At 71.3% G+C, this 57201-nt stretch carries 47 protein-coding genes and 2 pseudogenes (2 of these 49 running past the window's edge); 33 read left to right on the forward strand and 16 right to left on the reverse strand.

The window, feature by feature from the left end; translation table 11 throughout:
* Positions 1–1070, reverse strand: partial view of a S1 family peptidase gene (locus ACTMVF_RS35950; RefSeq protein WP_441275258.1) — the 5' portion only. Its footprint begins 289 nt before the window's first position; the window shows 1070 of its 1359 coding nt (coding positions 1–1070); the start codon lies at positions 1068–1070; its stop codon lies off the left edge, out of view.
* Positions 1071–1258: 188 nt separating this feature from the next.
* Here ACTMVF_RS35950 and ACTMVF_RS35955 point away from each other — a divergent pair, with 188 nt between their 5' ends.
* From ACTMVF_RS35955 to ACTMVF_RS35980, 6 genes are all read left to right on the forward strand, one after another.
* Entirely contained in the window at positions 1259–1672 is a 414-nt protein-coding gene (locus ACTMVF_RS35955) for a PaaI family thioesterase (RefSeq protein ID WP_441275259.1), read from the forward strand.
* 476 nt (positions 1673–2148) lie between these two features.
* Positions 2149–2364 (forward strand): hypothetical protein, encoded by a 216-nt coding sequence (locus tag ACTMVF_RS35960; protein ID WP_030052098.1) that lies wholly within the window; start codon positions 2149–2151, stop codon positions 2362–2364.
* Positions 2365–2507: 143 nt separating this feature from the next.
* Positions 2508–3314, forward strand: coding sequence for an HlyD family efflux transporter periplasmic adaptor subunit (locus ACTMVF_RS35965; RefSeq protein ID WP_441275260.1), 807 nt, complete (start codon positions 2508–2510; stop codon positions 3312–3314).
* Positions 3311–5533 carry an NHLP family bacteriocin export ABC transporter peptidase/permease/ATPase subunit gene (locus ACTMVF_RS35970; protein WP_441275261.1) on the forward strand — a complete coding sequence of 741 codons (2223 nt, stop codon included), beginning with the start codon at positions 3311–3313 and terminating at the stop codon, positions 5531–5533. Before ACTMVF_RS35965 ends, ACTMVF_RS35970 begins: the two co-directional genes overlap by 4 nt.
* 1 nt (position 5534) lies before the next feature.
* Complete coding sequence (locus ACTMVF_RS35975) at positions 5535–8351, forward strand: NHLP bacteriocin export ABC transporter permease/ATPase subunit (protein WP_441275262.1); 2817 nt, start codon at positions 5535–5537, stop codon at positions 8349–8351.
* 226 nt (positions 8352–8577) lie between these two features.
* Positions 8578–10098, forward strand: a complete 1521-nt coding sequence (locus ACTMVF_RS35980) for an alpha/beta fold hydrolase (protein WP_441275263.1) — start codon at positions 8578–8580, stop codon at positions 10096–10098.
* A gap of 6 nt (positions 10099–10104) precedes the next feature.
* Here ACTMVF_RS35980 and ACTMVF_RS35985 read toward each other — a convergent pair whose 3' ends face one another.
* Together ACTMVF_RS35985 and ACTMVF_RS35990 are read right to left on the reverse strand one after the other, a co-directional pair.
* Positions 10105–10635 (reverse strand): SRPBCC family protein, encoded by a 531-nt coding sequence (locus ACTMVF_RS35985; RefSeq protein ID WP_441275264.1) that lies wholly within the window; start codon positions 10633–10635, stop codon positions 10105–10107.
* Entirely contained in the window at positions 10632–10979 is a 348-nt protein-coding gene (locus tag ACTMVF_RS35990; protein WP_441275265.1) for an ArsR/SmtB family transcription factor, read from the reverse strand. Before ACTMVF_RS35990 ends, ACTMVF_RS35985 begins: the two co-directional genes overlap by 4 nt.
* 102 nt (positions 10980–11081) lie before the next feature.
* Between ACTMVF_RS35990 and ACTMVF_RS35995 the strand changes: the two genes are divergently transcribed.
* Genes ACTMVF_RS35995 through ACTMVF_RS36015 form a run of 5 tightly spaced genes read left to right on the forward strand, consistent with a single transcriptional unit; the run spans position 11082 to position 14263 of the window.
* Positions 11082–12095, forward strand: a complete 1014-nt coding sequence (locus ACTMVF_RS35995) for a Ppx/GppA phosphatase family protein (protein WP_441275266.1) — start codon at positions 11082–11084, stop codon at positions 12093–12095.
* A 50-nt stretch (positions 12096–12145) separates the two neighbouring features.
* Positions 12146–12328, forward strand: a complete 183-nt coding sequence (locus ACTMVF_RS36000) for a hypothetical protein (protein ID WP_441275267.1) — start codon at positions 12146–12148, stop codon at positions 12326–12328.
* 41 nt (positions 12329–12369) lie between these two features.
* Positions 12370–13401 carry an iron-containing redox enzyme family protein gene (locus tag ACTMVF_RS36005; protein WP_441275268.1) on the forward strand — a complete coding sequence of 344 codons (1032 nt, stop codon included), beginning with the start codon at positions 12370–12372 and terminating at the stop codon, positions 13399–13401.
* On the forward strand, positions 13402–14076 hold the full coding sequence (locus tag ACTMVF_RS36010; protein ID WP_441275269.1) for a HemK2/MTQ2 family protein methyltransferase: 675 nt from the start codon (positions 13402–13404) through the stop codon (positions 14074–14076).
* Positions 14057–14263, forward strand: a complete 207-nt coding sequence (locus ACTMVF_RS36015) for a CDGSH iron-sulfur domain-containing protein (RefSeq protein ID WP_441275270.1) — start codon at positions 14057–14059, stop codon at positions 14261–14263. Before ACTMVF_RS36010 ends, ACTMVF_RS36015 begins: the two co-directional genes overlap by 20 nt.
* A 5-nt stretch (positions 14264–14268) precedes the next feature.
* On the opposite strand, the gene ACTMVF_RS36020 is transcribed toward ACTMVF_RS36015, so the two are convergent.
* Complete coding sequence (locus ACTMVF_RS36020; protein WP_441275271.1) at positions 14269–15360, reverse strand: amidinotransferase; 1092 nt, start codon at positions 15358–15360, stop codon at positions 14269–14271.
* 173 nt (positions 15361–15533) lie between these two features.
* Here ACTMVF_RS36020 and ACTMVF_RS36025 point away from each other — a divergent pair, with 173 nt between their 5' ends.
* On the forward strand, positions 15534–15947 hold the full coding sequence (locus tag ACTMVF_RS36025) for an STAS domain-containing protein (RefSeq protein WP_441275272.1): 414 nt from the start codon (positions 15534–15536) through the stop codon (positions 15945–15947).
* 147 nt (positions 15948–16094) lie between these two features.
* Here the strand turns inward: ACTMVF_RS36025 and ACTMVF_RS36030 are convergent, their stop codons facing one another.
* Complete coding sequence (locus tag ACTMVF_RS36030) at positions 16095–16529, reverse strand: protease inhibitor (protein ID WP_441275273.1); 435 nt, start codon at positions 16527–16529, stop codon at positions 16095–16097.
* A gap of 337 nt (positions 16530–16866) precedes the next feature.
* On the opposite strand from ACTMVF_RS36030, the gene ACTMVF_RS36035 reads away from it, so the two are divergent.
* From ACTMVF_RS36035 to ACTMVF_RS36065, 7 genes are all read left to right on the forward strand, one after another.
* The gene (locus ACTMVF_RS36035; protein ID WP_441275274.1) at positions 16867–17418 is read left to right on the forward strand and encodes a hypothetical protein; all 552 of its coding nucleotides are present in this window, start codon (positions 16867–16869) and stop codon (positions 17416–17418) included.
* A gap of 41 nt (positions 17419–17459) precedes the next feature.
* Complete coding sequence (locus ACTMVF_RS36040; protein WP_441275275.1) at positions 17460–18155, forward strand: alpha/beta fold hydrolase; 696 nt, start codon at positions 17460–17462, stop codon at positions 18153–18155.
* A 74-nt stretch (positions 18156–18229) separates the two neighbouring features.
* Positions 18230–19399, forward strand: coding sequence for a lactate 2-monooxygenase (locus ACTMVF_RS36045; RefSeq protein WP_441275276.1), 1170 nt, complete (start codon positions 18230–18232; stop codon positions 19397–19399).
* Positions 19396–20373 (forward strand): 2-hydroxyacid dehydrogenase, encoded by a 978-nt coding sequence (locus ACTMVF_RS36050; protein ID WP_441275277.1) that lies wholly within the window; start codon positions 19396–19398, stop codon positions 20371–20373. Before ACTMVF_RS36045 ends, ACTMVF_RS36050 begins: the two co-directional genes overlap by 4 nt.
* 124 nt (positions 20374–20497) lie before the next feature.
* Positions 20498–20887 carry a hypothetical protein gene (locus tag ACTMVF_RS36055; protein WP_441275278.1) on the forward strand — a complete coding sequence of 130 codons (390 nt, stop codon included), beginning with the start codon at positions 20498–20500 and terminating at the stop codon, positions 20885–20887.
* A gap of 237 nt (positions 20888–21124) precedes the next feature.
* Positions 21125–21808 carry a TetR/AcrR family transcriptional regulator gene (locus tag ACTMVF_RS36060; protein ID WP_441275279.1) on the forward strand — a complete coding sequence of 228 codons (684 nt, stop codon included), beginning with the start codon at positions 21125–21127 and terminating at the stop codon, positions 21806–21808.
* A gap of 158 nt (positions 21809–21966) precedes the next feature.
* Positions 21967–23277, forward strand: a complete 1311-nt coding sequence (locus ACTMVF_RS36065; protein WP_441275280.1) for a cytochrome P450 — start codon at positions 21967–21969, stop codon at positions 23275–23277.
* A 177-nt stretch (positions 23278–23454) separates the two neighbouring features.
* On the opposite strand, the gene ACTMVF_RS36070 is transcribed toward ACTMVF_RS36065, so the two are convergent.
* Positions 23455–24312, reverse strand: a complete 858-nt coding sequence (locus ACTMVF_RS36070; protein ID WP_441275281.1) for a response regulator transcription factor — start codon at positions 24310–24312, stop codon at positions 23455–23457.
* Positions 24313–24437: 125 nt separating this feature from the next.
* Here ACTMVF_RS36070 and ACTMVF_RS36075 point away from each other — a divergent pair, with 125 nt between their 5' ends.
* The 4 genes from ACTMVF_RS36075 (at position 24438) to ACTMVF_RS36090 (ending at position 29686) form a co-directional block, all read left to right on the forward strand.
* Positions 24438–26135 carry an AMP-binding protein gene (locus ACTMVF_RS36075; protein ID WP_441275282.1) on the forward strand — a complete coding sequence of 566 codons (1698 nt, stop codon included), beginning with the start codon at positions 24438–24440 and terminating at the stop codon, positions 26133–26135.
* Between the two features lie 54 nt (positions 26136–26189).
* Positions 26190–27437: an acyl-CoA dehydrogenase family protein gene (locus tag ACTMVF_RS36080; RefSeq protein ID WP_441275283.1), complete on the forward strand. Its 1248-nt coding sequence runs from the start codon at positions 26190–26192 to the stop codon at positions 27435–27437.
* Positions 27434–28204 carry an SDR family NAD(P)-dependent oxidoreductase gene (locus ACTMVF_RS36085; RefSeq protein WP_441275284.1) on the forward strand — a complete coding sequence of 257 codons (771 nt, stop codon included), beginning with the start codon at positions 27434–27436 and terminating at the stop codon, positions 28202–28204. Before ACTMVF_RS36080 ends, ACTMVF_RS36085 begins: the two co-directional genes overlap by 4 nt.
* A 126-nt stretch (positions 28205–28330) precedes the next feature.
* Positions 28331–29686, forward strand: coding sequence for an MFS transporter (locus tag ACTMVF_RS36090; protein WP_441275285.1), 1356 nt, complete (start codon positions 28331–28333; stop codon positions 29684–29686).
* A gap of 185 nt (positions 29687–29871) precedes the next feature.
* On the opposite strand, the gene ACTMVF_RS36095 is transcribed toward ACTMVF_RS36090, so the two are convergent.
* Entirely contained in the window at positions 29872–30405 is a 534-nt protein-coding gene (locus ACTMVF_RS36095) for a kinase (protein ID WP_441275393.1), read from the reverse strand.
* A gap of 146 nt (positions 30406–30551) precedes the next feature.
* Complete coding sequence (locus ACTMVF_RS36100) at positions 30552–31952, reverse strand: M1 family metallopeptidase (protein WP_441275286.1); 1401 nt, start codon at positions 31950–31952, stop codon at positions 30552–30554.
* 113 nt (positions 31953–32065) lie between these two features.
* Between ACTMVF_RS36100 and ACTMVF_RS36105 the strand changes: the two are divergent.
* From ACTMVF_RS36105 to ACTMVF_RS36115, 3 genes and pseudogenes are all read left to right on the forward strand, one after another.
* Positions 32066–32266, forward strand: a pseudogene (locus tag ACTMVF_RS36105) (helix-turn-helix domain-containing protein); the annotation flags it as partial.
* Positions 32267–32467: 201 nt separating this feature from the next.
* Entirely contained in the window at positions 32468–32794 is a 327-nt protein-coding gene (locus tag ACTMVF_RS36110) for a hypothetical protein (protein WP_441275287.1), read from the forward strand.
* Positions 32795–32833: 39 nt separating this feature from the next.
* Positions 32834–33446, forward strand: a pseudogene (locus tag ACTMVF_RS36115) (transposase); the annotation flags it as partial.
* A 62-nt stretch (positions 33447–33508) separates the two neighbouring features.
* Here ACTMVF_RS36115 and ACTMVF_RS36120 read toward each other — a convergent pair.
* The 3 genes from ACTMVF_RS36120 to ACTMVF_RS36130 all read right to left on the reverse strand — a co-directional run bounded on the left by ACTMVF_RS36120 (position 33509) and on the right by ACTMVF_RS36130 (position 36095).
* Positions 33509–35122: an RICIN domain-containing protein gene (locus ACTMVF_RS36120; RefSeq protein ID WP_441275288.1), complete on the reverse strand. Its 1614-nt coding sequence runs from the start codon at positions 35120–35122 to the stop codon at positions 33509–33511.
* Between the two features lie 346 nt (positions 35123–35468).
* Entirely contained in the window at positions 35469–35846 is a 378-nt protein-coding gene (locus tag ACTMVF_RS36125; RefSeq protein WP_441275289.1) for a toxin Doc, read from the reverse strand.
* Between the two features lie 3 nt (positions 35847–35849).
* The gene (locus tag ACTMVF_RS36130) at positions 35850–36095 is read right to left on the reverse strand and encodes a hypothetical protein (RefSeq protein WP_048578995.1); all 246 of its coding nucleotides are present in this window, start codon (positions 36093–36095) and stop codon (positions 35850–35852) included.
* A 208-nt stretch (positions 36096–36303) separates the two neighbouring features.
* Here ACTMVF_RS36130 and sigJ point away from each other — a divergent pair, with 208 nt between their 5' ends.
* From sigJ to fxsT, 5 genes are all read left to right on the forward strand, one after another.
* The gene (sigJ, locus tag ACTMVF_RS36135) at positions 36304–37233 is read left to right on the forward strand and encodes an RNA polymerase sigma factor SigJ (RefSeq protein ID WP_441275290.1); all 930 of its coding nucleotides are present in this window, start codon (positions 36304–36306) and stop codon (positions 37231–37233) included.
* Positions 37230–38696 carry a cytochrome bc1 complex cytochrome b subunit gene (qcrB, locus tag ACTMVF_RS36140; protein ID WP_441275291.1) on the forward strand — a complete coding sequence of 489 codons (1467 nt, stop codon included), beginning with the start codon at positions 37230–37232 and terminating at the stop codon, positions 38694–38696. The genes sigJ and qcrB overlap by 4 nt, the downstream gene beginning before the upstream one ends.
* A gap of 149 nt (positions 38697–38845) precedes the next feature.
* Positions 38846–40312, forward strand: a complete 1467-nt coding sequence (locus ACTMVF_RS36145; protein WP_441275292.1) for a VMAP-C domain-containing protein — start codon at positions 38846–38848, stop codon at positions 40310–40312.
* A gap of 59 nt (positions 40313–40371) precedes the next feature.
* The gene (locus ACTMVF_RS36150) at positions 40372–41337 is read left to right on the forward strand and encodes an AAA family ATPase (protein ID WP_441275293.1); all 966 of its coding nucleotides are present in this window, start codon (positions 40372–40374) and stop codon (positions 41335–41337) included.
* Positions 41334–45233, forward strand: coding sequence for an FxSxx-COOH system tetratricopeptide repeat protein (gene fxsT / locus ACTMVF_RS36155; protein WP_441275294.1), 3900 nt, complete (start codon positions 41334–41336; stop codon positions 45231–45233). Before ACTMVF_RS36150 ends, fxsT begins: the two co-directional genes overlap by 4 nt.
* Here fxsT and ACTMVF_RS36160 read toward each other — a convergent pair.
* From ACTMVF_RS36160 to ACTMVF_RS36180, 5 genes are all read right to left on the reverse strand, one after another.
* Complete coding sequence (locus ACTMVF_RS36160) at positions 45161–47155, reverse strand: HEXXH motif domain-containing protein (RefSeq protein WP_441275295.1); 1995 nt, start codon at positions 47153–47155, stop codon at positions 45161–45163. The genes fxsT and ACTMVF_RS36160 overlap by 73 nt on opposite strands.
* Positions 47142–47324: a hypothetical protein gene (locus ACTMVF_RS36165; RefSeq protein WP_441275296.1), complete on the reverse strand. Its 183-nt coding sequence runs from the start codon at positions 47322–47324 to the stop codon at positions 47142–47144. Before ACTMVF_RS36165 ends, ACTMVF_RS36160 begins: the two co-directional genes overlap by 14 nt.
* 55 nt (positions 47325–47379) lie before the next feature.
* On the reverse strand, positions 47380–48525 hold the full coding sequence (locus ACTMVF_RS36170; RefSeq protein WP_441275297.1) for an effector-associated domain 2-containing protein: 1146 nt from the start codon (positions 48523–48525) through the stop codon (positions 47380–47382).
* 34 nt (positions 48526–48559) lie between these two features.
* Positions 48560–50803 (reverse strand): glycoside hydrolase family 9 protein, encoded by a 2244-nt coding sequence (locus ACTMVF_RS36175; protein WP_441275298.1) that lies wholly within the window; start codon positions 50801–50803, stop codon positions 48560–48562.
* Between the two features lie 148 nt (positions 50804–50951).
* Positions 50952–54059: a glycoside hydrolase family 2 TIM barrel-domain containing protein gene (locus tag ACTMVF_RS36180; RefSeq protein ID WP_441275299.1), complete on the reverse strand. Its 3108-nt coding sequence runs from the start codon at positions 54057–54059 to the stop codon at positions 50952–50954.
* Positions 54060–54202: 143 nt separating this feature from the next.
* On the opposite strand from ACTMVF_RS36180, the gene ACTMVF_RS36185 reads away from it, so the two are divergent.
* Together ACTMVF_RS36185 and ACTMVF_RS36190 are read left to right on the forward strand one after the other, a co-directional pair.
* Positions 54203–56587, forward strand: a complete 2385-nt coding sequence (locus ACTMVF_RS36185) for a SpoIIE family protein phosphatase (protein WP_441275300.1) — start codon at positions 54203–54205, stop codon at positions 56585–56587.
* A 56-nt stretch (positions 56588–56643) separates the two neighbouring features.
* A protein-coding gene (locus ACTMVF_RS36190; RefSeq protein WP_441275301.1) for a DUF4232 domain-containing protein crosses the window boundary here: on the forward strand, positions 56644–57201 show its 5' portion. It continues 102 nt past the right edge of the window; the window shows 558 of its 660 coding nt (coding positions 1–558); its start codon is at positions 56644–56646; its stop codon lies off the right edge, out of view.

Raw genomic sequence — 57201 nt, forward strand, 5'->3', positions numbered from 1 at the left:
GGCTGGAAGAACGTCTCGCCGCCGACCGTGCAGTCACCGCTGCCGCCGGAGGTGAGGCCGATCGCCAGGCCGTCCTGGGTGAACAGGGAGCCGCCGCTGTCGCCGGGCTCGGCGCAGACGTCGGTCTGGATGAGCCCGGTGACCGTGCCCTCCGGGTAGTTCACGGTGGCGTCGAGCCCGAGGACCTGACCGTCGCTCAGCCCGGTGGTGCTGCCCATCCGGAACACCTGGAGGCCGACCTCGGCCTCCGCGGCCTGGCTGATCGCGAGGGTCTGGTCGCCGAGGTTGACCTCGCTCGGCGCCTCGGTCGCCGGGTCGTCGTACTTGACCAGGGCGAAGTCGCCGTCGCCGGGGAAGGTGGACTGGTCGACGGTGGCGATCGGCTGACCGCCCTCGGCGTCCGACCATTCATTGCCGGCGAGCGTGCAGTGGCCGGCGGTCAGGAAGGCGGGAGAACCGTCGCCCGCGGTGACGTTGAAGCCCGTGGAGCAGCGTGAGCCGCCGGCGAAGATGGCGTCGCCGCCGGAGAGGAACGTCTTGAAGGTGCCGGCCGACTTCTTGATGGTCGCCATGCCGGAGCCGAGGCTCTGGACGGTCGACTCCAGCTGGTCCCAGTTGTCGCCGGTGACGGTGCTGTCGGCGGTGACGAGGATCTTGTTCGTTCTGGGGTCGACCGCCCAGGCCGTGCCCGGGATGGTCGCCTCGGACTTCAGGGTCTGCGCGCCGGACTCGAGCTCGGACAGGCTGTTCTCGACCTCGCGGACCTTCGCGCCGGCCTTCTTCGCCTGGACGATCACGTTGTTGTTGTCGCCGGGGACGACGTTGACGACGAGCTGCCGGCTCTCGGCGTCGTAGTACGAACCGGCGAAGGCGTCGCCGAGCAGTCCCGCGAGCTGCGAGGCGAGATCCGACGCGGCCGCCGCCTTCAGGGTCTTGGGGGCGGCGGCGTCGTTCGACGCGCCGTCCTGGGACGCGTTGGCGTTCGGCAGCAGGATCGCGGCCGCTCCGAGCGCCACCACGCTTCCCGCGGCTATCGCGGCCTTGCGCTTCGGAATTCGCTTGTGACTCAAACTTCTCGACCTCCTGGGGGACGGGGTCTGTGCCGCCGTTCGTCCGGCGGCTTTTCGGGGCGCCTGGTTGGCAGTTGGTACGCACGGGTCGCACGGGGTGTTCAACTCCGTTTGCGCGCGCCCCGCTCGAAACACCGAATCGGCCAAGGACCGCGCCCGCGGGTCCGGCGGCGGGAACAATCCCCCATATGACGATGACCACCGCCGAAGCCGACAAGATCCTCTCCGCCAACTTCGCCCCCTGGGTCCTTCAACTGGGCCTGTCCGTCGAGGCGGTGGAGGAACGCCGCGCGATCCTGCGAATGCCCTGGTCGGACGGGCTCGCCCGGGAGGGCGGCGCACTGTCCGGGCAGGCGCTGATGGCCGCCGCCGACACCGCCACCGTGATCGCGGTGTCGGCGGCGCGCGGGGCGTACGGGCCGATGACGACGGTGCAGCAGTCGACGTCCTTCCAGCGCGCCGTGATCGGTTCGGATGTCCTGATCGAAGCGGTCGTCACCAAGCTGGGCCGTCGTATGGCGTTCGCCGACATCACGATGACCGCCGAGGGGTCGGGAGACATCGCCGCCCGGGCGAGCACGGTGTACGCACTACTGGGCTGACACGATCCGCTACCGATCGGTAGCGGTCGGTTGTGAACACCGATCGGAATCCTGGCTTCAGGGAATCTGCACATTCAATACTCAACGAAGTCACCCTGGCCCAGGGTTCTGCACAAGGTGCTACCCACGGTCACCCCCTTGGGGCGGGAGTGTCGGATTCGCCGCCGCACCGGCCGGGTCCTCCCCGAGCCGATGCAACAGCTCGCCCGAGCCGATGCTGTGACGCATGTGAAGAAGTCGCCGACAAGACGTGCCCGCGTCTGCACGGATCGATGCCGCTGAGATCAAAGTGCCCTGGTGAGGCCGAAGTTTGATTGGAAGCCCGTACCCGCAGCGTGCTTTGATCCATCGCACCGCAGGGGCCGTTAACGGCTTTTCGGAAACGGGCGCCGGGTGCCTGCGGTCGCGGCCGTCATCTGTCCCCAGAGGGGGCCGCTCCCCCTTATGAAATACCCATTAGGAAGGGAAGTTCCATCATGAACTCCACCCCCCAGGTTGCGACCGTCGAGATCTCCGACGCCGAGCTCGACAACGTCTCCGGCGGCCTGCAGGTCAACGCCGTGAACGGTGCCCTCGACGCTGTCAACGGCATCGCCCCGGTTTCCGGCCTGGTCGACACGGTCGTCGGCACCGTGGAGGGTGTCACCGGCCTGAACACCGCCCCGGTCTCGGGTCTGGTCGCCGGTCTCTGATCGCGCCTTTTGTACCGCTGAGTCCCGGAGCCGTTCCCCGGCTCCGGGACTCTCGGGTGCCGTAAAACAAGTCCGGCACCACCCGCAACACGACCGGCCCATGCGAGCCGGTCTCCACTCATCCTCAGGTGAGGGAAAGTTCCGTGCAGTTCCGCCAACAGGCCCTCGCCAAGCTCCAGTCACCGGAGGAACTCGACCTTCCGGTGCGCTTCGCCCGCCCTCAGGGCTGGCTGGTGCTCTGCGTGACGGTGGTCGTCATGGCCGCCGCGTCCGTATGGGCGGTGACCGGTTCGGTCGCCTCCACGGTCGGCGCGCCCGCCATCCTCACCCACGGCCAGGGCAGCTACATCCTGCAGAGCCCCGTCGCCGGCCAGGTCACCGCCGTCCTCGCCGAGCAGGGCCAGCGGCTCCCGGCGAACTCCCCCGTACTGAAGGTCCGCACGGCCAAGGGCGACGCGGTCGTCCGCACGGTCGCCGCGGGCCGGGTCACCGCGCTCGCCGCCACCATCGGACAGATCATCTCCACCGGCGCGAACGTCGCCGCCGTGGAGAAGGTCGCCCACACCAAGGATCCGCTGTACGCCACGGTGTACGTCCCCGCCGAGAACGCGGCCTCCATCCCCGACAAGGCCGCCGTGGACCTCACCGTCTCCTCGGTGCCCACCCAGGAGTACGGCGTCCTGCGCGGCCATGTGAAGTCGGTGGACCGCTCCGCGCAGTCGGCGCAGCAGATCGCCGCGTTCCTGGGCGACAACCAGCTGGGCGAGCAGTTCACGAAGGACGGCAGGCCGGTGGCCGTACTGGTGAAGCTTGACAAGGAGTCGAGCACCAAGAGCGGCTACAAGTGGTCGTCCGCGGACGGGCCGCCGTTCTCCCTCACCTCCATGACCATGGCCGAGGCCTCCATCCGGCTGACCGACCAGCGCCCTGTCGATTGGCTGCTGCCGTGAGCGCCGCACAGGAGACGCGCAGCAGGCGCCGCGCCGCCCCGCCCAAGCGCCCCGTGCCCAAGGGGCGCTCGAAGACGGTCCGCACGCCCACCGTGCTCCAGATGGAGGCCGTGGAGTGCGGCGCCGCCTCCCTCTCGATGGTGCTCGGCCACTACGGCCGCCACGTCCCGCTGGAGGAGCTGCGCATCGCGTGCGGTGTCTCCCGCGACGGCTCGCGCGCCAGCAACCTGCTCAAGGCCGCCCGCAGCTACGGGCTGACCGCCAAGGGCATGCAGATGGACACGGCCGCCCTCGCCGAGGTGAAGACACCGGCCGTCCTGTTCTGGGAGTTCAACCACTACGTCGTCTACGACGGCATGGGCCGCCGCTTCGGCCGCCGCGGCGTCTACATCAACGACCCCGCCAAGGGCCGCCGCTTCGTGCCCATGGAGGACTTCGACGGCAGCTTCACCGGCGTCGTCCTCGTGATGGAGCCCGGCGAGGACTTCAGCAAGGGCGGCCGCAAGCCGGGCGTGCTCGGCGCGATGCCGGCCCGGCTGCGCGGCACCGCGGGCACGATGCCCGCCGCCGTCCTGGCGAGCCTGCTGCTGGTGGTGGTCGGCGCGGCGGTGCCCGCACTGAGCCGCACCTACATCGACGAGTTCCTGATCGGGAACCAGACCTCGCTGCTGAGCGTGCTGTTCGCGTCCATGGGGACCTGCGTCGCGCTCACCCTCGTACTGACCTGGCTGCAACAGGCGAACCTGCTGCGCGGCCGCATCATCTCCTCCACCCTCTCCAGCGCCCGCTTCCTGCGCCATCTGCTGCGGCTGCCGGTGACGTTCTTCTCCCAGCGCAGCCCGGCCGACCTGGTGCAGCGCCTCCAGTCGAACGACGCGGTGGCCGAGACGCTGGCCCGCGACCTCGCGGCGGCGGGCGTGGACGCGGTGGTCGTCGTGCTCTACGCGCTCCTCCTCTACACCTACGACCCCCAGCTCACCTTCGTCGGCATCGGCGTCGCCCTGCTGAACGTCGTCGCCATGCGAGTCGTCATCCGCCTGCGCGCGACCCGTACGGCAAAGCTGCGCGCGGACAACGCCCGGCTCACCAACACGGCGTACACCGGCCTCCAGCTGATCGAGACGATGAAGGCGACCGGCGGCGAGGACGGCTACTTCCGCAAGTGGGCCGGACAGCACGCCACCACGCTGGAGGAGCAGCAGCGCCTGGGCGTCCCGAGCGCCTGGCTGGGCGTGGTGGCGCCCACGCTCGCGACGCTCAACAGCGCGCTCATCCTCTGGATCGGCGGTATGCGGGCGGTCGAGGGCGGCATATCCGTCGGCCTGCTGGTCGCCTTCCAGGCCCTGGTCACCCGCTTCACCGCCCCGATCACCCGCCTGAACGGCGTCGCCGGCCGCATCCAGGACTTCGCCGCCGACGTGGCCCGCCTGAAGGACGTGGAGAACTTCGAGGCGGACCCACTCTACGGCCGTCCCGGCGCCGGCGAGTCGACGCGCCGGCTCAACGGCCACGTCGAGCTGCAGAACATCACCTTCGGCTACAGCCCACTCGACAAGCCCCTGCTCACCGGCTTCGACCTGACCGTCGGCCCGGGCCAGCAGGTGGCCCTGGTCGGCGGCTCCGGCAGCGGCAAGTCGACGGTCTCCCGGCTGATCTCGGGCCTGTACACCCCCTGGGAGGGCGTCATCCGCATCGACGACCAGCGCATCGAGGACATCCCGCGCGGTGCGCTCGCGGCCTCCGTCTCCTTCGTCGACCAGGAGGTCTTCCTCTTCGAGGGCACGGTCCGCGACAACGTGGCCCTGTGGGACCCGTCCATCCCCGACGACGCGGTGGTGGACGCGCTGCGTGACGCGGCGCTGTACGACGTGGTCATGCGCCGCCCCGGCGGTATCCACAGCAAGGTCGAGCAGGACGGACGCAACTTCTCCGGCGGGCAGCGCCAGCGCCTGGAGATCGCTCGGGCCCTGGTGCGCCGGCCCAGCATCCTGGTGCTGGACGAGGTGACGAGCGCGCTGGACGCCGAGACCGAGCAGGTCGTGATGGACAACCTGCGCAAGCGCGGCTGTGCCTGTGTGGTGATCGCGCACCGGCTCAGCACCGTGCGCGACAGCGACGAGATCGTCGTACTCCAGCACGGCACGATCGTCGAACGCGGGCGGCACGAGGAGCTGGTGGCGCGCGGCGGCGCGTACGCGGCACTGGTCAAGGAGCGGTGAGATGACCTCCGTCCACGAGGGCGACCTCGTTCTCAACGCGCTCGGTCAGATGGGCACACGCATCGACTGCGCCGGCTTCAACCGCCTCGATCTCGAAGGCCCGCAGGTGCTGTGGCTGGTCGCGTCCGGCGCCGTGGACCTGTTCGCGGTCGACGCCGGGCAGCAGGGCCACTGGCACCACCTCGGCCGCCTGGAGGCGGGCTCGCTGCTGCTCGGCCCGGTCGCCGGACCGCAGCACACGCTGGTGGCCCGCCCGCTCAGGGACTGCGTCGTGCACCGCATCGGGCTGCGCGAGCTGTACCAGCCCGCCAACACCCAGACGTGGTCGTACGACGAGTACGGCAACCCGCAGTACGTCCCCCCGACGACGAGCCCGCTGGAGTACGCCCTCGCGCTCGGCGTCGGCCGCAGCCTCTCCATCCTCTTCCAGGCACCGATGGCCACCGAGCGGGCCGCCGAGGTGACCGACGACGACGTCTTCTGGATGCAGGTGCCGCCCGGCAGCGTGCAGTACGGCTCGCTGTACGGCGCGGAGGCCGCCGCCGACCTGCTGATGGACCCGGCGGTCTGGCAGTCCATGGTCGACCAGCAGTACCGCCTGCTGACCACCCTGGACCGCTGGATCGAGCAGCTGGAGCGCACCCACGAGACGCGCACCGCCGAGGGCATCAAGGCCGGCGAGGCGGTGCGCGCCCAGGCCGACCGGACGCTGCTGGCGTCCATCGGCAAGCGGGGCGACAAGCGAACGACGGCCGCCGACGCGGACGCCAGCTACGCGGCCTGCAAGCTGGTCGCCGAGGCGGCCGGGATCACACTGGCCGAGCCCGCGCAGAGCGGCACCGAGAGCGACCGGCTCGACCCGGTCGAGCGGGTGGCCATCGCCTCCCGGGTCCGTGCCCGGGCCGTACGGCTGGACGGACGGTGGTGGCGGGACAACGTCGGCCCGCTCGTCGGTCACCGGGCGCTGTCCGGTGCACCGGTGGCGTTGCTGTGGCGGCGCGGTGGCTATGTCGCCGTCCATCCGGCGACCGGCCGGGAGACGCCGGTCGAGAAGGCCAACGCGGAGGAGTTCGAGCCGCGTGCCGTGATGTTCTACCGCCCGCTGCCCGACCGCGCGCCCAGCCCGCTCAGGCTCCTGCGGTTCAGCATGCGGGGCACCGGCGGCGATCTGACGAACCTGCTGATCAGTGGCCTGGTGACGGTGGCGATCGGTGCGCTGGTACCGATCGCGACGGGCAAGATTCTCGGCGAGTTCGTGCCGAAGGCCCAGACCGGGCTGATCGTGCAGTTCTGTCTGGCCGTGATGATCAGCAGTGTCGTGGCCGCGGCGTTCATGCTGCTGCAGAACCTGACGATCCTGCGTCTGGAGGGCCGTATAGAGGCCACGCTCCAACCGGCGCTTTGGGACCGGCTGCTGCGGCTGCCCACGAAGTTCTTCACCGAGCGCTCGACCGGCGAGCTGGCCAGCCAGGCCATGGGTATCAGCGCGATCCGTCGTCTGATGGCGGGAGTCGGCCCGGTCGTGGCGTCGTCGGTGACGGTGGGCGCGATGAACCTGGCGCTGCTGTTCTGGTACAGCGTGCCGATGGCGATGGCGGCGATCGGCATGCTCGTCGTCATCGCGGCCGTGTTCCTGGGGCTCGGGCTGTGGCAGGTGCGCTGGCAGCGGCGGCTCGTGGTGCTCAGCAACAAGCTCAACAACCAGGCGTTCCAGACGCTGCGCGGGCTGCCGAAGCTGCGGGTCGCGGCGGCCGAGAACTACGCGTACGCGGCCTGGGCGGACCGGTTCGCGCGCAGCCGTGAGCTCCAGCAGAAGGTGGGGCGGATCAAGAACCTCACCACGGTGATGGGCGCGGTGTACCTGCCGGTGTGCACGCTGCTGATGTTCATGCTGCTGGCGGGTCCGGCGCGCGGGTCGATGTCGGCGGCCGCGTTCCTCACCTTCAACACCTCGGTGACGATGCTGCTGACGTCGGTCACCCAGCTGACCGGCTCGTTCGTGTCGGTGGTGGCCGCGCTGCCGCTGTTCGAGGAGATCAAGCCGGTGCTGGACGCGACACCCGAGGTGCGCACGGCGAGCACCCGGCCGGGCCCGCTGACCGGGTCGATCGAGGCGCGCCGCCTGTCCTTCCGGTACTCCGACGACGGTCCCCTGATCCTCGACGATGTGTCCTTCGACGTACGCCCGGGCGAGTTCGTGGCGATCGTCGGCCCCAGCGGCTGCGGCAAGTCGACGCTGCTCAGGCTGCTGATCGGCTTCGACAAGCCGGTGTCCGGCAGTGTGCTCTACGACGGCCAGGACCTGTCGGCGCTGGACCAGTCGGCCGTACGGCGGCAGTGCGGGGTGGTGCTCCAGCACGCCCAGCCCTTCACCGGTTCGATCCTCGACGTCATCTGCGGCACCGAGCCGTACACGCCGGAAGAGGCGATGGCGGCGGCCGAGATGGCGGGGCTCGCCGAGGACATCAAGCGGATGCCGATGGGGCTGCACACCATCGTCTCGGGCAGCGGGGCGATCTCCGGCGGCCAGCGGCAGCGCCTGATGATCGCGCAGGCGTTGATCCGCCGGCCGCGCATCCTCTTCTTCGACGAGGCGACCAGCGCCCTCGACAACGAGACCCAGCGCACCGTCATCGAGTCGACCAAGGCCCTCAACGCCACCCGCATCGTCATCGCGCACCGCCTGTCGACGGTGCTGGACGCCGACCGCGTGATCGTGATGGAGGACGGCAAGGTGGCCCAGCAGGGCCCACCCGCGCAGCTCCTCGCGGACACGAGCGGGCGGCTGCACGAGTTGGTGCGACGCCAGATGGCGTGAGTGCGGCGCCGGATGGCGTGCGCGCGACGCCGGATCAAGTCCAGGGACGGCTCAGGGCTTTGCGGGGCAACCCCCGAGGCGTCCCCCTGAGGGCGACCCCGACCACGACCCGGTGCCTTCCCTGATTCCCGTCCTGTTCGGTTGTGACCCCGGCTGGATCACTGCCACCTTCGATCTTGCGGGTCTCGCCCGTGATCCGTTTCGCAGGACGCTCGGAAGGGACTTCATGGAGTTACGCATCAGGGCGCTCACCGCAGCGCTCGCCGTCGGGTTACTCGCCGGGGTGTCGGCGCCGGGCGTGGCGTCGGCGCAGGCCGGCCCTCGAGGCAGCGGCTCGGCGACGCAGGAGGCGATCGACTGGAAACCATGCGCCCAGGACGCCACGGCGGAGTGCGGGACCCTGCGCCTGCCCGTCGACTGGGCACGCCCGTCGGGCGAGACGTTCGATCTCGCCGTGGGCCGTCGCAAGGCGACCGATCCGGATCGCCGCGTCGGGGTGCTGCTGGTCAACCCGGGCGGTCCGGGCGCCTCGGGGGTGAACTTCGCCGTTGCGGACGCCAAGTCCCACTTCAGCCCCGACATCCAGGAGCGGTTCGACATCGTCGGGTTCGACCCCCGGGGCGTCGGCGCCAGCCATCCGGTGAAGTGCTCCAGCGAACTGCTGCGCCAACAGCCGTCGGTCTACCCCCGCAACCAGACGGAGTTCGACCGGCTCGCCGAGTTCAACCGCGCGTTGCGCGAGGACTGCCGGCGGCACACCGGTCCGCTCTTCGACCACGCCGACACCTTGAGCGTCGTACGGGACATGGACGCGCTCCGTGGGGCGCTGGGCGAGGAGAAGATCAACTACTTCGGCCACTCCTACGGCACGCTGATCGGCGAGCAGTACGCGGAGGAGTACGGCGACCGGATCCGGTCCATGGCCCTCACCGCGAACATCGACCACAGCCTCGGCGCCCGCGAGTTCCTCGTCTCCTCCGCGGCCGCCGCCGAGGACTCGTTCCACCAGTTCGTGAAGTGGTGCGACCGTTCCAGCTCCTGCGCGCTGCACGGCCGGGACGTCACCGCCGTATGGGACCGCCTGCTCGCCAGGGCGGACCGGGGGGAGATACGCGATCCGGAGAGTCCGCAACGGGCCCTGACCGCGCACAAGATCGCGTTCGACGTCTTCATGAAGTTCTACGGTCCGCGCTGGGACGAGCTGGGCGCCTACGTGGCGGGCCTCGACGCACAGGAACCGCAGGAGCGGCAGCGATCCGAGCAACCTCGCCAAGACCGGCCGCCGCTGTCACGGGAAGCGGACCAGCAGACGACGGCGGAGCCGTTCTACGCGGTCTTCTGCCAGGACTGGCGCATCCGGGCGAAGGACTACCGGGAGTACGCCGAGCTGACCCGGGCCGAACTACGGGCCGCGCCGCACATGCGCGGTTCACCGCGCGTGCACCCGGCGGTTGCCGGGTGCATCGGCTGGCCCGACGAGGTGAACAACCCGCAGCACCGTCTGCGCATCACCGAGGCACCCAAGATCCTCATGCTGCACTCACGGCACGACCCGGCGAACCACTTCACTTGGGCGGCCAATGTCCACCGGCAGACCAGGGGTACGACCGTCCTGCTGCCGTACGAGGGCGCCGGACACAGCGTCTACGGGCGCAGTGACTGCACACGTGGTGCCGTGGACGAGTACCTGACGGAGCTGAGAGTCCCGAGCACCGGGAGCAGTTGTGCACCCGCCGGGACGAACTGATCGGGTTCAGGCGTCCAAGCCAGGGACCGGGGCGCCGGAGGGGACGCCGGCGGATACATAGCCGTCGTAGAACTCCTTCCAGGGCGCCTCGGCCCCGGCGTGCGCTCCCTCGAAGCGCTCCCCGCGCACGTGCGCGTCGAGGGCCGCGAGGCAGACCTCCCAGCCGGCGCTGTTGCGGGCGGCGGTGTCCTCGGCGACGAGGACGTTGGTGAGCGTGAAGCGGGTGCGTTTGTCGTCCAGGGCCTCCAGGTCGAAGTGCAGTTCGTCGCCGCCCCACTCGAAGGACAGGTGCCGGGGTTCGTCGACGGCGATCACGCGGCCCGTGGAGTCCTCCATGTTCGGGTCGCTGCTGAACTTGATCGTGCCGCCGGGGCGCAGCTCGATCTCGGCGCGGGACGGGAACCAGTGGGCCAGTTCGTCGGCGTCGGTCAGGAACTGCCAGACGCGTTCGACGGGATGGTCGTAGGTACGGCTGAAGCGGACAGCCGGGCGGCCGTCGTCCAGGGTCAGGTAGGTGCCGGTGAGATCTGCGGTCATGGCGGATCAGTCCTTCGTGGTGGGTCCATGCCGTCCGAGGTCTCGTCGAGTCGGCGGCCCAGGGCGTCCAGGCTGCGGTTCCAGAGCTCGCGGTACGGGGCCAGCCAGGCGTCGAGTTCGGCGATCGGGGTGGGATCGAGGGCGTAGACGCGGCGCTGGGCATCCTGCCGTACCCGCACCAGGCCGGCCTCCCGCAGCACCTTCAAATGCTTCGACGTACTGGGCTGGCTCAGACCGCATGCCTCCACGATCTCCCCCACGGGCCGCGGCCGCTCCAGGAGCAGCGCGACGATGGCCCGTCGGTGGGGATCGGCGAGGGCGCTCCAGAGCGAGGCGTCGGACACGGCTCCAATATGCCTCTGCGGTTATATTCCAGTCAAGGAATGTAAAAGCCCCGCTCCTGTGCGCCCCCGTTGCTCCCGCCCTGAAGCGGGTACTGGCGACGCATGCGAATCAGTGTCGTGGATGTGGGGTCCAACACGGTCCGACTGGTGGTGGCCGATGCGGAGGACGGGGTACCGCTGCCCGTCCACACCGAGAAATGGCGGCTGCGGCTGTCCCAGCAGGTCAGGCCCGGGGACAGCATCCCCGAGGAGGCGGTCGAGCAATTGGTCTGCGCGGTCGCCGCCGCGGGCCGGACCGCGACCAGATGGGGCGCCACCGCTCCCCTGGCCTTCGCGACCGCCGTGGTGCGCGGCGCACCGAACCGCCACGAGGTGGTGCGCACCGTGCGCACGCGGACGGGGGTGAGCCTGTGCACCCTGCCGGGCGAGGTCGAGGCCGAGCTCACCTTCCTCGGGGCGCGGCGGTGGATGGGCTGGCGGTCGGGGCCGCTCGCCCTGCTGGACATCGGCGGCGGCTCGCTCGAAGTGGCGTTCGGTCGTGGCCGGTTACCGGACTTCGTGGCGTCGCTGCCGCTCGGCGCGGCACGGCTGACCCATGAGTTCTTCACCGACGAGGACCCGCCGGCGACGCGACAGGTACGGGCGCTGCGCCGCAAGGTCCGCCATCAGCTGCGGGACGTCGCGGCCCGGATCCGCTGGGAGGGGCCGCACACGGCGACCGCCACCTCGCGTACGTTCCAGCAACTGGGTCGTCTGTGCGGGGCCGCACCGGGTCGGCACGGTCCGTTCATGGAACGGCAGTTGGCGCGTGCGGACCTGCGGGAGGCCATCGGGCGCCTGGCCGCGTTGCCCGCCGCCGAGCGCGCCCTGCTGCCCGGCATCTCCGCACCGCGCGCCGCCCAGAGCCTGGCCGGCGCGGTGGTCGCGCACACGGCGATGAAGCTGACCGGCCTCAGTACGGTGACGATCTGTCCGTGGGCGATCCGCGAAGGGATCATGCTGCGGCACATCGAGGACGGCGCGTCCTGGTGGGCGGAGATCAGCCGCCTCAACGACGAGGCCGTTCTGTCCGACCCGGTACCCCTGCGGATCGCGAGCGCGCCCGCGACCAGCTGACCGCAGAAAGGATCCACGGCACGCAACCGCCCGAGACGGAAGGAGACCCCGTGACCGACGGCAAGAAGGACCACGAGGAGCACCCCGAGACGGCGTTCGAAGAGGTCATCGACGAGATCACCGACGCCGAGCGCCGCACCCGGGACTCCGCCGAGCAGCGCCGCCACAGGGGCGAGGCCGGCGATGCCATCACCCCCAACACACGCGCCCAAGAGGAGTCCGAGGGCGAGTGACCGGGGCGGGTGGCCCGGCGCCCCACGGGTACTCGGCGGTCATGACACACGACCTCCGCCCGACGCGAGGCGGCGAAGGGCCCCCGCTGCCGACCGCGCGGGGCCCCGTCTCCGCTGCCGTCGAGGAGTATCTGCGGGGTGCGGGCCCACCGCCCCGGCACCAGGATGTCGCGGGCGCGGCCGTCTACGGCGACGACCTTCAGCTGGCCCTCTACCTCTGCTACGAACTGCACTACCGCGGTTTCGCCGGCGTGCCCGAGTCCCTCGAGTGGGACCCGGACCTGCTGCGTGTCCGCGCCGCGCTGGAACACCGCTTCCTGACCGCCCTGCGCGCGGACGTGCCCACCCACGACAGCGTCGAGGACGCGCTGGCCGGCCTCCTCGTCGAACCCGTCGACGGCACGGGAGTCAGTCACTTCCTCTGCGCCGAGGGCGAGTTGTGGCAGCTGCGCGAGTACGCGGCCCAGCGCTCCCTGTACCACCTCAAGGAGGCGGACCCGCATGCCTGGGTGCTGCCCCGGCTGTGGGGCAGGGCCAAGTCGGGCATGGCGGCGGTGGAGTTCGACGAGTACGGCGGCGGCCGGCCCGAACGCGTCCACGCACGCCTCTTCGCCGACCTGATGACGGACCTCGACCTGGACACGGCGTACGGGCGCCATCTCGACGCGGCGATCGCGGAAGCCCTGGCCACGGTCAATCTGATGTCCCTGCTGGGCCTGCACAGGGCGCTGCGCGGAGCCCTCGTCGGCCATTTCGCGGCGGTCGAGATCACCTCGTCACCGGCCTCACGGCGGCTGGCCGAGGCGATGCGCCGCACGGGCGCCGGGCCCGCCGCCGAGCATTTCTACGACGAGCATGTCGAGGCGGACGCGGTGCACGAGCAGGTCGTACGCCATGACGTCATCGGCGGCCTGCTCGCCGAGGAGCCGCACCTCGCCCCGGACGTCGCCTTCGGCATCGACGTCACCGGGTATCTGGAGGACCGCCTCGCCGACCGGCTGCTCGGCGCCTGGCGCGCGGGACGGTCGTCGCTGCGCACGCCCCTACGGTCCGAGATGCCCCTTACTTTCTGAATGCCCGGGTACCCGGGGTCGGTGAAGCCACTGGTCCCCCCGGGCGTCTACGCCCCTCAGGAAGACACCGACCTGCTCGTCGGCGCCCTGCGCGAGGAGCCGCTGCCCGACGGCGCGCACGTCCTCGACGTGGGGACCGGTTCGGGCGCGCTGGCGATCGAAGCCGCTCGACGCGGCACACAGGTGACCGCGGTGGACGTGTCCTGGCGGGCGGTGTGCGCGGCACGGCTGAACACCCGGCTGGCCGGGCTCGATGTCCGCATCCGGCACGGCAACCTCTTCGCCCCGGTGCGGGGGCAGTCGTTCGACCTCATCCTGGCCAACCCGCCGTATGTCCCCGCGCCGGACACGGGCCACGCCCCGCACGGTGCGGCCCGGTCCTGGGACGCCGGCCGGGACGGACGGCTCCTCCTCGACCGGATCTGCCGGGAGGCCCCCGCCCTGTTGCGCCCCGGCGGCGTTCTCCTGGTCGTGCACTCGGCGCTCAGCTGCCCCGGCCGGACTCTGACGAACCTGCGGGGGGCAGGGCTGAAGGCATCCGTGACACGGCGTCGGGTGATCCCGTTCGGCCCCGTGCTGCGGTCGCGGGAGGGCTGGCTGCGGGAGCGCGGCCTGCTGTCCGCACCGGACCAGAGGGAGGAACTGGTGGTCGTCCGTGCCGAACTCCCCGTCTGACGAGCCGCGCCGCGTCAAGGTCCAGCGCCAGGGCCCCCTCCTGGTGGAGGGCCCGGTGGAGGTGGAGCTGGAGGACGGCACGATCGTCACCTCCGACCGCTTCCGCGTCGCCCTGTGCACCTGCCGCCGCAGCCGCCGCTACCCGTGGTGCGACACCAGCCACCGCGACCGGGCCAAGGAACGCTGAGCCGGTCAGTCGAAGTACGACTCGAGGGTCCCGCGGCGCCGGATGTCGAGCGTCGCGCAGTGGAACGAGCCCCCGAACGGCGCGTAGTGCAGCAGGTCGCAGGGGATCGGCTCGAACCCCCACTGTTCGAGCGCGCGCAGCATGCCGGTGTGGTGGCGTTCGGCGATCACTCGTTTCTCGTCGACCATGAGCACGTTCATGCTGAGCCATTTGCCGCACATGGAGGTGATCCTGAGCAGGCGGTCGTCGATCGGATCGGGCTCCGGAGCGACCAGGACGTCCCAGGAGTTCAGGACCTCGGGCAAGCGATCGACGTCGATGTACTCGGGATTGACCAGGACCTTGCCGGGGGCGAGCAGGACGAAGGTCGTGTCGATGTGCATGGGCGTACGGCAGCGGCTCTCGATCTCGTGGATGCGATAGCCGGGCCCGAGATGGCGGCGCAGCCACTCGATGCCCATCCGATTGGTGACATTGCTGCGCGTGACGAACAAGTCGCGGCCCGCGCGGACGAAGTCCGCGGCGTCGAAGACCGGCTCGAACTCGGTGAGGACGTAGCGCATGGGTTCGCCGGGCCCGGGCGCACGGAAGCCCGGCTCGAACAGCTCGTCGGTGAGCTGCGGCTTCGGCGCCGCCGTCCAGCGCGCGCCGCGCCGGAAGTACTCCTTGAGGATCGCGCGATACGAATGCGTCTCGAAGTACCGGCATGGCCATGCCATCGGGGTCTCGATGATCTCGTCGCCGATCACGAGCAGACTGTCACGCGGACAGGTGTTGCAGAAACCCCGCGACGACCAGTGCGGGGTGCCGAAGCGTCGACTGTGGTCGACCGCGTCCGGGCGCCGGACCGTGACATCGAGGGACCGCAGAAGAGCGATGAACCCTTCGAGTTCGTCCTGCGCCCCCTCGACCAGCGCGCGCGGATACTTGAATCCGCTCGCGAGCCCCAGCAACCGCCCCGTCCAGGGCGGGACGTTGCAGGTGACGACCGAATGGCGGGACGGGAACGTCGCGCCGTCGAGACGTCCGACGACGATTTCCTCCAGCGGGTCCCACTCGTTGTGCGAGTTGACCGGCGAGACAAGTTGCTCCTCCACAGCACCGCCGGGTACCCAGCGCCCACATGGTCACTCATAGTGAGTCAACCGCTTCCGATTGTATTCACCAGGTCGAGTGAACCAGGTCTTGCGCGCGGCGCCGCAGGGATGCCGACCCTCACCGCCGGGTAACAGCCCTGATCAAACGCGCCCTTTTCCGAGGTGGAGCGGACATGACGCCGGACGCCGCCGATCGCGCCCCCCATCCGACCGAGGACCTGGCCATGGACCCCTTCCGGTCCGTGCCGCCCCCGGCGAACGCCCATGCCCGCACGCGCAGATGCGGCCCGTTCACCGTGGTCGAGGTCCTGGGTGAGATCGATCTGGCGACGGCGGCGCTTCTTGCCGAGCATCTGGACGCGGCGACGGCGAGACCGGAGTCGGACGTGGTGGTCGATCTGCGGCGGGTCGACTTCTTCGACTGCTCGGGACTGCGTGTCCTGTGCCGGGCCGAGAGACGGGCCAGGGACCGTGGCGGCCGTCTCCGGGTCGTCTCCGACGCGCCGCGGATCCGGCGACTGCTGCACGGCGCGGGCCTGCTGGGCCGTTTCGCGCCCTTGCCGCGGATCCCCGGGGAGAACGGGTGACCCGTAGCGGTCCGAGGTGTCGGCCGGGCGGCCCCACTCCGCCCGGCCGACCCCCGATGCGAGATCACAGAGGGTCCCTCGGCACGGCTCGTACTCCCCATCCGCGAGCCTTTGCCGAACTGCACGGGGACCGTGCGATCCCGGTCCTTAGAACGCGAAGAGACTCGTGGTGTACGAGCCCTTCACGCACTCGTTGGAGAAGGTGCGCTCATAGGAGACGCGCTGCCCCTGCCAGACGCCGTCGACGGTGACGATCACGGGGTCGTACTGCTTGGTGCACAGCATGCCGTCCCGGGCCGTCAGATCCTCGAAGTTGCCGCCCACACCGCGCAGTTCGGCACAGGCCGAGGCGGGGTCGGGATGGGTGCCCGAGGGCGTCGGGGAACAGCTCAGGGTGACCGCGCGCACCGGGGTGGTCATGGTGGCGCTGTCACCGTGGGCCACGGTGAGCACCAGGGCCGAGGGTGCGTAGAGCGAGGCGGGGGCGGCGTCCGGGGCGGCCAGGGCGGATCCGGTGAGGGGTCCGCAGACGGCGGTGGCCGTGAGGCCGAGGGTCGCTGCCCAGCGCGCGGTGTTCCGCATTGTGTGCATCCTTCCGCTCGAGTTGAGGGTGTGCCGGCTCCGGCGCGATCGGTGCCGGAGCGACGAGCGGGAGTCTGCCGAGTCCGCCGCCGAAACTCACATCGACACCACTGGTTTCAGTAACCTTGCGTATTGAATCAGTGGCGTGAAGTAACGGACTTCGAACGTTCCAACGCCGGAAGTTGGCGGTTCTTGATCGTTCCAAGTCGCCGAGTGGCCGGATCCCGCACGCTCAGCAATAGGCCTGAAACATTCCGGTTGGGCCCTCCGGTTGAGCTCTCGGCTTACTCGACCGCTGTCCCTTGCGTTCGCAAGCGGGCGGAGTAATCGTGATTACATGATTACCAGCGAACAAAGAGAGAAGCTACGCGGCTGGTTCGCCGGCCGTCTGCCCGACGACCTCTTCGAGGACCTCGTCGAGGTGACGGTCGACCGCGAGGAGATCACCGTGATCGGCCGCGTCCGCCCACCCCACCTGGCCGAGGACGTCTCGGCCGCCGAGCGGGAGGCGGCCGTGGAGAGCCGGATCCAGGAGTTCCGGGAGCGCACCCGGGAGACCCGGATCGGGGTGGCCCGTGAGGCGGAGCACCGGTTCCGCAGGAAGGTCTCCTGGGGAGTGGAGTGCGACGGCGAGCGCGCCCTGTTCACCCACATCGCCGCCCCGGTGATGACCCGGCTGCGTCAGCCCGAGCGGCAGGTCCTCGACACGCTGATCGCCGGCGGGGTCGCCCGCAGCCGCAGCGACGCCCTCGCCTGGTGCGTACGGCTGGTCCAGCGGCACACGGACGACTGGCTCACCGAACTGCGCGAGTCCCTGGAGAACGTCCAGCGGGTGCGGGCACAGGGGCCGGACACGGAGCGGGAGGGCACACCCACGGACACCGACTGATGGAGCGAGCCGTTGTCAGACCCGTCCGCTACGTTGCCGGCATGACCGACTTCGTACTGGTGGCTGGGGCGTGGCTCGGAGCGTGGGCGTGGGACGAGGTGGCGGTCGAACTGCGCTCGGCGGGGCATGTAGTCCACCCCCTGACGCTCTCCGGCCTCGCCGAGAAGCAAGCTGTTCCCGCCGGGCAGCGGACTCATGTCCAGGACATCGTGGATGAGGTCGAGCGCCTCGATCTGCGTGACGTCGTCCTCGTCGGGCACAGTTACGCCGGTGTGCCGGTCGGACAGGCGGCCCTTCGGATCGGTGACCGGCTGCGACGTGTCGTCCTGGTCGATGCCAATGTCGCCGTCGACGCGGAGACGTTCCTGGCCGGCTGGCCGAGCGACGAGGTACGGGCGGCGATCAAGGACAACGGCGGCGTCTGGCCGCCGCTCACGGCAGCCGACTGCGTGGGCCAAGGGCTGACGGACGAGCAGACAGCCCGGATCGTCGCCGGCGCGACCCCGCATCCGGGCGCGACGCTGACCGAACCGGCCGTCATGCCACGGCCGTTGGACGAGCTGCCCGGCACCTACATCAAGTGCCTGCTCGACGGCGACGAGCCGATGCCCGCCGCGGCCGCGCTCCTCAAGAGCGACCGGTGGAAGCTGGTCGAGATGGACACCGGCCACTGGCCGATGTTCTCCCGGCCGCGCGAACTGGCGCGCATCCTGCACGAGTCGGCGACCGGACCCTGACCCTCCCCTCCTGCCTACTGGTCGGTATGGTCGGCGTACTGCGCGTTCTCAGCGACGAGAGGCGGGATGCCGGCATGGCGAAGCACTGGGCGGACTTCCAGTACGAGATCTATCTGAACGGGACAGCGGGGGCCGTCCCCCGGCTGCCCACCGATCTGACCCGGCTGGAGGAGCTCACCGAGCAGCGCCTCGGCCCCGGCCCCGTCGGCTATGTGGCGGGCAGCGCGGGCGACGGCAGCACCGCCCGCGCCAACCGGGCGGCGCTGCGGCGGCGCCGGATCGTGCCGCGCATGCTGCGGGACGTGCACGAACGGGACCTGTCCGTCGAGGTGTTGGGCCGCTCCCTGCCCGCTCCGCTGGCACTGGCGCCGGTCGGAGTGCTGTCGATCATGCACCCGGGCGCCGAGTGCGCGGCCGCCCGGGCCGCGGCGGCGCAGGGCGTTCCGTTCACCCTCTCCTCGGCGTCCAGCACGCCCATGGAGCAGGTCGCGGAGGCGATGGGCGACGCCGAGCGCTGGTTCCAGCTGTACTGGCCGAAGGACCCGGAGGTGGGCCGGAGTTTCCTGAACCGGGCGAAGGCGGCCGGGTTCAGCGCGCTCGTCGTCACCCTGGACACGCCGATGCTGGCCTGGCGGCCCCGCGATCTCGACCAGGCGTATCTGCCGTTCCTGCACGGCGTGGGCACCGCGAACTACTTCTCCGACCCGGCCTTCCGGGCGGGCCTGGCCAAGCCGGTGCACGAGGATCCGAACGCAGCCGTGATGCACTTCGTCGGCATGTTCTCTGACCCCGCCAAGACCTGGCCGGACCTGGCGTTCCTGCGCGAGAACTGGGACGGCCCGATCGTCCTGAAGGGCATCCTGCACCCGGACGACGCCCGTGCGGCCGCCGACGCCGGGATGGACGGGGTCGTCGTCTCCAACCACGGCGGCCGCCAGGTGGCCGGCGCCATCGGCGCGGCGGACGCCCTGCCCCGGGTCGTGGATGCGGTCGGCGACCGGTTGACCGTGCTGTTCGACAGCGGCATCCGCACCGGCGACGACGTCTTCAAGGCCCTCGCCCTCGGCGCGCGGGCGGTGCTCGTCGGGCGTCCGTACGCGTACGGGCTCGGGCTCGACGGACAGGCGGGCGTCGAGCACGTCATCCGCTGCCTGCTCGCCGAACTCGACCTCACCCTCGCCCTGTCCGGACACGCCACCCCCGCCACGGTCGGCCCCGCCGACCTCACCGAGGAATCCGCATGACCGCCCCGAAGAACGTCCTCGCCGTCATCCCGCCGCATGTGGGCGGTCGTGACGTCGGCGCCGGCCTCGCCACGCTCTTCCCCGAGGGGGCGAACGTCACCGTCGTCGAGGCGGCCGACGAGGACCCGGCCGCCCTGCGCGCCGCGCACGTCGTCATCACCGCGCTCGCCCCGGTCACCGCCGACCACCTCGCCGCCGCGCCGGAGTTGGAGCTGGTGCAGTGTGCGAGCCACGGCTTCGACTACGTCGATGTGGACGCGGCTCGCGAGCGCGGAGTGCGCGTGTGCAACATCGGCTCCAGCGGCGCCGAGGCGCAGAACGTGGCCGAGCAGACCTTCGCCCTCATGCTCGCGCTGGCCAAGCAGATCGTCCCCGCCCATACCGCGCTCGTCGAGGCCGACTGGGCGCTCCCCCGGCTGCAGCACTCGCTGACCGAACTGTCCGGCAAGACGCTCGGCATCGTCGGCCTGGGCCAGATCGGGCGGCAGGTCGCCCGCCGCGCGGCCGCGTTCGACATGAGCGTCGTCTACACGGGGCGACGCCGGCTGCCGCCGGAGACGGAGGCCGAGTTCGGCGGTGCCCGCCATGTCCCGCTCGACGAACTGCTGCGCACCGCCGACTACGTCTCTCTGCACGCCCCGCTCACCGACGAGACGCGGAACCTGCTGAACGCCGAGCGGCTGACGCTCCTCAAGCCGTCGGCGTTCGTGATCAACACCGCGCGGGGCGCCCTGATCGACCAGGACGCCCTCGCGGACGCACTGGAGAAGGGTGCCCTGGCCGGGGCGGGCATCGACGTCTTCGACCCCGAACCGCCCACCCCGGCCCTGCGCCTGCTCCGCGCCCCGAACGTGGTGCTCTCCCCACACGCCGGCGGCGTCACCCGCGAGACCCTCGTCCGCATCGCCCTGGCCGCCGTCCAGAACGTGACCGCCTTCCTGGCGGACGGGGCACCGCAGGACGTCGTGAACTAGGGACTGTCTTCGGTTGTGATCAGGCCCTGGGTGGGGTGCCGGTCCGGTAGGACGAAAATGATCTTGGACATCCTCGTTCTCGTCTCCGCAGGCACCCCTTGGACCACACCGCCAGGAGGAACCAGTGTCATTCCCGCATCTGCTCACCCCCGCGGAGAAGCTCACCGACGCGAAGAAGCTGTTGAGCCTCCCGCGTATCGTCGTGATCTGCGGCTCCACCCGCTTCATGACCGAGATGAACGAGGCCGATCTGCGGGAGACCAAAGCCGGAAAGATCGTCGTCAAACCGGGCTGTGACATGAAGTCGCCGTACGAAATTTGGTCCGATCCTGTCGAAGCCGAGGCGCTGAAGGTTCGACTCGACGATCTGCACCGCGCGAAGATCCGGCTCGCTGATGAGGTGCTCGTGGTCGGCGACTACATCGGAGACAGCACCCGAGCCGAAATCGCCTACGCCCGGTCGCTGGGCAAGCCCGTGCGGTTCACGCACCCCGAAGTCGACCCTGACGCCTGACCGCCCGCTGCCACCTCGACAACCAGGGCCGGCAGCCCGCCGCCTCACCGTCTCACGGTGGCTTCGGCCCAGCTTGGCCTCCGTCGTACACCGGCTGGATCGGCAGGCCGGACTCGCTCTCCGCAACGGAACTCACGCCGGAACCTTTCTTGATTCTCGATGCCTCTCGAACGGTACTCAGTACCTGACAGAGGCCAAGAGACATCCGGCCACCGCGACGGGAGAGGATGGGTGGTCATGAGCAAGCCATCTGCGCGGATGCGACTCGCGGACGCCGCGTTCGCCCTCTTCGACGAGTGCGGCTACGAGCAGACCACCGTGGACGACATCGCCGAACGGGCCGGTGTGGGACGTACCACGTTCTTCCGGCACTACCGGTCCAAGGAAGGGGTCATCTTCCCCGACCACGACCGGCTGCTGGAGCTGATCAGGGACCGGCTGGCGACCTCCAGTCACAGCACCGCGCTGGTCGCCGTGTCCGACGCGGTCCGCCTGGTGCTGCTGCACTACATCGACGAAGGCGATCTCGCTCGGCGGCGGTACGCGCTGACCAGCAAGGTGACCGCCCTGCGCGACCGGGAGATCGCCAGTGTGGCGCGCTACCAGCGCCTGTTCCGCGAATTCATCGCGGACTGGATGGGAGACCCGACCGGGTCGGCGTCGCTGAGGGCCGAACTCATGGCGGCGTCCGTCGTCGCGGCCCACAACCACGTGCTCCGCCGATGGCTGCGAGGCGAGTCCCCCGATCCCGTCAGGGAGATCGACGAAGCCATGCGCGAGGTACTCGCGCTGTTCCCGGCACCTGGCGCCTCGACGGAGGACGGGAGCGGTACCACCGTCGTCGCGTTCCGGACCGGTCAGCGCATCGACGCCCTGCTCCCCGAGCTGCGGCGCCTCGTCGAGGGCGAGGCCGGGCGCTGAGGGTGGGGCCACCGGAACGGGCGAGCGGGAGCGTGCGGATCCGGCGGGATCCAGCGGCTCCGACGAGGTCGGGAGGGGTCAGCCGGTCAGGAGGGTGACCGAGTGATGCCGCGCACACACGCTCGGGTACCGCGTCCGGTGCGTGTTAGCTTCCGGCGGTGATCTCCCCAGCTCTTGACGCATGGGCACCCGGCGGCGGCGCGGCGGGGCACGGCCCGGGGCACGGAATTCCGGGCACCCGTGATCCGCTCGGTCTGCTCGACCTGTTCGGCGACCCCTTTGTCCGCGACCCCCACCCCTGGCTGGACCTGCTGCGGTCCCAGGCTCCCGTGCACCACGACCCGGCCACGGGGCTCTGGCTGGTCAGCCGTCACCAGGACGTGCGCCACGTACTGCTGGACCCGGACGTCTTCCTTCCCGACAACGCCCAGCACAGCGTCAGCCCGCTGCCCGTGGCCGTGTTGCGGGTGCTCGCCCGTGGCGGTTTCGCCCTTCCGCCCGCGCTCGCCAACAACGGCACCCCGACCCATCCCGGACTGCGCCGACTGGTCACCCGGTTCTTCCACGCGAACCGTGTCGCGGACGCCGTACCCGTGATCGAGCGCATCGCCGACGGACTGCTCGACGAGGTGCGGTCGCAGCTCGACTCGACCGGCGGCTGCGACCTGTTCACCTCGTTCGCGCAGCTTCTCCCCTGCGAGGTGCTGATGGAGCTCCTCGGTATACGGGGAGTGGATCCGGCCACCCTCATCCGCTGGAGCGACGCCTCGCTGGAGCTGTTCTGGGGCAGGCCCCCGCTCGAACGGCAGCTGGAGCTGGCGGAGCTCGTCGTGGAGTTCCACCAGTGGCTCACCGACACCGTCCGCGGCGGCACGGCCGCCCCCGACTCGTTCATCGGGGCGCTCGCCCGGCACCGGCTGCCCGACGGCGGGCCGTTGGACGTCGCGACCGCGGTCGGCGTGTGCTTCTTCGTCTTCATCGCCGGCCAGTCCACGACCGGGCAGCTCATCACCACCGTGCTGCGCCGGGCTCTGGCCGAGTGCGGAATGTGGCCGCGCGTGGCCGGGGAAGCGGGTCTGGCCGAGGCCTGGGTGGAAGAGGTCCTGCGGCGCGAGCCGCCCGTGACCACCTGGCGCCGGGTGACGGCGCGGGCCACCGAAGTGAGCGGGGTACGCCTGCCGGCGGGCGCACAGGTGCTGGTGATGCTCCTGGGCAGCGGATCCGATCCGGAGGTCTTCCCGTCCCCGGAACGCATGTGTCCGCGCCGGGAGAACATCCGTCACCATCTGGCCTTCGGCGTCGGCCGGCACCGCTGCCCGGGCGCTTCGCTGGCACGCACGGAGGCCGCGGTCGCCCTGCGGGCGGCGGCCCGCGGCCTGCCGGGCATCCGACCGGCGGTCGGGGCCGGGGAACCGCCGATGCTCGGCCTGTTGTCGTTCCGGGCACCCCTGGCTCTGGTCGTCGAGTAGCGGCGGCCGCACGTCGGAGCCGTGTCCCTCACGGGCCGAACGCTTGAGGCAGCCCTTCCTCACGCTTGGGGCAGCCCTTCCTCAAGCTCGGGGACGCGCGGGCCGACACCGGGCGACGCGGTCCCCGCCGCGACCGCGGTCCCCGCGGTCGCGTCTTCGGCGCGCGGCCGACCGCCCCTACGGCAGCAGACCCCGCCGTCGGGCGGTGACGACCGCGGCAAGGCGTGTGCGGGCGTCGAGTTTGCGCATCGCGCTGCGCAGATACGCCTTGACGGTCTCGGGCCGGAGACCGAGGCGGCGGCCTGCTTCGGCGTTGGTGCAGCCCAGGGCGATCTGGGCGAGCACGTCGATTTCCCTGGGCGACAGCGGCGTGACCGGCTCGGGCTCCGGTGCCGCGCCGAGGGCGGCCAGGCGGCGGGACGCGGCGCCCAGCCGGGCGCGAAGGGCGTCGTCCTCGACGTCCTGAGCGATCATCCGCAGCTCCGCGTGGAGTTCGCGGACCTCCTCGACCATGAACCGGTCCCCGGCGGGCTCGCTCTGCGCGACCCGCAGGAGCCGCAGGCGCCGATCGACCTCGTCCCGTACGGCGACCTCGCCGGCCAGCCGCCGCGAGGCTTCCACGACCACGTCCGTCGCCCTGTCCCCCAGGGGTGTGGTGCACCGGCTCGCGCCATACAGCACGCCGCGTACGGCTCCGGCCACGACCACGGGAACGGCGACGACGGAACGGATGCCCTCCGCGTGCACCGGGCCGTCGTAGTCGTGCGTGATCGACCGGTCCGCCCCGTAGTCGGCCACGGCGGCGGGCCGCGCACTGGCCAGGACACGACCACCCAGGCCGGTCTCGGTGCGCACGTCGAGGCCGCGCAGCGCGGCCGTCCGGGCACCGATGAACTGCGACAGGTGCAGCACGTGTTCGCGCACCTGACCGCCGAAGACGACCGGGATGCGCGAGCGCTGGTGGAGCGATCGGAGGGCCTGCCGGAAGGCGTCCCCGTCGTCGGGCCGCAGGGAGGTGTCCGTACTGGAGTGCATTGCCACTGCCCCTTTCCGGGGGTAGTCGGCGCCGTGCGTGACGCGCAGCATGTGTCAGCAGCGCGCAGCTTAAGGCGCGGTAACGCCCCTGTAAAAGGTCCTGTCCATGAGAAAGGGAGTGGGTTGTGGTGACTACCCACGGTCATTCCGCTGAGGTACGGGAGAACTCGCCCGCCCCGGCCGCGCCGGAGCAGCGGGTGCGGGAACTGCTCGCGCTCTTCGATTCTCCGGACGCCTGCGCCGCGGAATTGCTGTGCGACCGCCACCCCGAGGAGGCGGTGGCCTTCACGGTCGTGGACGCGGACCTGTCCGCCGAAGACCTCACCTACGGACGGCTGCGCCGCGAGTCGGCCCGCTTCGCCGCCGCGCTGGCCGATCTGGGTGTCGAGCCGGGGGACGCCGTCGCCACGCTGATGGGCAAGTCCGCCGACCTGGTCGTGGCGTTGCTGGGCATCTGGCGGCGGGGCGCGGTGCACCTGCCGCTGTTCACCGCGTTCGCCCCACCCGCGATTCGGCTCCGGCTCGACGCCGGCCGGGCGAAGGTCGTCGTGGTCGACGCGGATCAGCGCGCCAAGCTCGCACCCGGTGACGACATGCCTGCCGAGCCGGCCTGGCTGACCGTGGTCGCCGGTGACACGGCGGACGAGGGCGCCCTCTCCTTCACGGGGCTGCTGGCCGGCTACACCGGGGACGAGCCGCAGGGCCGGGCCGTCGCCGTAGGCGGGGACGGGCCGCTGGTCCAGCTGTTCACCTCGGGCACGACGGGCACGCCGAAGGGAGTCCCCGTGCCGGTCAAGGCACTGGCCTCCTTCCAGGCGTACCTGGAGTTCGGCCTCGACGTACGCCCCGACGACGTGTTCTGGAACGCCGCCGACCCCGGCTGGGCGTACGGCCTGTACTACGCCGTCCTCGGCCCGCTGGCCACGGGCACCCGCAGCCTGCTGCTGCACGCGGGCTTCAGCCCGGCGCTCACCTGGCAGGTGCTCCGCACCTTCGGCGTCACGAACTTCGCGGCCGCTCCCACCGTGTACCGCAGCCTCAAGGCCGCGTCCGACCCCGTTCCGGAGGGCGTGCGGCTGCGGCGGGCCTCGTCGGCCGGTGAACCGCTCACACCGGAAGTCGTCTCCTGGTCCGAGCAGGCCCTCGGCGTGGCGGTACGCGACCACTACGGGCAGACCGAGCACGGCATGGTGATCGTGGGCGGCTGGGCCGACGCCGTACGGACGTCGGTTCCGCCCGGCTCGATGGGCAGGCCGCTGCCCGGCTGGTCGGCCGAGGTGCTGCACGACGACCGGGACGAGCCGGCGCCGCCGGGCGCTCTCGGCCGTGTCGCGATCGACGTCACCGGCAGTCCGCTGCTGTGGTTCTCCGGGTACGTGGACGCGCCGGAGAAGACCGCCGAGCGCTTCAGCGCCGACGGCCGCTGGTACCTCACCGGCGACGCGGGCGCCCGGAACGCCGACGGCGACTTCTTCTTCTCCGCCCGCGACGACGACGTGATCATCATGGCGGGCTACCGCATCGGCCCGTTCGACGTGGAGAGCGTGCTGGTGCAGCACGAGAGCGTCGTCGAGGCGGCCGTCGTGGGGGTGCCGGACGCCCTGCGCGGCGAGGTGCTGGAGGCGTACGTCGTGCTGCGTGATCCGGCGGCGGGCGACGCGGCCCTCGCCGAGGAGCTGCAGCACCTGGTCAAGCGCAGGTTCGCCGCGCACGCCCATCCCCGGACCGTGCACTTCACCGACCGGCTGCCCAAGACACCCAGCGGCAAGATCCAGCGTTTCCTGCTGCGCGAGCAGCGCGCTCTGGAGATCCGGCAGGCCTGAACCGTCGTCGACGGCCCGTCTCTCGTTCCATCCGCTCAGTGGAGGTTCGCCCCGATGTCCCGCACACCCGTGTCCCGACTGCTGCCGACCGAGGAGGCCGCGGAGCTGTTGGACCTGACACGCGCCATAGCCGACGGAGCACTGGCTCCGCGCGCCGCGGAGGACGAGGCCGCCGAGCGGTTCCCGCGGGACGTCTTCCGCACACTGGGCCGCGCCGGGCTGCTCGGGCTGCCCTTCCCCGAGGAGTGGGGCGGCGCCGGACTGCCCTACGAGGTCTACGTGCAGGTCCTCGAGGAGATCTCGGCGCGCTGGGCGAGCGTCGGTATCGGCGTGAGCGTGCACGCGCTGTCCTGTTTCGCGCTGGCGAACCACGGCACCGACGAGCAGCGGGGGCAGTGGCTGCCCGAGATGCTCGGCGGGGAACTGCTGGGCGCGTACTGCCTGTCGGAGTCCCACGCGGGCTCCGACCCGGCCGCGATGCGCACCCGCGCCGACCGGGAGGAGAACGACGGGGACGAGAGCGGCGACTACGTACTGCGTGGTGAGAAGGCGTGGACCACCCACGGCGGGCACGCCGATTTCTACACCGTCATGGCGCGCACCGGCGAACACCGCAGCCAGGGCATCTCCTGCTTCCTGGTCCCGGCCGACGCACCGAACCTGTCGGCCGACCCCCCGGAACGCAAGATGGGTCTGACGGCGCAGGCCACCGCGACCATGCGCTTCGACGGTGTACGCGTCTGCGCCGGGCGCAGGATCGGCGCGGAGGGCCAGGGCCTGTCCCTGGCGCTCGCCGGCCTCGACGCGGGTCGGCTGGGCATCGCGGCCGTCGCCGTCGGGCTGGCCCAGGGGGCGTTGGACGACGCCGTGGCCTATGCGAAGGAGAGGGAGGCGTTCGGCCGGCCGATCATCGACCACCAGGGGCTGGCGTTCCTGCTCGCCGACATGGAGGCCGCCGTGGAGTCCGCCCGCGCGACGCTGCTGTCGGCGGCCCGGCGCAAGGACGCCGGTCTGCCGTACGGCCGCCAGGCCAGTATCGCCAAGCTGGTCGCCACCGAGGCCGCGATGCGGGTGACCACGGACGCCGTCCAGGTCTTCGGCGGCGCGGGCTACACCAGGGACTTCCCCGTGGAGCGGTACATGCGGGAGGCGAAGGTGATGCAGATCTTCGAGGGCACCAACCAGATCCAGCGCATGGTCATCAGCCGGGAACTCGCCCGTGGCCGCCGCGGGCCCGTCGCCCACGTCCTCTCCCTCGCCTCCCCTGATTTCCCTGACTCCCTGGAAGGGAACCGGTCATGAACCTCACCGGAACCGCCGCCCTCGTCACCGGCGGCGCCAGCGGCCTCGGCCGCGCGACCGCCACCGAACTGCTGCGCACCGGGGCTCATGTGGTGATCGCCGACCTGCCCTCCTCCCCCGGCGAGGCTGTCGCGAGGGAACTCGCCGCCATCGGGCCCACGGTGCGCTTCGTCCCCTGCGACGTGACCGATGCCGACGACGTCCGGGCGGCCGTGGACGCCGCCGGCGAGCCCGCTCCGCTACGTACGGCCGTGAACTGCGCGGGAGTCGCCACTCCCGGGCGCATGCTGTCGCGGGAAGGACCGCTCGCCCTGGACGACTTCGCCCGTGTGGTCCACATCAACCTGACCGGCACCTTCAACGTGTTCCGGCTCGCCGCCCACCGCATCTCCGAGACCGAGAGCGTCGACGGCGAACGCGGGGTGCTCGTCGCCACAGCCTCGGTCGCCGCGTACGACGGGCAGATCGGCCAGGCCGCGTACGCCGCCTCGAAGGCCGGCGTCGCCGGGCTGACGCTCCCCGCCGCCCGCGAACTGGCCCAGCACCGCATCCGGGTGATGGCCATCGCACCGGGCCTCTTCGACACCCCCCTGATGGCGGGGCTCCCCCAGGACGCCCGTGACTCGCTCGGCCGTCAGGTGCCCCACCCGGCCCGCCTCGGCGATCCGTCCGAGTTCGCCGCCCTGGTCCGCCACATCGCCGAGAACCCGATGCTGAACGGTGAGGTCATCCGCCTCGACGGCGCCATCCGGATGGCGCCCCGTTGACGGAAGGAGAGAGAACTCCGCGTTCCCGTCCTCTGCCCACTCTCTCACTCCCCCCGCCGTGGTTCCGAAGTCCCCTTCCCCTTCCCCCCGTCCCCGCCCCGTTCCGCTGAGTCAACGGAGAGTCAGATGGAGTACCCAACGAACCGCTCGACGTCCATGCGCCGTGTCGCCACCGCCAGTTGTGTCGGCACCACCATCGAGTTCTACGACTTCTTCATCTACGGCACGGCCGCCGCCCTGGTCTTCCCGCAGGTGTTCTTCCCCGCGCTGGGCAGCGCCGCGGCGACCGTCGCGTCGTTCGCGACCTTCGCGGTCGCCTTCGTCGCCCGCCCGCTCGGGGCGATCGTGTTCGGGCACTACGGCGACCGCCTGGGCCGCAAGAACACCCTCATCGCCACCCTCATGCTGATGGGGATCTCCACGGTCGTGATCGGCCTGCTCCCGGGTGCCTCCACCATCGGCGTCGCCGCGCCCATCGCCCTGGTGGTCCTGCGCTTCCTGCAAGGGCTCGCCGTCGGCGGTGAGTGGGCCGGCGCGACCCTGCTCGCCGCGGAGTACGCCCCACCGGCCAAGCGCGGGCTGTACGGCGTCTTTCCCCAACTCGGCGCGGCCATCGCGTTCGCCCTGGCCAGCGGCACGTTCCTCGCCGTGAACATTGCGCTCGGCGAGACCAACCCGGCCTTCCTCGACTGGGGCTGGCGTATCCCGTTCCTCCTCAGCGCCGTCCTCGTCGGCCTGGGCCTGTGGGTGCGCACGGCCATCGAGGAGACCCCGGCCTTCCGCAACGAGCGCGAGCGGCGGAACGACGCGGCGAAGTGGGCCAAGCCCCCGATCCTCGACGTCTTCCGCGCCCAGCCCCGCGAGGTCCTGCTCGCCGGCGGCGTGCTGACGATCGTGTTCGCGCTGTTCTACCTGGGCACCGCCTTCCTCACCAGCTACGCCACCAGCACCGCCGGGGCCGGACTCGAGCGTCGCACCGTGCTGATCCTCAACATCGTCGCCGCGGTCGTGTTCGGCGTGACCACGGCGGTGTCGGGAATCGTGTCCGACCGGTTCGGACGCCGAAGAGTGATCGTCACCTGCTGCGCGCTGTCGATTCCCTGGGCGCTGGTCCTCTTCCCGATCATGGACACCGGGTCGGTGACGGGCTTCGCCGTCGCCCTCCTCGGCACCCTGGCGATCTTCGGGATCGCCTACGGCCCGGTCGGCGCCTACCTGCCCGAGATGTTCCACACCCGCTACCGCTACACCGGCGCCGGGATGGGCTACAACCTCGGGGGCGTCCTCGGCGGAGCCGTCGCCCCGCTGCTCGCGGCCCAACTCGTCGGCAGCTACGGCGGCTACGCCGTCGGCCTCATGATCGCCGCGCTCGGGCTGCTCAGCCTGGTCTGTGTCATCGCTCTGGGCGAGACCAAGCACCGCGCCGTCGACGCGGCGCCGGAGACCACCACCGACGTCAAGGACCGGCTCACCCCAGCCTGACCAGCGTGGTTCCCCGCAGAGGCGAGCAGCAGAGCAGAGGCTCCCCCGCGCGGATCGTACGAGCCGGACGACACTGCCGCGATCACGGACGCTCTCCCCGCCCGTGATCGCGGCAGCCGCACTGACAGGAGTCTGCGCCCCTGACCGGCTGACCGGCTCTCACCTGGTGAACCCACAAGCCACGATCAGCGGTCCGTCGCGGGCAGGTGGGCAAGGCCCGTGTCGGTCATGATGCGGTCCACGGTCTCCCCCAGGGCGCTGTCGGCGCCGATGACGGTCTCGATTCCGCTGGGCAGCAGGTCGTGGGGCCGGTACCAGTCCCGCAACCTGGTCGCGTCGACGACGTCGGCGATCGGCTTGGTGGCGTGCCGGACGAGGGTCTCGTCGAACGGCACGTCCAGGTAGTAGCCGTGAGTCGGGCCGCGATGGTCGGCGCGGAGTCGGGCGAGCATGTCGCCGTACCGGTCGGCGTACAGGATGCCTTCGACGACGACATGAAATCCCGCGTCGAGGGCGTAGCGGGCCGTCAGGTCGATCAAGCCGATGTTCGCCGCGCCGGGCCGGTCGTGTTCGCGGAGCACCGTGCGGCGGAGGTTGTCCTGGCCGACCAGGGCAAGGCCGCGGCCGAACCGGTCCCGCAGGCCCGCCGCGACGGACGACTTCCCCGAAGCGCTGTTGCCGCGCAGTACGACCAGCCGGGTTTCTTCGGTGCCCACCATCACGACGATCACGCTACCGACGACCGGTGATCGCGTGCGGGCGATTCCCGGTGCCGGTGGTTCTCGGACGGCTCAGGCGGCACACGTGTCTCCGTACTCCGGAGCAGTAACTGCCTTCACCAGCACGTCCCTTGCCCTTCTCGTCGTCACCGAATGCGGTGGGTCTCCCAGAACGGGCCGAGGTCCTCGTCCGTAGCCGCCTGTGCGGCCTTCTTGAAGGCGGCCGTGGTGGAGACGCCGTACCAGTGGTCCCGGGCGTACCGCTTGAGGAAGCGGGCCATGGTGTCCGCGCCGAGCGTGCGTTCCAGGTCGGCCAGGGCGCAGGGCCCCGCCGTGTAGACGAGGTGGTACTCGTCGCGGTGCCCGGACCAGTAGGCCATCGAGTTGGTCAGCGCGGCACCGTCGCTCGGCCAGTGGACCTCCGACCAGCAGTCGCGGGTCTCCCACCCGTAGAAGCGGGCGTTGGCGTACTGGGCGAAGCTCTCGTCCAGCCACGGTGAGGTGTACTCGTCGTTGCCGACGATGCCGTACCACCACTGGTGCGCCACCTCGTGGACGACGGCGCCGCCCTCCTCGGTGGTGCCGACCAGGACCAGGCCCGGGTATTCCATGCCGCCGCCGAACCCCGGGGTCATCACGAGGTCGATCTCGCCGTACGGGTACCGGCCGAACTCCTCGCTGAAACGGTCGAGGGCGGCGACGGCGTCCGTACGGTTGAGACGGACCCCCACGGCGGGTGTGTCGCTCGCCCAGTACGACTTCACGCGGACACCCCCGGGGGTGGTCTGCGTCGCCGTGCGGAACGGGCCCGCCGCCCACGCGAAGTCCCGCACCCTGTGCGCGACGCTCAGGGTGACCGTACGGCCGCGACCGTCGGGGAGGGCACGGGTGCGGCCGGTCGCGGGGACCTTCAGGGCCGACGGGTGGTCGAGCCGGACCCGGAAGTCGCTCGTGAGCGCGTGGAAGCTCTCACCAAGCGGCGCGTACGGATCGAGGTGCCACCCCTGCGCGTCGTGCACGGCGAGCACCGGGAGGGCGTTGCCGAGGAAGCGGTGGGCGCCCTCGCGGCCGAAGCGCGCGTTGCGGTCGGGCACGGTGAGGGAGACGTCGAAGGCGACCGTCGTCCGCTCTCCGTGCCCCAGCGGCTTGGGGAGGGCGATGCGCAGGGCCGTGCACCGCACGGTGAGCCGGTCCGGCGTGCCCCCGTCGACGTTCGAGACGGTGACGGGCGGAGGCGAGCCGGGTGTGCCGCACTGGTCCTCGCCGTTGCCCCACAGGCGCAGGTACACCTCATGCAGCGGCTGACGTGAGGCGTTCCGGAACGACACCCGCTGCCGTCCCGTCCAGTGGTCACCGTCGGCGTCGGAGCGCAGGGACACGTCGTAGCGAGCCAGATCCGGCGTGGCGACCGCGCTCGCTCCCGGGCGGGCCGCCGCGTCGGCGTCCGGCGCGCCGGGACCGACCGCGAGGAACTGCACGAGGAGGACGAGCAGGACGCTCGTCAGACGACGACCGGACTCGGGCGACCAGCTGATCGACGGTGACATGCTTTCGGATCCTGCCACAACTCGGGCCGGACGGCGCCTACTTGGAGGGGCGCTCGGGTGGCGTGCCGGGGCTGCTCGACTCCCCCACGAAGGGAGAGTCGAGAGTGGAGCCCATGCACAGGGACGAGGCGTCGCGGCCGACGTGGAGTATCGGGGCCGTGGCGCGGCAGGTCGGGCTGCCGGTGAAAGTGGTCCGGCACTGGTCGGACGTTGGGGTCGTGACGCCGGTCGGCCGGACCTCCGGCGGATACCGCCGCTACGACGCCGCCGGTGTGGCCAGGCTGCACCTGGCCCGCACGCTGCGGGACCTGGGGATGGGGCTCGAGCCCGCGCCGCCGCGGCCCTTCAGGTTGATGTTCTCGGCGAGCTTCGCGAGCTGCTACGTCGGGCTTCGACCTTGTCGAAAGGCTCGATCTGCCCATGCATCTGAAGGTGCACGGGCCGCTCGAACCGATGGGCGGTGAGAGATCCGGGCCGTCCTGGACCGCTCCTTCGGTCCCGCTCCCGGCCGTCGCGTGGTCGAGCAACTCCTCGTCGAACTGCTGGTGCACGGCTGGGACCTCGCGACCGCGCTCGGCCTCGACCGCGATCCGCTGCCCGACATCGCGCGCGCCGCCCTGCCGGTCGTCCGGGAGATCTACGGCGAACTGCCCCGCACCGCCGGTGGATCCATCGCGCCGGTGCGGCCCGTACCCGAGCACGCTCAGGCCCTCGACCGGGTGGCCGCGTTCCTCGGCCGCCGCGTCCCCGAAGAGCGCACGCAGTCGGTGCGCCGGCTAGGGACTGTCTTCGGTTGTGATCACGCCCTGGTGGGGTGCCGGTCCGGCAGGACTGTGGTGTGACACGTGCGCAACTCGCCGGCACTGAATGGGAGTTCATAGGGAGTGATCTGGCGGTTCCGCACCGGCAGCCAGCGGCGGGAGATACCCGAGCGGTTCGGTGCCTGACAGACCGTCTACAACCGCTTCATGCGCTGGCGCGACGCGGGGGTCTTCGAGGTCCCGCTGGAAGAGGCCATCGCCGAGGCCGCCCGCAGGGACGAGATCGACACGTCCCTGGCCAGCGTGGACTCCACCACCACGCGGGCTCACCACGACGCGGCCGGCATACGGGTCAGCGAGGAGACCTTGGCGGCGCTGGAGGAAGCGCCGTCCGCGCACCCGACCCGACGCCGTGGCGGGCAACAAAACCTACTCCTCCCGCGTCAACCGCGCCCACCTGCGCAAACGCCGCATCAAGGCGGTCATCCCGGAGAAGAAGGACCAAGCCGCCAACCGCAGGAAGAGAGACAGCCGGGGCGGCAGGCCCCTCACCCACAACGCCGATCTCCACCGCGACCGCAACACGGTCGAGCGGGCCATCAACAGGATGAAGGACTGGCGGGGCGTCGCGACCCGCTACGACAAGAAGCCCGAGAGCTACCTCGCCGGACTCCCTCTCCGCGCAGCGACCATCTGGATCAACAGCCTCCTCAAGACCACTGATCACAACTGAAGACAGTCCCTAGGGCCTGTCTGAGCGGCCGGCACCGGACGACCCGGTGCCGCGGCCCACTCCTACGCCTCCTCCCCCGCCAACCCCACCGCCCGCGCCGCCGGTGTCTCGATCTCCGCGCTCGACAGTGACCCGGGGCTGGCCGACGCCGCCGGATCGGTCAGCCAGCGCTGTTCGTCGGAGCCGTCGCGGACCTTGATGACGATGTCGGCGCCCGCGTCCGCCGTGGTGAACGTCAGGGCGAGCCGCTCGTCCCAGCGGGGCAGCAACTCGCCCTGCACGGTGAGGTCGTAGCGCACGTCGTCGGCCCGCTTGGAGTCGTCGTCGACGCACTCGCCGAGGATCACCACACCGGCGTCCGCATGCGAGTCCAGACACAGGTCGGGCTCCGCCACGCTGCGCAGCAGGCCGTCCTTCTCGTACGACCACTGCTGGGTGTCGTCCGAGGAGCACTCGGCCAGTTCGGTACCGGCCCCGGCCTTCGGCTCGCCCCGGATGTCGAGGCACAGCTCCGCGTCGGCGTTGCGCAGCCGCGTCCGGCCCGGTGCGTGGGGGAGCTGGGCCGTGCCGGGCGGTGAGGAGGAGACCGTGGGGGGCAGCTGGGATCGGGTGCCGCCACCCGTGGCAGAGGCGGCCGGGTCGACCCCGTCGTCGTCCGACAGCAGCCCGGACGCGAGCATGATCGCGATCAGCCCGGCGGAGGCCACCCCCACTCCGGTGAGCAGTGTCCGGGAGCGTGGTCCACCGGGCGCCCTGCGCGCCTGTGCGGGGATCCGCGGCAGCAGTCGACGCCGTCCGGCACCGTGCCGGGCGGCGCCTTGAGTGCGGGGCCCGTCGCCCTGGGTACGGCCGGGTCTGGTGTCCAGATAGCGACGCGCGCCCCAGCCGAGCACCGCCTCGGCGATGAGCACACCCAAACCACCCTCGAAATGGCTCAGTTGTTCGGCGGCGTTGCGGCAGTAGCGGCACTCCGTCAGATGCTGCTGGACGTCCGGCAGCAGGGCCCCGCCCCGGCGAATCGGGACATCGAGGAGGCGGTTGTAGAACCGGCAATCCTTCGTCGGCGCGAGTTCCCTATGGGCATGTACACAACCTTCGCGGAATTTATCACGCGCCTGTTCGAGCGCGGCCGCGGCCGTGACGGTATCCATGCCCAGCAGACCGGCGGGGACGCTTAACGGCTCGGCCTCGACCTCGGTGTGCCAGAGCAGACACCGGGCAAGTCCCGGAAGCGCCTGGAATGACCGATCGGTGAGCTTCCGATTTTCGGGCGTCATGGACTTCGCGGTACGCATACCTCGACCGCCCGCGGTTTTCTCCAGCTCCGGCATAACGCCCGATATTCGGTCCTCGTCGGACCACTGCCGGACCACGTCCCGCACGGCCACGAGCAGCCGGGGACGCAGCGCGGCGGCCGGTTCGCCCAGCGCCAGGCGATCGAGGACCTGGTGGAAGGCAGCAGCGGTGACCATGTCGGCGACGTCCGCCGGGGAGGCGAGACAGATCACCGCGTATGCGTGGACCGGTTGCCAGTGCCGCGCCATGAGCAGCGCGACGGACGGAGCGGCCTCACCGTCCGTACGGCCCCGGAGCCGGGCGGCGAGGCCTTCGTCGGATTCCTCGGGAACCCCGCCGGGCGGGGGGTAAGGAGGGCGAGGGGGGTGGGGGGTGGGCACTGAACGGATTCCTTCCCACGCGCATGACTCAGAAGTTCCGGTCGCCGAAAAGGAGAGCGGCTTGGTGTGTACCTCTTCGACGCGAGCGCGGGGAGCGCGAATTCACCAACGTCCATCCGCCCGGTTCCCCACGGAACGAATGAGCCCGGCCTTTTCCCACCCCCCACGGGTAGTTCACCCTTGCACAGCACACCAATGGCCAACAAGGCACTTGGGCCAACATCCGCACCTTTGAAAGAAAGTCAGATACCGCGGCAGCTCTCCACAGCGGCACGAACTTTCGCCATTCCATGCGCCCCGTGTGAAACGCGCCCACACGCCGGATCACTCCACGATCCGGCCGGCCTCAGATCTGCCAGGAGCGCAGCCGGTCGGCGGCGCCGTACACATCGACCTTGCCGGAGATCAGGTCGCGGGCCAGGTCGACGAGAGCCCCGTAGGGCGGGTCGATGCCCACGCCGCTGACGAACATGTAGGCCACCGCGGACGCACAGGCGAACCGGGCGTTGGCCGAGGGAAGCGGCTTGAGCAGGGTGAGGGTGTGCAGCAGCGCGGCGGCCCGCCAGGCCGGGTCGGAGTCGATGCCCAGGCGGGGCGGGTCCACGCGATGGCGTGCGACGGCGGCGACCAACGCGGAGAAGTCGTTGATCGTGGGCTGGTCCGGCAGGACCTCTTCGTGACGCTGGAGCAGCCAGGGCACGTCGATATGGATCACGGGTGCCATGGGTCAGGCGGCCCGTCCCTCGCCCTTGGCGGACGGTTCGTCGTCGGGGAAGGCGGCCGCGAACTCGTCGGCGTGCGACGCGAAGAACCGGCGGAACGCCTCGGCGCCCTCCTGCAGCGCCCGATGCCGCGCTATGTCGGCCGCTGCGGCCTCGCGCACGAGCGCCTTCATCGACGTACCGCGTTCCTTGGCGATCTGCCGCAGGTCCTCTAGCTCGCGGTCGCTGAACTCCACGTTGAGAGCTGGCATGCCCTTCACGGTACCGCTCGGGTACTCAAGCGTAAATACGCGCAGGTCAAGTGTGATGTACGCCGGTACCTGGGGGTGCGGAACGGGACAGCGGAGGCGACGCCGCGCCCGGTGTCGTCGAGACGTGGGTCACATTCAACCGTGGGATGTCACATTCCGGTCCCCGCCGGGCCTCGCAGTAGTGAGCGCGCACCGGGAGGCCCACCGCATGTCCGACATCCCCATGACCGTCACCGCCGACGCGACCGGCGTCTTCGTCGAGCACCGTGAGCTGATGTTCGGCGTCGTCTACAACATGCTCGGCAGCGTCGCCGACACCGAGGACGTACTGCAGGAGACCTGGCTGTCGTGGTCGGCGCGGAACAAGGGCGCGCCGCCCGACTCGATCGCCAATCCGCGGGCGTATCTCGTGCGGATCGCCGTGAACCACGCGCTGGCGCGACGGGCCGCGATCAGTCGCCGCCGGGAGACGTACGTCGGCCCGTGGCTGCCCGAGCCGCTGGTCGCGGACGGCGAGGACGACGGCGCCGGCGGCCCCGCCCTGCGCGCCGAGTCCGTGTCGCTGGCGATGCTGGTCGTCCTGGAGTCGCTGTCGCCGCTGGAGCGCGCGGTGTTCGTGCTGCACGAGGTGTTCGGGTACGCCCACACGGAGATCGCGGAGATCATCGACCGCAGCCCGGCGGCCGTACGGCAGCTGGCGCGTCGCGCGCGGGGGCATGTGCACGCGCGGCGGCCGCTGTACGAGGCTCATCCGCGGGTGCGACGGGAGGCGACCGAGCGGTTCGTGCGGGCCGCGGTGGGCGGGGACATCGCCGCGCTGATGGAGATCCTCGCACCGGACGTGACGGTGTGGACGGATGCCGGCGGCAAGCGCAGGCGGGCGGGGCTGCGTCCCGTGCACGGCCGGGACAAGGCGGTCCGGCTGCTCGGCTCGTACGCGAGCCGGGGCGGCGGGGCGGGCCACCTGGAGCTGCGGTACCGGCGGGTCAACGGCGACGACGCGGCGGTGCTGTTCGAGGGCGAGGAGCCGTACGCCGTCCTGGTCCTGGACCTGACGCCGGACGGCGAGCGGGTGTCCGGTGTCTATGTCGTCAGCAACCCCGACAAGCTGACGCACGTGCGCCGGGAGGAGGCATGAGCGCCCGGGAGCTGCCCGGCCGGGGTGAGCGGGTCGCGGACTGGTTCGACGGCCGGCTCGGCATCCACTCCCTCGGCCGGAGGTATCTGCGCAAGGTCTTCCCGGACCACTGGTCCTTCCTGCTCGGCGAGGTCTGCCTGTACAGCTTCGTCGTCCTGATCCTGACGGGCGTGTACCTCACCCTCTTCTTCCATCCCTCGATGAACGAGGTGACGTACCACGGCAGTTACGTGCCCCTCCACGGCGTTCGCATGTCCGAGGCGTACGCCTCCACGCTGGACATCAGCTTCGATGTGCGGGGCGGGCTGCTGATGCGGCAGCTGCACCACTGGGCGGCGCTGGTCTTCGTCGCCGGGATGCTCACGCACATGATGCGGCACTTCTTCACCGGGTCGTTCCGCAAGCCGCGGGAGATCAACTGGCTGTTCGGCTGGTCCCTGCTGTTCCTCGGCCTGTTCGAGGGCCTGTTCGGCTACTCGCTGCCGGACGACCTGCTGTCCGGGACGGGCCTGCGGTTCGTGAACGGCGCGCTGCTGTCCGTACCGATCGTCGGGACGTATCTGTCGATGTTCCTGTTCGGCGGGGAGTTCCCGGGCCATGACGTCGTGGCCCGCTTCTACTCCCTGCACATCCTGGTGATCCCCGGCATCATGGCGGCGCTGGTCGTGGCGCACGTCCTGCTGGTCGTGTACCACAAGCACACCCAGTTCGCGGGCCCCGGACGCACCGAACGCAACGTCGTCGGCGCCCCGTTCATGCCGGTGTACCTGGCGAAGGCGGGGGGCTTCTTCTTCCTGGTCTTCGGTGCCCTCGCCGTCATGGCGGCCGTGGCGACGATCAACCCCGTCTGGACGTACGGCCCTTACCGCGCCGACCAGGTCTCCACGGGCGCCCAGCCCGACTGGTACCTGGGCTTCGCCGAGGGGCTGGTCCGCATCATGCCGGGCTGGGAGATCACGCTGTGGGGCCACACGCTCGTGCTCGGCGTCCTCATCCCGATCGTCGTCTTCCCCCTCCTGCTGGCCTTCATCGGCGTCTACCCGTTCCTGGAGGCGTGGCTGACGGGCGACAAGCACGAGCACCACCTCCTGGACCGCCCGCGCAACCACCCGGTCCGCACGGCGATCGGCGCGGCCTGGATCAGCCTCTACCTGCTGCTCCTGGCGGGCGGCGGCAACGACATCATCGCGACCCGGCTGCATCTGTCGATCAACGTGGTGACCTGGACGATCCGGATCGCGGTGTTCGTGGTCCCGGCAGCCGTCCTCGTCATCACCCGCCGCATCTGCCTGGGCCTCCAACTCCGGGACGAGGAATGGGTGTTGCACGGTCGCGAGACGGGCATGATCAAGCGGTTGCCGCGCGGCGAGTACGTCGAGGTGCATGAGCCGCTCACTCAGGCGCAGTTGCACACCCTCACCGCCCACGAACGGCCGGGGGAGCTCGTGCGACGCGACTCCTAGCACTCCCCCGCCCTGTCCGCCGCCCGCTGTGCCGATCCCCTTCCGTAGCGGACCGCGACCCCTAATCTTGTGTCACGGGCGTACACAGCGAGCCGTCGGACAGGGCAAGGGAGCGCGCCCCGGGCGGGGCGCCGGAGGGGGGAACCTCCTTGTGCGAGGAGATCGAGGACCGCATACGGCGTGCCGCCGTGGACGTCCTGGTGGGCAGCGACAGCCTGCGCTCGCCCGAGGACCGGGAGCAGTTCCTGGGCCTCGTACTCGACCGGCTCAGAAGCACGGGGCGGCTGCCCCGCCACACCATCCCGCGCAGCCAGTTCGTCGCCCTGCTGCTGCTCTGCATGAAAAGCCCGCTCGACGGCCGCGGACCGGACGGCCTGTCGTGCCTCGCGGCCGTCCTCGACCTGCTGGACCCGGGCTCCGCGGAGTCGCTCCGGATGCTCCGGCTCCGTGACGAGTGGAAGGCCGCGCGGACCCTGCCGGCCGAGTTCACCGAGTCCTGGGGCCTGTTGGCGGAGTCCCTGCTGTCGCTGCGGCTCACCGACGACGAGCGCCGACGCCTGGTGGGACAGGCGACCCTGTCCCGATTACGCGCCCTCCCCGACCACTCCACCACCGCCTGGTCGGACTTCCTCTACCTGGTGGGCCAGAACACGGCACCAGGGCAGGTGCCGCCGTGGATGGCGTACCTGGACGAGGCGTCGGCGTGGATGGACGCGGCGCACCGCCAGGAGGTCCGCGCGATCAACCGGCATCGCGCCGTGCGCTGGGAGTTCGGGGACACGCTCGACCGCAGACGGTACGTGCGACCGGCCGAGCACCGGCCCGTCACGCACGACGAGCACCTCGCCATCCGGATCATGCCGGCGCCCTTCGACGAGGGGCACTACACCGTGTCCCACTGGTTCCACTCCGACGCCCGTGGACCGGACTTCGAGGGTCGCCGTGACAGCTCGGTGATCCCGTTCGCCGATCTCCAGCGCACGGTCAGCGAGGTGATCTCCGAGGTGGAGCGCGCCGAGGGCGACCGGCCGGGCCAGCTGCGGCTGGAGTTCGTACTCCCGCTGGAACTCATCAACCTGCCCGTCGAGTCATGGCCGTTGGACGCCTCCGAGGAGCCGCATCTGCTCCTCGGCATGAGCTATCCGGCCGTGGTGATCCGGAGTCTGGACCGGCTGCTGGAGCAACGCTGGCACGGCTGGTGGCGGCTGCGCTGGCAGAAGCTGCGCCAGGAGCCGACGACCAGCTCCGTCTACATGAGCATCCCGAACAACAGCCCTCAGCATCCGCACCGGGTCGCTGCCGGGCTGCTGGACGAGGGGCACGTGGCGGCCGTGCTGAGCGAACCGCCCGAGGCGGGACGGGCGCACGGCTGCCTGGAGTTCAAGACGGCGCTGCGCACGGGGTACCCGGTGGTCGTGTGGCACCGGACGAGCGAGTCGACGACGGAGTTCCGGCAGGTGCTCAGCGACCTGTTCGCCGGCGGCTTCGCCGATCTGCTGCCGCGGATCACCCGGTTCCGCCGACAGGCCGCCGCGCTCGGCTCCGGAACGCCGGAGCACCACATCGGCCGGCATCTGGCGGTGCTGTGGGACGACCCGGACCGCAAACCGCTGTGACCCGGTCCCCGACCCCGTACCGGCCGCCCGCGGCCGGTCCTCGCAGGAAGGATGCGCCCATGGACTCCTGGTGGCTCTACCGGGGCACCGGCGTGCCGCTGAGCCAGGCCGAGCGCGACCGCCGCTGGCCCGCTCCGCCGCCGTGGCGGACCTACTCCGGCACCCCCGACGAGCCGCCGCCACCCCCGCAGGACGAGACGGCCACAAGGATCCTCGGCCCTGTGGGCACGCCGTGGGCCGCCGATCCCGACGAGGTGCTGCGGGTCAACCTCGCGCTCCGGCTGCGCCGTCCGCTGCTCGTCTGCGGCGAGCCGGGTTCGGGCAAGTCGGCGCTGGCGTACCGGATCGCGCGGGAGCTCGGTCTGGGGCCGGTGCTGCGCTGGCGGATCACCGGCAGCAGCACCCTGTGGGACGGGCTGTACGGCCCCGCGGGCGCCGGTTCGGTGCGCCTGGGCCCGCTGGGGACCGCCCTGCTGCCGCGTCGACTGCCACGCGTCGTCCTGGTCGACGACCTCGACCGGGGTGGTTTCGACCTGCCCGACGAGCTGCTGGCCGTCCTGGAGGACGGCGGGTTCACCCTTCCCGAACTCCTCGGCTCCGCCGAACGACCGGAGGACTCCCCCACCCTCGTCCACACGTGGGAGACAGGCGGCACGGCCATGGTCCGTCACGCGCGCGTCCACTGCCACGAGCCGCCTCTCGTCGTCGTCACGACCAGTGGCGAGCGGGACCTCCCGCCCTCCTTCCTACGGCACTGCCTGTGCCTGAACCTGGCGCCGATGGCGCGGGAGCGACTGGCCGCGCTGGCCCGGGCACGCTTCCCCGGCCTCGCCGCGGCGGACCTCGACGCGCTGCTCGACCTGGCCACGGAGGAGTCCCGTCGGTCCGGCCCGGTGACCGGGCGGCTCCTCGACGCCCTGCACCTCGTCGAGGCGGGTGCGCCCGGCGGTAGCCGGGAAGGAACGGAGGATGGGGAGGCAGCCCTCGACGCCGTCTGGCGATGGGTTGCCGTGGAGGGGTCATGACATCCTTCGACGGCCGGGGCCGCGTTCCCCCGTGCCGGGCCGCGAGGGCTCCCTGGGCGGACCCCGGGCGGTGGACGGACATCACCGACCCGCAGGGCACGCTGCGTGCGCTGCGTCGGCTCCGGAAGGTCCCGGGACACCGCCCCTGGGACGTGGTGGTGGCGGTGGACAGCGACCTCGGGATGGCGGTCTGGCACGACACGGTCGCGGAGTTCACCGAGCTGCTGCGGCGTTCGCGTGCTTTCCGCCGCGTGGACCGGTGCGCTCTCCACGCGCGGCCACCGGGACGCGGTCCCACCGCGCCCCCGGGGCGGCTGACGCTGGTGGTCACGGACGGCAACGCACCCGGCTGGCGAACCGGGGCCCTGGGGCAGACCCTGCACCGCAGGGCGCGGAATGGCCCGCTGGCCGTCGTCCACCTGCTGCCCTACCAGGCCTGGCCCGAGGCCGGCATCCCGACCTGGCCGCTGTCGCTGTGGTCGGCGGGCCCCGGGGCGCCGAACCGCGGACTCGGTACGCGACCGCGGTCACTCGGGCTGGGCACGCCCGGGGAAGCGGCGGACGGTACCTCGTATCTGCCGGTGCCCGTGGTGGAGTTGGCCCCCCGCAGTATGGAGTCGTGGGTGCGGCTGGTCACCGGGCCCCGGGGCACATCGGTCCGGCTTCCGCTGACCTTCGCCGCCCCGGACCAGGGCGGCACACCACCGGAGCGCACCCCCTCCGAGGCTGCCGAACGCGTCGCGGCGTTCCGGCGCTCGGTGTCGCCCGAGGTCCTGGCACTCGGCACGCTGATCGCCGCGACACCTCTGGCGGTCCCCCTGGTACGGCGGGTGCTGACCCGGCTGCGGCCCCGGGCGCGGATCTCCGACTTCGCCCAGTTGCTCACCCATGGACTGATCCACCCGGTCGCCGGGCCCCCGCCCACGGCCGTTCTCACCGGTCCGCGCATCGCCTACGCCTTCGCGCCGGACGTGCGGGGCGAACTGCTCGCGGCGGGGCGGACGGAGGAACTGCATCAGGTCGTCGACCTGGTCGAGCAGGCCCTGGATCCGTCGGCCCGCGAACTGTGGCGGGTGCCCGAGCTCCTGGCCGGGCGGGACAGCCCACCGCCGCGCCGGGCGGACGAGGAGACACGTGCCTGGGCCGAGGCCGAGATCGCCGTACTGCATGCTCTGTCGGGTCCCCACGCCGCCCAGGCGCGGGCTTTGGAGCGCGAGATCGTGGAGGCCGGGGCCCTGCGGGTCCTGGCGAGCCCGGCCGAAGCCGCCGGCAGAACACCGACACCACCCCATTCGCACCTCCGGAAGCAGGAGGCACTGGTGAACGAGCCGAGCAACGGACCGCAGCCGCGCACCGACGTCCCGCCCGGCGGGCCCTCGGGTCCGGCGGACCGTCGCGCCACCCGCGGCACCCCGGCCGTCTGGGGCAACGTACCGCCGCGCAACCCCAACTTCACCGGCCGCGAGGACCTGTTGGAGGCCCTGCACCGCAGACTGCGCCGGGAGAAGGCGACGGCCGTGCTGCCCAACGCCCTGCACGGGATGGGCGGTGTCGGTAAGTCGCTGCTCGCCGTGGAGTACCTCTATCGCTACATGGGGGACTACGACGTCGTCTGGTGGATCTCCGCCGAACGCACCGCCCAGATCGCGCTGTCCCTGGTCCAGCTGGCCCCGCGGCTCGGTCTGAAGGCCGGCAGCGACGCCACCTGGTCCGTGACCGCGGTCCTGGAGGCGCTGCGGCGCGGAGAGCCCTACGACAGCTGGCTGCTGGTCTTCGACAACGCCGACAGCCCCGAGGCCGTACGCCCGTACTTCCCCTCCGGGGGGCCGGGCAACATCCTCGTCACCTCGCGCAATCCGCAGTGGGCGAGCGTCGCCAAGCCGCTGGAGGTGGACGTCTTCCGGCGGGAGGAGAGCGTGGACCTGCTGCGCCGGCGCGGCCCCGACATCAGCGACGACGAGGCCGACCGCCTGGCACAGGCCCTGGGCGACCTGCCGCTTGCCATCGAGCAGGCCGCCGCCTGGCGGGCCGAGACCGGTATGCCCGCGGACGAATACTTACGGCTGTTGGACGAGAAACAGGTCGATCTGCTCGGTCTCGCCGCACCCCTCGACTACCAACTCCCCGTCATCGCCGCCTGGAACGTCTCACTGGACCAGCTGGAGACGAAGAACCCGGCGGCCATGCAGCTGTTGCAGCTGTGCGCCTTCTGCGCGCCCGAGTCCATCTCCCGCAATCTGTTCGCGGGACGCCGGGGCGCCACGATCACCCCCCAACTCGACGCGGTCCTCCAGGACCCGATCCGCCTCGGCCAGGCCATCCGGGAGATCGGCCGGTACTCGCTGGCCCGGTTCGACTTCCGCACCAACTCGCTGCAGATGCACCGGCTGGTCCAGGCGGCGCTGATCTCCCGGATGACGGAGGCCGAACAGCAGCGCATGCGGCAGGGCATCCATCTGCTGCTCGCGGCCCACGACCCGACCGACCCGCACGACGTGAGCCACTGGCCGCGCTACAGCGAGCTGTACCCGCACCTGATCGTCTCCGAGGCCGTCCGGTCCACCGACCGGTGGGTGCGCACCCTGATCGTCAACGAGGTGCGGTACCTGTACCGCTCGGGGAACTACGACGCCGCGCTGCAACTGGCCCGGTCCGCCTACGAATCCTGGCGGCAGGACGGCGGAGAGGACGACTCGCAGACCCTGGAGGTGTCCCGGTGGCTGGGCGTCGTGCTGTTCAGCATGGGCCGGTACGCCGAGACGGCCGCCGTCAACGACCGGGTGCTGGAGGCCTACCGGCGCACGGTCGGCGAGGACCACGAGGACACGCTCGCCGCGCTCGGCAACGTGGCGATAGACCGGCGGGTCGAGGGGAACTTCATGGCCGCCCTGGAGCTGTCGGAGTCGGTGCACCAGCACTACGTACGGCTGCTCGGCCCCGAGGACCCCGAGACCCTGCGGGCCGCCCACAACAGGGGCGTCAGTCTCCGGCTCACCGGGGACTTCGCCGGCGCGCGCGAGCTCGACGCCGCGACTTGGGACAGCAAGCAGCGCCTGTACGGCCAGGACCACGTGGTGAGCCTCGTGACGTGGCTGGGCCTCATCCTCGACATCCGTGAGCTGGGCGACTACCACACCGCCCTCACCTACCAGCGGGAGCTGACCGAGCGGGCCCTGCGTCTGCTCGGCCCCGACAACCCATTCACCCTGTCCAACCACCGGCACCTGGCGGTGGCGCTGCGCAAGGCCGGCCTGTACGAGGAGGCGCGGGAGACGGCCGAGCGCGCCCAGTCCGCCCTGGTCCGCCGGTACGGCGAGAACAACCCGGGTTCCATGGCATCGACGCTGGCCCTGACGATCGACCTGCGGCACTCGGGCGAACTCGCCACCGCGCGCGACCTCGGCGAGCGGATCCACCGGCAGTACGCCGAGGCTTATGGGCCCACACATCCGCACTCGTTGTCGGCCGAGGTCGACCTCGCCATCACGCGCCGGATGCTCGGCGACGCCGACGCCGCGCGTGCCACCGACGAGCGGGTGCTGGCGAAGTTCCGCCAGGCCCTAGGGGAACGCCATCCGTCGTCCCTGGTCTGCGCGACCGATCTGGCCGGCGACCTGTACGCCCTGGGCGAGTACCCGGCGGCCCGGGAACTGGACGGCGAGGCCCTCGATCTGTCCACCGAGGTACTCGGACCGGACCATCCCTCCACTCTGGCCTGTGCCGCCAACCTGGCGCTGGACCTGAGGGCGCTGGGCGAGCGGGAGGAGGCGGAGCGCCTGCACAGGGCGACGGCCGAGCGGCTCAGGCAGTCGCTCGGGGCGGATCACCCCGTCGTACGTCGGACCGTGGCCGGGGAACACCGGGTGGACTGCGACATGGATCCGCTGCCGCTCTGAGCGCCGGGCGGGGTGGCGGCGCCGTCCCAGGCGCGGGCGAGCCAGTCGGCCAGCTCGACCGGCGGCACGGTCCTTCCGGACCGCCGGGCGATCGCACCGGAGACGGCGCGCAGCAGTTCCGGCCGTTCCCCCAGGGCCCGGTGCCCCGCGCCCGCCGCGCGGTGGGAGCGGTCGGCGAGGAGCAGCGCGAGTCCGCCCCAGGAGACGGGCCGCACGGCGGTGGACGCCTCGCTGGCGTACAGGGCCTCGGCCTGAGCCAGGTCGCCCACCACGTAGGCCAGGTCGGCCGGGGTGGCGCCGTTGAGGTGGGCTCCGGTCGCCGGGGCGCCGTCGCGGGCAGCGGCGAACGCGGAGGGATCTGCGATCTTCAGGCGGAGCAGGTGCGCGACGACGTCCAGTCGGCGGCCTTCGGGGTCGGTGCGGACGGTTCCGCCGGAGTCCGTGGCGACGGCGCACGGCGGTTCGGCGCCCCTCGTCCAGGAGTCCGCGGCCGCCCGCACCGTCTCCTCGTCGGGCACCATGTGGTGGACGCGCCAGGCGGCCCGTTGGTGGGCAGCGGCCCGAGCCGCCATCCGTACGGCCGACTCGGGCAGCACCTCGTCGTCCCAGGACCGGACGTCGGCCAGCAGGCCGCGCACGAGAGCCCGGCCGGTCGCGTTCAGGGCGGGAAGGGCGTCGAGCGCCTGCAGCACGGCACGGGACTGGCTCCGCGCCAGAGCGAACTCGAACCGGGCACGCCGGCCTGCGCTGCCCGTGTCGCGGGCGCAGCGCGTGCGCCAGAACGCGGCCACGCCACAGAAGGCGAACGCCCCGTGGAGGACACCGATCAGCGGCCTCGGATCGTCCCGCCAGGGCGCGTGGTAGAGGTCCGAGCAGTCATCGGTGAGCGGTGTCAGGTGCATGAGCCCGTTGAGCAGGGTGTGGCGGAACTCATGGACGAGGGTCACCGCGCACTCCACGGTGTCCTCGTGGCCGGGGCCATCGGTTCCCGGCTCGGAGAGCATCACGCACCCGAACGCTTCCGACGCCGAGGCACTGTGGGTCCTGAACCGCTCGCCCGGCGGCAGCGGCACGAGAGAGAGCAAGCCGACGGAGAGCGCCTCCGCGCTCTCGCGGTGGTCCTCGACCAGCAGCGCCCAGGCCCGGTCGAGCGCCTGCTGCCAACGCCGCACCGCCGCCTCGTCCAGGCGGGCCGGCCGTGCCGTACCGGCGACGACCGGGTACAGGGCCAGGTCGTCGACGGTGAGGGCGAGAGCGAGGCCCTGGTGGCTGGAGGACAGCCGGCGCACGCCCCGCCAGCCCGCCCCGTCCCTGGTGGCGTCGGCCGGCACGTCCACCACGGGCCCACCGTGCAGCCGGACTCGCGCCGCACCGCCGTGCGCGCTCACCTCGGCCAGGCCCCAGGGTTCGGCGGTGGCGAACCGCGCCTGGCCCAGGCAGGGCAGAAGTACAGCCCCCTCCCGGGCGGGTACCGGCATCCGGAAATCGAGCCCGGCGAGGACGGCGCCGGCCGCGGCCAAGGCGTGCAGCTGCCCGATGTCGGACCACAGCGGGGCGTCGTCGTCCATCGAACCGCGCAGCCTGCGCAGCACGTGCGCTGCCCAGAGCCCGGTCTGTGGGTCCATCAGCAGTCGACGCACCGCGTCCGGGTCGCGGCGTTGGGCCCGCGCGAGCAGGTCCCACGCCTCCCGTGCCGGCGCAAGCGCACCGACCGCCGCCGGCCGCGCGGCGACCTCGTCCACCAACAGGCGCAGCATCAACAGGCGTCGGCTGTACTCGGCGTCGAGGAGGGCGCACGTCACCTGGTGGCGTTCACCGGTGGTACAGAGCAGTCGGAGCAAGTCGTCGTCGAGCCGATGACGGCTCAGGTGACTGCTCGTGGTGCCGCGGTCCGGGACCGGGTTGCGGTCAGCCTCCCTCACTGCCGCCCCGGGTGCTGAACGACCGGTCGACGCTGTCGAGCAGCACGTCCATCGCGGGCCGCAGCGCCGCGTGGCTGACCTGGGGAAGGTCCTCCAGCGTCAGATGGGACAGACGGGGCAACCAGGAGTCGACGCTCGCGGACTCCGCCGCTTCACGGGGCTCGTACATGGGGCCCGATGCTAAGGGACCGACAGCCGGTATGTATAAGCGGCGTGACTGCGCATCAGGCGCCATGCCGGTTGGACTGCCCTGTCATCTCGACGATCAGCCCGTGCACCCGCTCGGCCTCGGGCCCGCCTCCCGCGCACAGGAGCACGGCCTCCGCCAACTCCCTGAGCGCTCCGGGCCGCCGCGCGCAGACGCGCAGAATGCTGATCGTGTCCAGCCGCGGTCGGCTGTGCCGCGCAATCGCGGCGCGTACGCCGATCCTGAGCAGGCCCAGGATCTCCTCCCGGCCCTGCGGGTCCACGAACTCCTCGACCGCCAGCAGGGCGTCAGTCAGGATGCGGAGGCGGTCCGGGGTCAGGTCGGTGAGCTGCTCGGGGCCGCCTCCGTCGGCGTGGCCGAGGGACAGGAGTTGGCCCTCGTCGCCGTCCCAGGTGCGTGACCACACGTAGGTGGGGGTCTGCTGCGGCAGGCCCGCGGCACGTAGGTGGGTGAAGCGGTCGCGCAGGCGGTCCATCACCGCGCCGGGGTCCGGTGGCCAGCCCGCGCTGTCGGTGAGTACGGCCAGTGCCTCACGGCTGAACAGGCCGGTGCGGGAGGGGGTGAGGTTCGCGGCGGCCTCGCCGGGGCGTACGGCGAAGAGTACGGCCTGGTCGCGCGCGGTCAGCGGGCTTGCGGCTCCGTAGTCCTCGTGCGGGAGCAGCCGCCGGGTCCGCCACGGGTCGCGCAGGCTCTGGCAGGCGTCGACGAGCCAGATCTGGCGGGGATGGCCCGGCGCGGAGCGGTAGTACGTCAGGAGTGCGTCGAAGTCCAGGTTGAGCGGGTCGTGCACGGTGGCGTCCGCGTAGAGGAGCCGGCGTCGCCCCTCGGCGTCCACCACACCGTGGCCGCCCCACACGACCCACAGCAGGTCGCTCGGCGCCGCGGTGACGGTTCTCAGCAGGGTGCGGTGCACGGTGGCGCGGTCGGCAGGCAGGACGGTGTAGGGCAGGTCGTCCGCCTGGGGAGCGTTTTCGGGCGGCGCGGACAGCAGTGCGGTGATCCGCTCGGGCGGCACACCTCGGGACATGAACCACCGCGCGAACCGCAGCGCGTCGGCCACGGGGCCGTCGAGATCCCACCCCGCTCCCGCCTCGTAACGGTCGATGCCCACGACCACGACGGTCGTGCGGCGCGGGTCGGCCTGCGGAGCCGGCGAGTTCATACCCTCAGTGTGCCGCCCGAGCGGCCTCAGCGCCTCACCCTTGGCCCGCCACGAAGGACGCCATCCGGGTCAGGGCCGAGTTCCAGTTGATGGTGTGCTCGTTGGTCGACCAGGACTGGATGTCGTCGATATAGCAGAACTGGCCGACGCAGCCCTGGAGTTTGCTCTGTGCGTAGGGGTCCTGGATGCTCGAGTTCGGCCCGCCGGCGAGCGTGCCGACCGGCGGGTTGGGCTGGCTGGGGTCGAGCTGGTGGGCGTACCAACGGGCGTGCTGGTTGCGCGAGTTGACCTCGCCGTAGCCGGTCACGTACGAAATGTTCAGCGCGTTGCGGCCCAGCACGTAGTCCATGCTCTGCACCGCGCCGTCCCGGTACTTCGAGGCGCCCGTGATGTCGTACGCGGTGGCGATGACGACGGCGTTGTGCAGGATCTGGTGGTTGGAGCCCCAGTCGTAGAGGTTGCCGGTCGGGGCGTAGGGCATGCCGTACGCCTGTGCCTTCAGGGTGGCCAGATAACCGTCCGCGCCCTTGATCACGGACTGGCGCACCTTGTCCCGGCCGGGCAGCCGGCTCGGCACGGTCGCCAGGTCCAGGCGGGCCGCCGCCGCCGTCCTGGCCCAGTCGTAGCCGAAGGGGCCGAAGATGTCGGCGGTGTGGACGGGTGAGTTGAGGACGTGGTCCGCGAACTCCTTCTCACCCGTGCTGAGATACAGCTCCGCCGCCGCCCAGTAGAACTCGTCGGTGACGTTGCTGTCGGCGTAGGTGCCGCCGCCGATGCCGTCGCTCTCGGAGGCGTACCGGTCGGGATGCGCGAGCGCCGCGGTCCAGGCCTTGCGGGCGGCGGCCAGCGTCTTCGCCGCGAACTGCTTGTCGTACGGCTGGTACAGGCGCGCCGCCTGTGCGGCCGTCGCGGCCAGGTTGAGGGTCGCCGCGGTGGACGGCGGGTGCAGTTCGCGCTTTTGCGGGTCGTCGTGCGGCATCAGCGGCAGGCCCGTCCACTGTTCGTCGTGGATCTTGTGGTGCGCCATGCCGGCCAGCGGCTGCCCCGCGGGCACCTGCATCTTCAGCAGGAACTCCAGCTCCCAGCGGACCTCGTCCAGGATGTCCGGCACCTTGTTGCCGCTCTCCGGGATGGCGAGCGTGCCGTCGCCCAGCTTCTCCGACTCCCCGGTGCGGGCGAGCCGTTCGCGTTCGTACGTGCTCAGCAGCTCCCACACGGAGATGCCGCCGTTGACGACGTACTTGCCGTGGTCGCCGGCGTCGTACCAGCCCCCGGTGACATCGAGGGTGTAGTCGCACACGCCCGGCTGACAGGGCACGTTGCCGTCGCCCCGGTTGGGCGCGACATCGACGTGTCCGGCGGGGCGGGCGTAGCCCGGGCGCAGATCGTCGCGGATCGCGATGCCGCTGCGCTGGGTGTAGTAGTACTTCACGGCGTCGAGCCGCAGCCGGTCGTAGGCGGCCGTGCCGATGTCGAACGGGCGGCTCGCCTCTCCGTCGGCGACCAGCGTGAAGCCCTTGCCCTGCTTGCGGTAGGCGCCGAAGTCGATGGAGTGGACGTTCTGCGCGGAGGAGGCGTCGATGCCGCGCGGCACGGTCCGGCCCTGGGCGACCACGGCACCGGAGGCGTTCTTCAGCTGCCAGGGCAGCTTCTCGGTGGCGTCGGTGACCAGCGTGGCGTTCTTCGGTCCGGCGGGCAGATAGGCGACCTGGTTGACCCGCACCCGCGGCCCGGTGTCGGGCTCGTACACCTCGGGCGGGACGCCGCCCAGCAGCGAGGCGTCGTCCATGCAGAAGCGCCACGCGTCCGCGCTGCCGCCGAGCTGGAAGGCGACCTGGCCCTGCGGGGTGTCGACGGGCGAGGTGAAGGTGTACGCGTAGGAGTTCCCGGAGACGCTCAGCTCGGGCGTCACCTCGAAGTAGGTGTCGTACGGCGCCGCCGACAGGCCGACGATCGCCCGCACGACGTGCCCCTCGGGCGAGCCGTTCGCGGTGAAGGAGAACCGGTACGACTCCCCCTTCACCAGGGAGATGTCGTTCTGGCCGACGGCGGCGTCCCAGGGGTTGGCGGTGCCGCCGGGCACGTCGGCACAGAGCTGTCCGTCGGACAGGCCCGCGGTGACGTTACCGCTCGCCCACCATGGGTCGGTGGTGGTGTCGAAGCTGCCGTTCTTGAGCTGCTCGACCTCTTCCGCGCCGGCGGGTGCGGCCGGGAGTGCGGTGAGTCCGGCCGCTAACAGGGCCGTCAGGGACAACAGCGTGGTTCTGCGTCGTTTCACGCCTGGGCTCCTCGGGTGAGGTGCGGGTGACGCTCGCGGTGGGAGCGCTCCCAGATGCGGACGCAGCCATGCTTGTTGCAGAGGTGACACCCCGTCAACGGTCCGGACGGTACTGGCGGGACCGGTTCCGCCAGTACCGCTCATCGGCTCAGGTGGCGGGCACCTCCAACTTGCTGATCCGCACAGCCCCTCGGGCCTCCCCCGGGTGGGCGCTGGTCAGGGTGAGCCGTACCCGGGAGCCGCGTACGGCGTCGAAGGTGATGACGGTCGGCGTGTCCGAGGCGGTGGCCCAGTCCACGGCCTTCCCCTTCACCGGCACATACCGGCGCCCGTTCCAGACCTCGGCCTCGACCGATGCGGGCAGGGTGTGCGTCGCGTCCACGGTGAAGGCGACCTCCACCCGGTCGAAGGTCCGCGCCCGCCCGAAGTCCACACAGACCCAGTCCTCGGGCCTGGCCCCGTCGAAGGCGGGCAGCAGGGCCGTGGCCGCCTTGCGGAAGCCGTTGGACCAGCCGGTGGCCGGGTCACCGTCGAGCATGGCGGCCGGGAGGGTGTCGGGACGTCCGGAGTAACTGGCGTCCGCGTGAGGGTAGTTCAGGGGCGCGGGGTAGTCGGGCTCGAACACGGCGGCCGGGGTGAGCGCGGCTGGCCGGGCGGGAGTGGTCTTCACGGTCACGCTGCCCGACCGCAGGCCTTCCGCCCTTGCGGTCACCTTCAGGGAGCCCGCCTTCGTGCCGGACCGTACGATCGCCAGCGCCTTGCCGCAGAAGGCCGTACGTGTGCCGGCCTGGTAGCGCTCGGCGCTCTCCTCCCGGCCGTTGTCGAGGCCGGCGAGCGAGCCGCCCGTCACCTCGAAGGCGATCAGGTCCTCGGCGTCGGGCACCACCACACCCCGGGCGTCGACGATCTCGGCGGTCACGAAGACCAGCGAACGGCCGTCGGCGGCAAGGGACTTGCGGTCGGCGGTGAGCCGTACGGCGTTCGGCGCACCGGCCGTGCGCAGCACATCGGTGGCGACCGCCTTGCCGTCCCTGCGGGCCACCGCCTTCAACTCGCCTGCCCGGTACGGCACTTTCCAGGTGAGGTGGAGTTTGCCCGCACTGCCGTTCGGACTGGTGTAGCTGCCGGGGTAGGGACCGTCGGTGAAGGTCTTGTCGTCGCCGGTCGCCTCGGTCGTCTCCAGGTAGGGCCGGCCGTCGACGGTCTTCTTGGTGTCGAACGTCCGGGTGCCGAGGGACTTTCCGTTGAGGAAGAGTTCGACGGTGTCGACGTTGGAGTAGGCCCACACCTCGACCGTGTCGCCCTCCCGGTGGTTCCAGGTCATCGGCAGCAGGTGGACCATCGGCTCGTCGACCCACTGGCTGCGGAACAGGTGGTACATGTCCTTCGGGAAGCCGGCCGTGTCGACCGCGCCGAAGAAGGACGCCTTCACCGGGAAGACGTCGTACGGCGTGGGCTCGCCGATGTAGTCGATGCCGGACCACAGGAACTGCCCGGCGAACCACTTCCGGTCCCGGTCCTTCTTGTGCCCGTACTCGCCGCTCATGGTCCAGGAGGCGAGGTTGTTGTCGTACGACGAGGTCGCCCGCTTGCCCGGGGTGTGGTTCTCGCCGGTGTTGAGGCGCTCGGGCTCCTGGTAGGTGCCGCGTGTGGACGTCTCGGAGGACGACTCGGACTCGAAGAGGAACAGGTGGGGATAGCGGGCGTGCAACGCGTCCACCGACTTGGCGGTGTTGTAGTTGAGGCCGAGGCCGTCGAGCTTGGCCAGGATCAGATCGCCCGGTGAGCCCGGGGCGGGCACGCTGCGGTGCCGGTGGGAGCCGATGACGATGGGGCGGGTGTCGTCGCAGGCCTTGATGGCGGCGATGAGCCGGTCGGCCATGGCGAGGCCGGAGGTCGAGGTGAACTCGGAGACCTCGTTGCCGATCGACCACGCCAGGACGGCGGGCGAGTTGCGGGCCGCCAGCACCATCTCGGTGACGTCCTTGTCGGCCCACTCGTCGAAGAAGCGGCCGTAGTCGTAGCGCGTCTTGGGCGAGCGCCAGCAGTCGAAGGCCTCCACCAGCATCACGATGCCCATCTCCTCGCAGACCTGGATCATCTCCGGCGAGGGCGGGTTGTGGGAGGTGCGGAAGGCGTTGACGCCCATCGACTTCATGATGGTCATCTGCCTGCGGATGGCGTCGGTGCTGACGGCGGCACCGAGGGCGCCCAGGTCGTGGTGGAGGTCGACGCCCTTGATCTTGGTGTAGGTGCCGTTGAGGTGGAAGCCCTCGTCCGGGTCGAAACGGAAGGTGCGGAAGCCGAAGGTGGTGCGGCAGGTGTCGGTGACCTTGCCGCCGACGCGCAGTTCGGTCCTGAGGGTGTAGCGGTGGTGCGGGGTGCCGAAGTCCCACAACTTCGGTTCGGGAACGGTGAGTTCGTGGGTCTCGGTCGCCTTGTCGGTGACGGGGACGGTGGAGGACGTACGGGCCACGGTACGGCCCCCCGGATCGACGATCCGCGAGACGACCTCGACGTCCGCGCCGGTGCCGGAGGCGTTCACCACGGAGGTCCGCACCCGTACGACGCCCCGCTCCTCGGTGATCTCCGGTGTCGTGACGTCCGTACCCCAGCGCTCCACGTGCACCGGCTCGGTGACCACGAGACGGGCCTCGCGGTAGATGCCGCTGCCCGAGTACCAGCGGCTGCTGGGCAGGCGGTTCTGCACCTTGACCGCGAGCACGTTCTCGGTGCTGCCGTCGGTGTGCACCAGATCGGTGAGGTCGAAGGCGAATCCGGTGTAGCCGTAGGGGTGGCGGCCGACCTCCTTGCCGTTGCAGTAGAGATACGAGTCCATGTAGACGCCGTCGAACTCCACCGATATCCGCTTGCCCGCGAGGCCGGGCGGCAGGGTGAAGGCGAGGCGGTACCAGCCGAGGCCGCCGGGGAAGAAGCCGGTGCCGCTGGTGGTGCCGTGCTCGGTGGTCGGGGCGAACTCGATGCTCCAGTCGTGCGGCACCGCGACCTCGCGCCAGCCCGAGTCGTCGTGGCCGGGCTCGGCCGCACCGGCGTAGGCACCCGTGGGGTCGGTGATCCCGCCGGGGTTCACCAGGGCGAAGCGCCAGCCGTCGCGCAGCGCGACCGTACGGCGGCCGGATCCGGCACCGGCGGATTCGACGGCGCCGGCGGCCCCGGCCGTCGTGGCGGTCAGCAGCGCTCCGGCCACGGGGGCGGCACCGGAGGCGAACAGTAACGATCTTCGAGTGACTGTCATGGACGACTCTCCCTCATCAGGGCGCAGAAGTACTCACAACTGATCGTGAACAAACAGATTCTGACGGGGTGGCACGCCGTACCGTCAAGGGTGCGCTTGGGACTTCCGGGGTGGGGGCGCACCCGACGCACTAGCCTGGAACGATGAACCCGGAGTATCCGTTCGACGACGCGGCGACAGCCCGCGCCGTCATCGACGACGACGGCAACCTCGTCGAGTGGAACGCCGGGGCCGAGCGGCTACTGGGTCACCGGGCCGCCGAGGTCGTGGGCCGCCCCGCCGTGGATCTGCTGGCCGCTCCCGGGGAAGGCGGATCCGCGGCGCCGCAGGGCGACCGCTGGGCCGGCACCGTCACGCTGCGCCGGGGCGACGGCGGCGCGGTGTCCGTGTGGTTGCTCGCCCACCGTGTCCGGCCCAGGGACGACGGCCCCGGCCACTGGCTCGTGGTCACGCCGCTCGAAGGGGAGGGCCCGCGTTCGCCCGACGATCCGCTGGACCGTTTCGGTCTCTTCGAGTCCCCCTGTGCCATCGCCATCTACGACGACCGGCTCCGGCTGCGGCGGATCAACGCCGCCATGGCGGAGGTCCTCGGGCTCCCCGAGGAGCAGGTGCGCGGGCTGCGGGCGCCCGAACTGTCCGCCGGCCCGCACAGCGGCGACGTCGAGCAGCACCTCCTGCGGGTGCTCACCACGGGCCACAGCACCGACGTACGGACGTACGAGCCGGTCGGGAGCGAGAAGACGTCCGTCTGGCTGGCCCATATCGCCCCGATCACCGACGGCGAGGGCCGGGTACGCGGCGTGTCCGTCGCCGCGCACGACTTCACCGAGCAGCACCAGGCGCAGGAGCGGCTGCAGCTGGTGAACGAGGCCAGCGTCCGTATCGGCACCACTTTGGACGTCGCCCGGACCGCCCAGGAGCTGGCGGACATCTGTGTCCCCGCGCTCGCCGACTTCGTGAGCGTCGACCTGCTGGACCCGCCGGAACACGGCGGCGACTCGCCCACGGGCCGGCTGACCGCCCCGATCGGCCTGCGCCGGACCGCCCACCGATCCATCACCCCGGGCACCCCCGAAGCCGTGGCCGAACTGGACCGTGTGGAGATGTATCCCGCCCCGTCGCCCCAGGCCGACGCGCTGCTGGCGGCCCGCACCCTCGTGGCCTCGACGTCGGCCGGTGACCTCGCGAAGTGGCTCTCCTGGGACCCGGCACGCGCCGAGCGGATCAAGGAGTACGGCATCCACACGACGATGTCCGTACCCATCCGGGCCCGCGGTACCACCCTAGGCGTCGCCGTGCTCACCCGGTTCAAGAACCCCGCCCCCTTCACCCCCGACGACGTGCTGCTGGCCGAGGAGATCACGGCACGCGCGGCCGTCTGCATCGACAACGCCCGCCGCTACTCCCGCGAACGCGAGACCGCCCTCGCCCTGCAACGCAGTCTGCTGCCCCGCTCCCTCCCGCGCACCGCGGCGCTCGAAGCGGCGTCCCGCTATCTGCCGGCGGCACGGTCGGGGGTGGGCGGCGACTGGTTCGATGTGATCCCCCTGTCCGGGATGCGGGTGGCGATGGTCGTCGGGGACGTCGTCGGCCACGGCGTCCAGGCGTCGGCCACCATGGGCCGGCTGCGCACCGCCGTGCGCACGCTGGCCGACATCGACCTCGCGCCCGACGAACTGCTCACCCACCTCGACGACCTGGTCGTACGCCTCTCCGAGGAGGCGGGCACCGACGGCAGCCCCGGCGAGGTCGGCGCCACCTGTCTGTACGCGGTGTACGACCCGATCTCCCGGCGCTGCACGCTGGCCCGGGCCGGGCACCCCTCGCCCGTCATGGTCCCGCCGGGCGGCGCGCCGGAAGAGATCGAGCTGCCCGCCGGGCCGCCGCTCGGGCTGGGCGGACTGCCGTTCGAGTCCGCCGAGCTCGAACTGCGCGAGGGCACCGTGCTGTCCCTCTACACCGACGGCCTGATCGAGAGCCGCGAGCGCGACGTCGACGCGGGCCATGCCCTGCTCCGTGAGGCGCTGTCGGCCTCCTCCGGCTCACTGGACGAGACCTGCGACCACGTCCTGCACGCCCTGCTCCCGCCGGGCGGCGCCGCCGACGACGTGGCCCTGCTGCTGGCCCGGACCCAGGGGCTGCCCTCCTCCCAGGTCGCGACCTGGCACATCCCGGCCGACCCGGCGCTCGTCGCGCCGATCCGCAAGCAGGTCATGGAGCAGCTCGACCACTGGAACCTGAGCGAGGCGTCGTTCACGGCCGAGTTGGTGGTGAGCGAGCTGGTCACGAACGCCATCCGCTACGGCACCCCCGGCATCCGGCTCCGGCTGATCCACGACGCGGCCACGCTGATCTGCGAGGTGTCCGACACCAGCCACACGGCACCGCATCTGCGCCGCGCGAAGGTCTTCGACGAGGGCGGCCGCGGACTGCTGCTGGTCGCTCAGCTGACCCAGCGCTGGGGCAGTCGGCACACTGCCGACGGCAAGACGATCTGGGCGGAGATCGGGCTCCTCGACGAGGAGTGAGCAGTCAGCGGGGGAACAGTGAGTACTCGGCGGCAAAACGGGGAGTCGTCACCAATATGGGACGTGCACGGGCATTCGACTCCTTACACCGGGCGACTCCCCTGGTGAGCGCCGTCGCGCTGGTGGCGTTGCTGGCCGCCTGCGACAACGGCTCGGACTCATCGGGCGCTGTCCGGACACCGGTCGGCACGAGCAGCCGTACGACCGAACCACCTGGCACGCATGGAACCGGGAGCCCTCAGCCCGAGCCGAGCCCGGCCGACTCCGGGAGCCCCACGACCGAGCCGGCCGCCTCCACCACCCGGTGCCACACCTCCGAGCTGCGCGCCTCCATCGGCCGCCCCAGCCCGGGGGCCGGACAGCGGAACTTCCCGATCGTGCTGACCAACACGGCCGACCGTACCTGCACCGTCCGCGGCTATCCGGGTGCCGCCTTCGTCGACGCCTCCGGCAAGCAGCTCGGCCCGGATCCGAAGCGCTCCCCCGACACGCCCACGACCGTCACGCTGGCCCCCGGCCGCAGCGCCTGGGCCGGGCTGTCCTTCGCCAGCCCCGAGATCAGCGGGGCCCGTACGGCCACGCCCGAGGCGCTGCTCGTGACGCCGCCGGACGAG

It is taken from the genome of Streptomyces sp. SD31 (genome assembly GCF_052068475.1).
Lineage (GTDB): Bacteria > Actinomycetota > Actinomycetes > Streptomycetales > Streptomycetaceae > Streptomyces.

Excerpts from the sequence above, each read along its gene's own strand:
- ACTMVF_RS36080 (WP_441275283.1), top strand. The coding sequence starts at position 26,190 with ATGTCCCGCACACCCGTGTCCCGACTGCTGCCGACCGAGGAGGCCGCG.
- ACTMVF_RS36050 (WP_441275277.1), top strand. The coding sequence starts at position 19,396 with ATGACCGCCCCGAAGAACGTCCTCGCCGTCATCCCGCCGCATGTGGGC.
- ACTMVF_RS36070 (WP_441275281.1), bottom strand. The coding sequence starts at position 24,312 with ATGCACTCCAGTACGGACACCTCCCTGCGGCCCGACGACGGGGACGCC.
- ACTMVF_RS35960 (WP_030052098.1), top strand. The coding sequence starts at position 2,149 with ATGAACTCCACCCCCCAGGTTGCGACCGTCGAGATCTCCGACGCCGAG.
- ACTMVF_RS36085 (WP_441275284.1), top strand. The coding sequence starts at position 27,434 with ATGAACCTCACCGGAACCGCCGCCCTCGTCACCGGCGGCGCCAGCGGC.
- ACTMVF_RS36130 (WP_048578995.1), bottom strand. The coding sequence starts at position 36,095 with ATGCCAGCTCTCAACGTGGAGTTCAGCGACCGCGAGCTAGAGGACCTG.
- ACTMVF_RS36010 (WP_441275269.1), top strand. The coding sequence starts at position 13,402 with ATGCCCGGGTACCCGGGGTCGGTGAAGCCACTGGTCCCCCCGGGCGTC.
- ACTMVF_RS36125 (WP_441275289.1), bottom strand. The coding sequence starts at position 35,846 with ATGGCACCCGTGATCCATATCGACGTGCCCTGGCTGCTCCAGCGTCAC.
- ACTMVF_RS35955 (WP_441275259.1), top strand. The coding sequence starts at position 1,259 with ATGACGATGACCACCGCCGAAGCCGACAAGATCCTCTCCGCCAACTTC.
- ACTMVF_RS36060 (WP_441275279.1), top strand. The coding sequence starts at position 21,125 with ATGAGCAAGCCATCTGCGCGGATGCGACTCGCGGACGCCGCGTTCGCC.
- ACTMVF_RS36045 (WP_441275276.1), top strand. The coding sequence starts at position 18,230 with ATGGCGAAGCACTGGGCGGACTTCCAGTACGAGATCTATCTGAACGGG.
- ACTMVF_RS36030 (WP_441275273.1), bottom strand. The coding sequence starts at position 16,529 with ATGCGGAACACCGCGCGCTGGGCAGCGACCCTCGGCCTCACGGCCACC.
- ACTMVF_RS36005 (WP_441275268.1), top strand. The coding sequence starts at position 12,370 with ATGACACACGACCTCCGCCCGACGCGAGGCGGCGAAGGGCCCCCGCTG.
- ACTMVF_RS36165 (WP_441275296.1), bottom strand. The coding sequence starts at position 47,324 with ATGTACGAGCCCCGTGAAGCGGCGGAGTCCGCGAGCGTCGACTCCTGG.
- ACTMVF_RS35985 (WP_441275264.1), bottom strand. The coding sequence starts at position 10,635 with ATGACCGCAGATCTCACCGGCACCTACCTGACCCTGGACGACGGCCGC.
- qcrB (WP_441275291.1), top strand. The coding sequence starts at position 37,230 with ATGAGCGCCCGGGAGCTGCCCGGCCGGGGTGAGCGGGTCGCGGACTGG.
- sigJ (WP_441275290.1), top strand. The coding sequence starts at position 36,304 with ATGTCCGACATCCCCATGACCGTCACCGCCGACGCGACCGGCGTCTTC.
- ACTMVF_RS35975 (WP_441275262.1), top strand. The coding sequence starts at position 5,535 with ATGACCTCCGTCCACGAGGGCGACCTCGTTCTCAACGCGCTCGGTCAG.
- ACTMVF_RS36035 (WP_441275274.1), top strand. The coding sequence starts at position 16,867 with ATGATTACCAGCGAACAAAGAGAGAAGCTACGCGGCTGGTTCGCCGGC.
- ACTMVF_RS36180 (WP_441275299.1), bottom strand. The coding sequence starts at position 54,059 with ATGACAGTCACTCGAAGATCGTTACTGTTCGCCTCCGGTGCCGCCCCC.
- ACTMVF_RS35980 (WP_441275263.1), top strand. The coding sequence starts at position 8,578 with ATGGAGTTACGCATCAGGGCGCTCACCGCAGCGCTCGCCGTCGGGTTA.
- ACTMVF_RS36040 (WP_441275275.1), top strand. The coding sequence starts at position 17,460 with ATGACCGACTTCGTACTGGTGGCTGGGGCGTGGCTCGGAGCGTGGGCG.
- ACTMVF_RS36185 (WP_441275300.1), top strand. The coding sequence starts at position 54,203 with ATGAACCCGGAGTATCCGTTCGACGACGCGGCGACAGCCCGCGCCGTC.
- ACTMVF_RS36170 (WP_441275297.1), bottom strand. The coding sequence starts at position 48,525 with ATGAACTCGCCGGCTCCGCAGGCCGACCCGCGCCGCACGACCGTCGTG.
- fxsT (WP_441275294.1), top strand. The coding sequence starts at position 41,334 with ATGACATCCTTCGACGGCCGGGGCCGCGTTCCCCCGTGCCGGGCCGCG.
- ACTMVF_RS36095 (WP_441275393.1), bottom strand. The coding sequence starts at position 30,405 with ATGGTGGGCACCGAAGAAACCCGGCTGGTCGTACTGCGCGGCAACAGC.
- ACTMVF_RS36150 (WP_441275293.1), top strand. The coding sequence starts at position 40,372 with ATGGACTCCTGGTGGCTCTACCGGGGCACCGGCGTGCCGCTGAGCCAG.
- ACTMVF_RS36100 (WP_441275286.1), bottom strand. The coding sequence starts at position 31,952 with ATGTCACCGTCGATCAGCTGGTCGCCCGAGTCCGGTCGTCGTCTGACG.
- ACTMVF_RS35995 (WP_441275266.1), top strand. The coding sequence starts at position 11,082 with ATGCGAATCAGTGTCGTGGATGTGGGGTCCAACACGGTCCGACTGGTG.
- ACTMVF_RS36090 (WP_441275285.1), top strand. The coding sequence starts at position 28,331 with ATGGAGTACCCAACGAACCGCTCGACGTCCATGCGCCGTGTCGCCACC.
- ACTMVF_RS36025 (WP_441275272.1), top strand. The coding sequence starts at position 15,534 with ATGACGCCGGACGCCGCCGATCGCGCCCCCCATCCGACCGAGGACCTG.